This window comes from Levilactobacillus tangyuanensis (genome assembly GCF_003946545.1).
Taxonomy (GTDB): Bacteria; Bacillota; Bacilli; order Lactobacillales; family Lactobacillaceae; genus Levilactobacillus; species Levilactobacillus tangyuanensis.
This window is the reverse complement of sequence record NZ_RHOA01000005.1, coordinates 1-57671: the sequence shown is the minus strand read 5'-3', so window position 1 is coordinate 57671 and position 57671 is coordinate 1. Positions and strand designations below refer to the sequence as shown.

General features: G+C 51.9%; 57 protein-coding genes and 1 other annotated feature (1 of these 58 running past the window's edge). Of the genes, 3 read left to right on the top strand and 54 right to left on the bottom strand.

Annotated features, from left to right (window positions below):
* Positions 1-297, top strand: partial view of a glutamate/gamma-aminobutyrate family transporter YjeM gene (yjeM, locus tag EKM96_RS05495; protein WP_125640904.1) — the final stretch only. The gene continues 1215 nt to the left of window position 1, outside the view; the window shows 297 of its 1512 coding nt (coding positions 1216-1512); its start codon lies off the left edge, out of view; its stop codon occupies positions 295-297.
* Between the two features lie 449 nt (positions 298-746).
* Here the strand turns inward: yjeM and EKM96_RS05490 are convergent, their stop codons facing one another.
* From EKM96_RS05490 to EKM96_RS05375, 24 genes are all read right to left on the bottom strand, one after another.
* On the bottom strand, positions 747-2741 hold the full coding sequence (locus EKM96_RS05490; protein ID WP_125640901.1) for a KUP/HAK/KT family potassium transporter: 1995 nt from the start codon (positions 2739-2741) through the stop codon (positions 747-749).
* Between the two features lie 143 nt (positions 2742-2884).
* Complete coding sequence (locus tag EKM96_RS05485; protein WP_125640898.1) at positions 2885-3211, bottom strand: MazG nucleotide pyrophosphohydrolase domain-containing protein; 327 nt, start codon at positions 3209-3211, stop codon at positions 2885-2887.
* A 188-nt stretch (positions 3212-3399) separates the two neighbouring features.
* Positions 3400-4176 carry a hypothetical protein gene (locus EKM96_RS10675; RefSeq protein ID WP_225417636.1) on the bottom strand — a complete coding sequence of 259 codons (777 nt, stop codon included), beginning with the start codon at positions 4174-4176 and terminating at the stop codon, positions 3400-3402.
* A 388-nt stretch (positions 4177-4564) separates the two neighbouring features.
* Positions 4565-4927 carry a 50S ribosomal protein L19 gene (rplS, locus tag EKM96_RS05475; protein WP_125640894.1) on the bottom strand — a complete coding sequence of 121 codons (363 nt, stop codon included), beginning with the start codon at positions 4925-4927 and terminating at the stop codon, positions 4565-4567.
* A gap of 112 nt (positions 4928-5039) precedes the next feature.
* Complete coding sequence (trmD, locus tag EKM96_RS05470) at positions 5040-5819, bottom strand: tRNA (guanosine(37)-N1)-methyltransferase TrmD (RefSeq protein ID WP_125640891.1); 780 nt, start codon at positions 5817-5819, stop codon at positions 5040-5042.
* Complete coding sequence (gene rimM, locus EKM96_RS05465; RefSeq protein ID WP_125640888.1) at positions 5819-6337, bottom strand: ribosome maturation factor RimM; 519 nt, start codon at positions 6335-6337, stop codon at positions 5819-5821. Before rimM ends, trmD begins: the two co-directional genes overlap by 1 nt.
* A gap of 112 nt (positions 6338-6449) precedes the next feature.
* Positions 6450-6710: a KH domain-containing protein gene (locus tag EKM96_RS05460; protein ID WP_061776419.1), complete on the bottom strand. Its 261-nt coding sequence runs from the start codon at positions 6708-6710 to the stop codon at positions 6450-6452.
* A 9-nt stretch (positions 6711-6719) separates the two neighbouring features.
* Positions 6720-6995, bottom strand: coding sequence for a 30S ribosomal protein S16 (rpsP, locus tag EKM96_RS05455; protein ID WP_061776418.1), 276 nt, complete (start codon positions 6993-6995; stop codon positions 6720-6722).
* Positions 6996-7082: 87 nt separating this feature from the next.
* Positions 7083-7376, bottom strand: a complete 294-nt coding sequence (locus EKM96_RS05450) for a hypothetical protein (protein ID WP_125640885.1) — start codon at positions 7374-7376, stop codon at positions 7083-7085.
* Between the two features lie 2 nt (positions 7377-7378).
* Positions 7379-8728 carry a vWA domain-containing protein gene (locus tag EKM96_RS05445; RefSeq protein ID WP_125640882.1) on the bottom strand — a complete coding sequence of 450 codons (1350 nt, stop codon included), beginning with the start codon at positions 8726-8728 and terminating at the stop codon, positions 7379-7381.
* Positions 8728-9909 (bottom strand): ATP-binding protein, encoded by a 1182-nt coding sequence (locus EKM96_RS05440; RefSeq protein WP_125640879.1) that lies wholly within the window; start codon positions 9907-9909, stop codon positions 8728-8730. The genes EKM96_RS05445 and EKM96_RS05440 overlap by 1 nt, the downstream gene beginning before the upstream one ends.
* A gap of 32 nt (positions 9910-9941) precedes the next feature.
* Positions 9942-12590, bottom strand: a complete 2649-nt coding sequence (locus EKM96_RS05435) for a cation-translocating P-type ATPase (RefSeq protein ID WP_125640876.1) — start codon at positions 12588-12590, stop codon at positions 9942-9944.
* Between the two features lie 356 nt (positions 12591-12946).
* A complete protein-coding gene (ffh, locus tag EKM96_RS05430; protein WP_125640873.1) occupies positions 12947-14389 on the bottom strand; it encodes a signal recognition particle protein in 1443 nt (480 codons plus the stop codon).
* A 19-nt stretch (positions 14390-14408) separates the two neighbouring features.
* Positions 14409-14750 carry a putative DNA-binding protein gene (locus EKM96_RS05425; protein ID WP_125640870.1) on the bottom strand — a complete coding sequence of 114 codons (342 nt, stop codon included), beginning with the start codon at positions 14748-14750 and terminating at the stop codon, positions 14409-14411.
* Between the two features lie 150 nt (positions 14751-14900).
* Positions 14901-15671, bottom strand: coding sequence for a hypothetical protein (locus EKM96_RS10670; RefSeq protein ID WP_225417634.1), 771 nt, complete (start codon positions 15669-15671; stop codon positions 14901-14903).
* A gap of 242 nt (positions 15672-15913) precedes the next feature.
* The gene (locus EKM96_RS05415) at positions 15914-16618 is read right to left on the bottom strand and encodes a hypothetical protein (protein ID WP_125640867.1); all 705 of its coding nucleotides are present in this window, start codon (positions 16616-16618) and stop codon (positions 15914-15916) included.
* Between the two features lie 41 nt (positions 16619-16659).
* On the bottom strand, positions 16660-18036 hold the full coding sequence (ftsY, locus tag EKM96_RS05410) for a signal recognition particle-docking protein FtsY (RefSeq protein ID WP_125640864.1): 1377 nt from the start codon (positions 18034-18036) through the stop codon (positions 16660-16662).
* The gene (smc, locus tag EKM96_RS05405; RefSeq protein ID WP_125640861.1) at positions 18036-21590 is read right to left on the bottom strand and encodes a chromosome segregation protein SMC; all 3555 of its coding nucleotides are present in this window, start codon (positions 21588-21590) and stop codon (positions 18036-18038) included. Before smc ends, ftsY begins: the two co-directional genes overlap by 1 nt.
* A gap of 12 nt (positions 21591-21602) precedes the next feature.
* A complete protein-coding gene (gene rnc, locus EKM96_RS05400) occupies positions 21603-22298 on the bottom strand; it encodes a ribonuclease III (RefSeq protein ID WP_125640858.1) in 696 nt (231 codons plus the stop codon).
* Between the two features lie 311 nt (positions 22299-22609).
* Positions 22610-22861 (bottom strand): acyl carrier protein, encoded by a 252-nt coding sequence (gene acpP / locus EKM96_RS05395; RefSeq protein ID WP_125640855.1) that lies wholly within the window; start codon positions 22859-22861, stop codon positions 22610-22612.
* A 75-nt stretch (positions 22862-22936) separates the two neighbouring features.
* Positions 22937-23971, bottom strand: a complete 1035-nt coding sequence (gene plsX, locus EKM96_RS05390; protein ID WP_125640852.1) for a phosphate acyltransferase PlsX — start codon at positions 23969-23971, stop codon at positions 22937-22939.
* A gap of 23 nt (positions 23972-23994) precedes the next feature.
* Complete coding sequence (gene recG, locus EKM96_RS05385; protein ID WP_125640849.1) at positions 23995-26028, bottom strand: ATP-dependent DNA helicase RecG; 2034 nt, start codon at positions 26026-26028, stop codon at positions 23995-23997.
* Between the two features lie 75 nt (positions 26029-26103).
* Complete coding sequence (locus EKM96_RS05380; RefSeq protein WP_125640846.1) at positions 26104-27789, bottom strand: DAK2 domain-containing protein; 1686 nt, start codon at positions 27787-27789, stop codon at positions 26104-26106.
* Positions 27790-27821: 32 nt separating this feature from the next.
* The gene (locus EKM96_RS05375; protein ID WP_061776403.1) at positions 27822-28184 is read right to left on the bottom strand and encodes an Asp23/Gls24 family envelope stress response protein; all 363 of its coding nucleotides are present in this window, start codon (positions 28182-28184) and stop codon (positions 27822-27824) included.
* Between the two features lie 234 nt (positions 28185-28418).
* Here EKM96_RS05375 and rpmB point away from each other — a divergent pair, with 234 nt between their 5' ends.
* Positions 28419-28604 carry a 50S ribosomal protein L28 gene (rpmB, locus tag EKM96_RS05370; protein ID WP_020088997.1) on the top strand — a complete coding sequence of 62 codons (186 nt, stop codon included), beginning with the start codon at positions 28419-28421 and terminating at the stop codon, positions 28602-28604.
* A gap of 133 nt (positions 28605-28737) precedes the next feature.
* Here the strand turns inward: rpmB and EKM96_RS05365 are convergent, their stop codons facing one another.
* The 11 genes from EKM96_RS05365 to gmk form a co-directional block, all read right to left on the bottom strand.
* A complete protein-coding gene (locus tag EKM96_RS05365) occupies positions 28738-29415 on the bottom strand; it encodes a thiamine diphosphokinase (protein WP_125640843.1) in 678 nt (225 codons plus the stop codon).
* The gene (rpe, locus tag EKM96_RS05360) at positions 29415-30068 is read right to left on the bottom strand and encodes a ribulose-phosphate 3-epimerase (RefSeq protein WP_125640840.1); all 654 of its coding nucleotides are present in this window, start codon (positions 30066-30068) and stop codon (positions 29415-29417) included. The genes EKM96_RS05365 and rpe overlap by 1 nt, the downstream gene beginning before the upstream one ends.
* Positions 30069-30080: 12 nt before the next feature.
* Positions 30081-30977: a ribosome small subunit-dependent GTPase A gene (rsgA, locus tag EKM96_RS05355; protein WP_125640837.1), complete on the bottom strand. Its 897-nt coding sequence runs from the start codon at positions 30975-30977 to the stop codon at positions 30081-30083.
* A gap of 83 nt (positions 30978-31060) precedes the next feature.
* On the bottom strand, positions 31061-33055 hold the full coding sequence (pknB, locus tag EKM96_RS05350) for a Stk1 family PASTA domain-containing Ser/Thr kinase (protein ID WP_125640835.1): 1995 nt from the start codon (positions 33053-33055) through the stop codon (positions 31061-31063).
* On the bottom strand, positions 33052-33801 hold the full coding sequence (locus EKM96_RS05345) for a Stp1/IreP family PP2C-type Ser/Thr phosphatase (RefSeq protein WP_125640832.1): 750 nt from the start codon (positions 33799-33801) through the stop codon (positions 33052-33054). The genes pknB and EKM96_RS05345 overlap by 4 nt, the downstream gene beginning before the upstream one ends.
* A 12-nt stretch (positions 33802-33813) precedes the next feature.
* Positions 33814-35157 carry a 16S rRNA (cytosine(967)-C(5))-methyltransferase RsmB gene (rsmB, locus tag EKM96_RS05340; RefSeq protein ID WP_125640829.1) on the bottom strand — a complete coding sequence of 448 codons (1344 nt, stop codon included), beginning with the start codon at positions 35155-35157 and terminating at the stop codon, positions 33814-33816.
* The gene (gene fmt, locus EKM96_RS05335) at positions 35158-36102 is read right to left on the bottom strand and encodes a methionyl-tRNA formyltransferase (protein WP_125640826.1); all 945 of its coding nucleotides are present in this window, start codon (positions 36100-36102) and stop codon (positions 35158-35160) included.
* Positions 36103-36127: 25 nt separating this feature from the next.
* Positions 36128-38545, bottom strand: coding sequence for a primosomal protein N' (gene priA, locus EKM96_RS05330; RefSeq protein ID WP_125640823.1), 2418 nt, complete (start codon positions 38543-38545; stop codon positions 36128-36130).
* Between the two features lie 10 nt (positions 38546-38555).
* Entirely contained in the window at positions 38556-39767 is a 1212-nt protein-coding gene (coaBC, locus tag EKM96_RS05325; RefSeq protein ID WP_125640820.1) for a bifunctional phosphopantothenoylcysteine decarboxylase/phosphopantothenate--cysteine ligase CoaBC, read from the bottom strand.
* A gap of 76 nt (positions 39768-39843) precedes the next feature.
* Positions 39844-40059 (bottom strand): DNA-directed RNA polymerase subunit omega, encoded by a 216-nt coding sequence (gene rpoZ, locus EKM96_RS05320; RefSeq protein WP_061776946.1) that lies wholly within the window; start codon positions 40057-40059, stop codon positions 39844-39846.
* Positions 40059-40676 carry a guanylate kinase gene (gene gmk, locus EKM96_RS05315; protein ID WP_125640817.1) on the bottom strand — a complete coding sequence of 206 codons (618 nt, stop codon included), beginning with the start codon at positions 40674-40676 and terminating at the stop codon, positions 40059-40061. The genes rpoZ and gmk overlap by 1 nt, the downstream gene beginning before the upstream one ends.
* Positions 40677-40952: 276 nt before the next feature.
* On the opposite strand from gmk, the gene EKM96_RS05310 reads away from it, so the two are divergent.
* Complete coding sequence (locus tag EKM96_RS05310; RefSeq protein WP_125640814.1) at positions 40953-41276, top strand: hypothetical protein; 324 nt, start codon at positions 40953-40955, stop codon at positions 41274-41276.
* A gap of 65 nt (positions 41277-41341) precedes the next feature.
* On the opposite strand, the gene EKM96_RS05305 is transcribed toward EKM96_RS05310, so the two are convergent.
* The 19 genes from EKM96_RS05305 to EKM96_RS05215 form a co-directional block, all read right to left on the bottom strand.
* Positions 41342-43558, bottom strand: a complete 2217-nt coding sequence (locus EKM96_RS05305; RefSeq protein ID WP_125640810.1) for a SpaA isopeptide-forming pilin-related protein — start codon at positions 43556-43558, stop codon at positions 41342-41344.
* 167 nt (positions 43559-43725) lie between these two features.
* Positions 43726-45444: a DNA repair protein RecN gene (gene recN / locus EKM96_RS05300; RefSeq protein WP_125640807.1), complete on the bottom strand. Its 1719-nt coding sequence runs from the start codon at positions 45442-45444 to the stop codon at positions 43726-43728.
* 81 nt (positions 45445-45525) lie between these two features.
* A complete protein-coding gene (locus tag EKM96_RS05295; protein ID WP_061776941.1) occupies positions 45526-45981 on the bottom strand; it encodes an arginine repressor in 456 nt (151 codons plus the stop codon).
* Positions 45982-46077: 96 nt separating this feature from the next.
* Positions 46078-46893 (bottom strand): TlyA family RNA methyltransferase, encoded by an 816-nt coding sequence (locus tag EKM96_RS05290; protein ID WP_125640804.1) that lies wholly within the window; start codon positions 46891-46893, stop codon positions 46078-46080.
* Positions 46890-47795: a polyprenyl synthetase family protein gene (locus EKM96_RS05285; RefSeq protein ID WP_125640801.1), complete on the bottom strand. Its 906-nt coding sequence runs from the start codon at positions 47793-47795 to the stop codon at positions 46890-46892. The genes EKM96_RS05290 and EKM96_RS05285 overlap by 4 nt, the downstream gene beginning before the upstream one ends.
* Positions 47785-48033, bottom strand: coding sequence for an exodeoxyribonuclease VII small subunit (locus EKM96_RS05280; protein ID WP_125640798.1), 249 nt, complete (start codon positions 48031-48033; stop codon positions 47785-47787). Before EKM96_RS05280 ends, EKM96_RS05285 begins: the two co-directional genes overlap by 11 nt.
* The gene (gene xseA / locus EKM96_RS05275; RefSeq protein WP_125640795.1) at positions 48026-49378 is read right to left on the bottom strand and encodes an exodeoxyribonuclease VII large subunit; all 1353 of its coding nucleotides are present in this window, start codon (positions 49376-49378) and stop codon (positions 48026-48028) included. The genes EKM96_RS05280 and xseA overlap by 8 nt, the downstream gene beginning before the upstream one ends.
* Position 49379: 1 nt before the next feature.
* A complete protein-coding gene (locus tag EKM96_RS05270; RefSeq protein ID WP_125640792.1) occupies positions 49380-50231 on the bottom strand; it encodes a bifunctional 5,10-methylenetetrahydrofolate dehydrogenase/5,10-methenyltetrahydrofolate cyclohydrolase in 852 nt (283 codons plus the stop codon).
* Positions 50232-50539: 308 nt separating this feature from the next.
* Positions 50540-50968, bottom strand: a complete 429-nt coding sequence (nusB, locus tag EKM96_RS05265; RefSeq protein ID WP_125640789.1) for a transcription antitermination factor NusB — start codon at positions 50966-50968, stop codon at positions 50540-50542.
* Entirely contained in the window at positions 50968-51408 is a 441-nt protein-coding gene (locus tag EKM96_RS05260; protein ID WP_125640787.1) for an Asp23/Gls24 family envelope stress response protein, read from the bottom strand. The genes nusB and EKM96_RS05260 overlap by 1 nt, the downstream gene beginning before the upstream one ends.
* A gap of 36 nt (positions 51409-51444) precedes the next feature.
* Positions 51445-52005, bottom strand: a complete 561-nt coding sequence (efp, locus tag EKM96_RS05255; RefSeq protein ID WP_125640784.1) for an elongation factor P — start codon at positions 52003-52005, stop codon at positions 51445-51447.
* Positions 52006-52081: 76 nt separating this feature from the next.
* On the bottom strand, positions 52082-53146 hold the full coding sequence (locus EKM96_RS05250) for a M24 family metallopeptidase (protein WP_125640781.1): 1065 nt from the start codon (positions 53144-53146) through the stop codon (positions 52082-52084).
* Between the two features lie 115 nt (positions 53147-53261).
* Positions 53262-53555, bottom strand: a complete 294-nt coding sequence (rpmA, locus tag EKM96_RS05245; RefSeq protein WP_269801535.1) for a 50S ribosomal protein L27 — start codon at positions 53553-53555, stop codon at positions 53262-53264.
* Between the two features lie 24 nt (positions 53556-53579).
* Positions 53580-53918, bottom strand: a complete 339-nt coding sequence (locus EKM96_RS05240) for a ribosomal-processing cysteine protease Prp (protein WP_125640779.1) — start codon at positions 53916-53918, stop codon at positions 53580-53582.
* Between the two features lie 28 nt (positions 53919-53946).
* Positions 53947-54255, bottom strand: coding sequence for a 50S ribosomal protein L21 (rplU, locus tag EKM96_RS05235; protein ID WP_125640776.1), 309 nt, complete (start codon positions 54253-54255; stop codon positions 53947-53949).
* 20 nt (positions 54256-54275) lie between these two features.
* Positions 54276-54355 (bottom strand) — a sequence feature (ribosomal protein L21 leader region).
* 48 nt (positions 54356-54403) lie between these two features.
* Positions 54404-55024, bottom strand: a complete 621-nt coding sequence (locus tag EKM96_RS05230) for a TetR/AcrR family transcriptional regulator (protein ID WP_125640773.1) — start codon at positions 55022-55024, stop codon at positions 54404-54406.
* Positions 55025-55088: 64 nt separating this feature from the next.
* Complete coding sequence (locus EKM96_RS05225; RefSeq protein WP_125640770.1) at positions 55089-55631, bottom strand: dUTPase; 543 nt, start codon at positions 55629-55631, stop codon at positions 55089-55091.
* A gap of 15 nt (positions 55632-55646) precedes the next feature.
* The gene (locus EKM96_RS05220; RefSeq protein ID WP_125640767.1) at positions 55647-56588 is read right to left on the bottom strand and encodes a hypothetical protein; all 942 of its coding nucleotides are present in this window, start codon (positions 56586-56588) and stop codon (positions 55647-55649) included.
* Positions 56581-57459, bottom strand: coding sequence for an exonuclease SbcC (locus tag EKM96_RS05215; RefSeq protein WP_125640764.1), 879 nt, complete (start codon positions 57457-57459; stop codon positions 56581-56583). Before EKM96_RS05215 ends, EKM96_RS05220 begins: the two co-directional genes overlap by 8 nt.
* Between the last annotated feature and the right edge of the window lie 212 nt (positions 57460-57671).

The following is a 57671-nucleotide window of genomic DNA, read 5'->3' as shown; positions in this document are numbered from 1 at the left end:
TTCCCTTACCTCTTCTTGATTGGGGCCTTCCCATTCTTCAAGAAGCGTCAGGACCTGGACCGGCCATTCGAAGTCTACACCAGCCGTTTCTGGACCAACACCATTGTCACGTTGGTCCTGATTGTCCTGGTTGGTGGGATTGGCTTCACCTGCCTGGAACCAATGTTGGAACACGACTACATGACCGCCTTCTGGACGGTTATCGGCCCAATCTTCTTCGGTGCCGTGGCCTGGATCTTCTACCACAACGCCCAGAAGCGCAATGACTTAACCGAAACCGCTTCTGACGAAGACTAATCTAACATTTAAAGGGTGCCCTGCCTGGGCACCCTTTTTTAACTAAAATTATTGAATCGATAAACTAACGCCGTTTATCATCTGACAAAACCGGCCCGGTTACCATTCCCTTAAACTTCAGGACGCAACCGATGATGCATCCCAAAGCTTATGCCAGGATTTGTAACCACCGCATCAATCCGGTTCTCGCGGCACGGTCGATCCAAGCCGGAGGCCGTCAGGGCGGGCGTGAGCGGTGTCGCTGGTGTAGGTTGGCGTTCTCTGCCAACCTACACCAGGGGACGAGCTTGGAGACGTCGGGCTTGGGCGGCTTCAAGTCGAGCCAACAGACCGCCCTTTGGCTGGTGGCGGTCCCCACGGCGAACACCCGCCCTGGCGGCCGTAGGCGGCCAACATTCAACTAAAGCAAAAAACACCCAGCAACCAAGGAAAGGTTGCTGGGTGCAAGGTTACCGACGACGCAAGGTTCGGTCCGGTTGTTGACCGATGAATAGCGGCGCCCGTTCTTCGATGACATCACTAAATTCCAAACCGTACCACCGCGTTGGTGATAAGGTGATTCGTTGCAATAACAACCGCCCACCAATCAGCAGTCGATCCCAGGTAGACATTTCGCCTTGAACCCCAAGGTCTTGGAATTGTTGATTCAACATGACAAACTTAAAGTTCCCGACCCGTCGGAATGGAATGCTGGAATACGGCGGTGTTTGGTCATCGATTAAACCTTCGTCCAACAGGTCATTAACGATTTGCCGCAGATAGACGTTCAAGCGTTGCGGCTTCTTGAAGCCCAGGTAAAGTTGCACGTCAATCACGTTACGAGTGCCCAAGGTATCGATGGTATAGGAACATTCATACGGCGTATCCGCCTCATTAACGGTCACAAACCAGTAGACCCGGGCCCGCTTGGGTTGTTGGTCCAGGATGGAGTAAATCGTGGCGCGCTTGATCTGATAGTCCTTGGTGACCGGACTCAGATAGACCAGATTTGTCGAGAACGACGGAATCTCATCGTCCGCGCTTAGGGCCTCAAGTTGTGGCAAGAATTCCGAGAGCGACACGTCTTCCGTCTCGGCCAGATGGGCGTCACGCCGTTGGTTACCGTAGTACCAGAAGACCATGACGGTCAAGATGACCAGGGTAATCAGCAAGGTGACGTACCCGCCATGGACAAACTTGGCGAGACTCGCTAACAGGAAAAGGCTTTCCAACAAGCCAAAACCGATGACGTACACCCGCGCCAATGCTCGGTGGTGTTTTTGCATCAGGAAGGCGTGGAGTAACATCGTGGTCATTAACATCGTGACGGTGATGGCCAGGCCATAGGCGGCTTCCATGTTGTCCGAGGTCCGGAAATACCAAACGATGGACAGGGTCACCGCACAGAGTAGCCAGTTCACCGTGGCAATATACAGTTGACTCTTCACATTACCGGGAAACTTGATCCGCAACCGCGGTAACAGCTTCAGACTAATCGCTTCGTGGACCAGCGTGTACGACCCGGTAATCAACGCTTGTGAGGCAATAATTGCGGCCACCGTCGCAATCACGATCGCAAAGATTTGCCAGTGCCCCGGCACCATCGCATAGAACGGATTAGCCGGGCTGCTGGCGGCCATTTCGGCGCCATGCCGAATCACCCAGGCGCCTTGCCCCAAGTAGCTCAGCATGAGCGTGAGGTACACAAACGGCCAGGTGCCATAAATATTTTGTTTGCCCACTTGCCCCATGTCGGAATACAAAGCTTCTGCCCCGGTTGTTGCCAGGAAGATGCTTCCCAGGATGAAGATGCCGTGGCGATTCACCGGACTGAAGAGAAACGTGATGGCATACACCGGCGACAGGGCCCGCAACACCGTTGGCATGGCCAACAGGTTGAGCAGACCCACGATACCGATGAAACTAAACCAGATCAACATCAACGGGCCAAATGACCAGCCGATCATTTCAGTGCCAAAGCGTTGAACCAGGAATAATCCTAAGAGAATCCCCGTAACGACTAACAGGACCCAACCTTGTCCGGTGCTAAAGTGTAAGGGCCCTAACGTCTGCCCCTTCAGTCCTTCAATCGCCGAGGTGACGGTTACGGCCGGGGTTAAGGTCCCATCGGCTAACAAGGCCGCCCCACCAATTAGCGCGGGAAAAATCAACCATTTGGCATGCGGCCGAACCAAGGCATACAGGGCAAAGATTCCTCCTTCATGGTTGTTATCGGCCCGCATGGCCAACAGAATATATTTAATCGTAGTTATCAGCATCAAGGTCCAAAAGATTAATGAGATGCTCCCCAACATAATCGGTGTGGTCGCCGCTGCCCCCTGATGACCCGACTGACTAATGATGGCGTTCATGACGTAGAGTGGCGAGGTACCAATGTCCCCATACACAATCCCCAAAGTAATGATCATGCCCACGCCGGATAACGACCTTGTCGTCATTTTCATGGCTAGACCCCCCTAACTTGATGCTACTGCACATGATAGAGTTGTCCCCACCAAAACCCAAGCAACGGCGAGCACTTGAGTAAGTGACTGATCTAATTCTGACCAACATGAATCAAAGGCGAATCGCTAACGCCGGCTAACCACTAAGTCGCTGATTCATCGAATCTGGCCCGCAGTTTCTGCTCACTGGCCGCTAAGAGACGTTCTGGGCTCACGTTGAACTTATGACTCAAGATCAACACCTGGTCCAGAACATCCCCTAGTTCTTCTTCCAAATTAGCCGTCAGATCTGCTGGCGTCCGGTCCGCTTCTCCTGGATGGTCACGGCCAATCTCGATGGCCCGAATGGCCCGCGACAGTTCACCAACTTCCTCCGTTAAAAAATTCAGGCGGATAAAGGGCGAGTACTGATACCATTGCCGACTTCGATAGAATCGAACCAGCCACGCTTGATGCGTCATTAAGTCCATGATAGCCTCCTATGTCATTTCACTAACAGTGTTCCTCCTAGACTACCACCGACTAGCCACACCCGAGGTCAGGACGTCTTACAAATTTATTTTTATCTGGTTACCGAGCAACCCGTGCCCAAACAAAAAAGCGTTCAATCCATCAATGGGATTGAACGCTCGCAACGCATAATTATAGAACTAGCGGTTTACTTTTGGATTAAGTAGATGATACCTTCACCAGGTTCGATTCCTTCGTATGAGGAGTCCAGGCTAACCAGACTACCACCAACGTACCAACCACTGTACGTCGTGCTTCTAGTCTTGGCATCATACCCGGCAGCGGTCAAAGCGGCATCAATCGACTTCAGGCTGTTAGGATCCTTACTCTGAAAGTCAATGTACTTCGTCGTCTTGAATGGCGTGAAGAAGGCCACTTGGCTACTCATGTTGTCTCGCATATCACTCACGGCAGAAAATTCATCAGTACTCAAGAAGTTATTTGCAGCATTATGCAACTTGGCATCATAGATGGAATTGGGGAACAAATACCGCGTCATGGCAATGTCGTCGACGGTTTTACCAGAATCGGCCGACGTGTCCACTGTTGGTGTGGCCGCCTTCTTAGGCGTCTTCAAGTACCCCCGCCAGATCCAGCCTTGCAAGGTCCCATCGGCACTCTTGACATGGTAGTAAATGGCATTGTGCCCCTTATTCTTCTTGTAGAGCTTTTCGTGAGCATCCGTGTACCAGGTCACCGTTGGGGTAACATCGTTGTTACTGTAACGAATGCCCAAATGCTTAGAATACCGCGCTCCAGTTGTGGCTTGAAAGGCGTGGCGCTTCATGCTCTTCCGCCAAACCAACCGAACTGACTTTGACCGCTTTGCCGAATATTGACTGTTTGCGGAAGCCGTCACACTCGACACACCAAGAACCCCAGCACCGGCAACCAAAACGGCCAGTGCCTGAATCATTTTTTTCATATGAATCCCTCCCACTATTACCCAGTTTAGCACTTTTTTTTTGGGGGGAAAAGTCAAACACAAAAACCAATTCGTCCGAAACACTTTCAACCAGTAGCTGAATAAGGAATTTGACAACGACAATCTGGACACTCGCTCCTACCATTGCGATCGCCTATAAATTCAAGCACAAAAAAGTCGTCCCTCATTCCAGCTGAATGAGCGGACGACTTTTAAAATCTAAGAAACTCCGGCTTGCTAACCAATCTCTCTGAATCACGTTATTAGCATCTCTTAAACTCTAATAGATAACTATACACGACAAAGTGACGATCGTCAAGGATTATTTTAAAAAAGTTCAATCCTACAAAAAAACACCAACCACGACGGGTTGATGTTTAAGTGTGACTTACTTAGCAGCACGACGGCGTTCTGGAATCCGCGCAGCCTTACCATTAAGATCACGGAGGTAGTACAACTTAGCACGACGTACGCGACCTTGACGAATAACGTCAATCTGAGCAACACGTGGTGAGTTTACTGGGAAAATCCGTTCAACACCGACACCGTTACTGATCTTACGTACAGTATAGGTAGCCTGGATACCGGCACCCTTACGCTTGATGACAACCCCTTCAAACAATTGGATACGTTCACGCGTACCTTCAACGATCCGGGCGTGGACACGAACAGTGTCACCGGCACGGAAGTCAGGAACATCGTCCCGTAATTGTTCTTGGTTAATCTTAGCAATCAAATTGTTTTGGCGCATAATTTAATCTATCCTTTCGCCAACATTCATCCTCGGTTTCGACAGCGGAATGTTGTTTCTGTGGCTAAACAGCCAAAGACAAGTCTACCATATCAGCATATGCCTGTAAAGGTTATTTTCTTGACCCCTTGGCCGCCGCCTGTCGTTCCTCTTCCTCAATCCGAACATCTGCTAACAATCGTTTCTGTTCGGCGGTTAACTTACTGTGATCGATCAGATCCGGCCGCCGTTGATAGGTCCGGCGAAGGGCCTCCTTTTGCTGCCATTCGGCAATTTTGCCATGGTCACCACTCGTCAGGACTGGTGGAACCTGCATCCCCCGGAATTCGGCCGGACGGGTATATTGCGGGTATTCCAAGAGGCCTGAGGAGAACGAATCTCCCGGCGCCGATTCGGCGTTTCCTAAGACACCAGGCAACAACCGCACCGTGGCATCGATCATGACCATAGAGGCCAATTCGCCCCCCGTGAGCACGAAGTCACCCAGGGACACCTCATCGGTCACCAGCGTCCGAATTCGTTCGTCATAGCCCTCATAATGGCCACACAGGAAGGTTAAATGCTCCTCGTGGGCAAACTCCTCCGCAACGTGTTGATTGAAGGTCACCCCGGCGGGATCGAGCAAGATCACCCGACCTTTGGGTAAGCCCTCGGCCGCGGCCTGTTCCTCGGTGGCCTTCAGAGCATCAAAGATCGGTTGGGGTTGCAGTAACATCCCGGCCCCCCCACCAAATGGGTAATCGTCAACATTCCCGTGCTTATTGGTGGAGTAGTCACGGAAGTTCGTCACCGGCATGGTCAGATGACCATTCTGAATGGCCTTACCAACGATGGAGTCGTGCATGGGACCTGAGAACATATCTGGAAATAAACTTAAAACATCGATCCGCATTACTCGAGTCCCTCCATCAGTTCAACCGTGACCTGGCCGGCATCTAAGTCGACGGTCTTAATCACTTGGTCAATCTTTGGTAATAACAAGTCGTCCTTACCTGGCCGGTCAACCACCCAGACGTCGTTGGCCCCCGGTGCAAGAATTTCCTTAATCTTACCCAGTTCCTCGCCATCTTCGGTAACCACCTTCAGCCCAACGATTTGATGATAATAGTATTCGCCAGGTTGTAGGTCGCCCGTTTCCAACTCATTGTCGGTGACCTTCAGCGTTCCCTGCTTGTAAATTTCCACATCATTAATGGAAGGCTTACCTTCAAAACTCAATAGGTAGAACTGCTTGTGTTTACGCATCGACGCCACCTGCAACGTTAGTGGCTTCGCCTGTCCCTGCTGGAAAAGGTAGAGCGTGGATCCAACTGCGAAACGACTTTCCGGAAAGTCTGTCGTTGCAATGACCCGCACCTCGCCCTTAATCCCATGCGTGTTAACAATCGTGCCAACGGTATAATAGGCCATGTTACCAGCCTCCTCTTCATTCATAATTTTTTTAATGTCCTGACGCCAGTGTCCTGGTCAGCACGTCTGATTTATCTTGAGATACAAAAAACTCGAGGGAAACGTCGCCGCCTCACTCGAGAGTCTTTGCCGGGCGGTCATCAATGATGAGTCGCACCCGTTTATTACCTTGCACGCGGACGCTGTAGACGATCGTACGGATTGCCTGCGCCACACGGCCTTGTTTGCCAATCACACGGCCGACATCGTCGGGGTGGACAGCTAACCGATATTCGTAGAACCGGTCCGTCTCGACTGGTGTCACCACCAAGTCTTCGGGATGTTCAACGAGTGGGCTAACAATTGCTAGAATTAGTGCCTTAAAATCGGTCATCGCTAATCACTACTTCTTAGTGTACTTAGCTTCGTGGTATTGCTTCATGATACCAGCGTTAGAAAGCAAAGTCTTAACCGTATCTGAAGGTTGAGCACCGTTGTTCAACCAGTTCATGATAGATTCTTCCTTTAACGTAATCGTTGCTGGTTGGGTAACTGGATTGTACGTTCCAACTTGTTCGATGAAACGACCGTCACGAGGGCTCCGTGAATCGGCAACCACAACCCGGTAGAATGGACGCTTCTTTGAGCCCATCCGCTTTAAACGAATCTTAACTGACATGTAGACACCTCCTGTATTTCTTTCAACGTGTAATAATATACCAGTTTCTGGATATGATGTAAAGGGTTTTTTCTTTACACCTTCAAATTAATCAAATGGCCGTCGCAACCAGGTCAGATCGGTCTCGGTCAGGAATTGGCGATTCGCCGCGATCCAATCTTGAACGGCGGCATAATCGTCAAAGTCCACCCCACGTTGACTGACACCCGTTGCCTGTAACTTCTTGGCAAACTGGAGATCGGCCACGCTGATAGGGGCCCGAAACAAGGGATTCTCATCCGCGCGGGCCCCCCATTCATCGGCCAGGATGGCCTGGGCATTTTTGAAGGCGGCCGTTTGTTTTAATAACGCTCGTAATTCTTTGGCGGTTAAGGTTGTCATGCTCATTGCCTCCTTAGGGCTTGCCACTGGGGATCGGTCGTTAGGCTGATCACGGTCCCGGGTGCTCGTTCAACGGAAAATTTCTCGACCGGACTCGTCAGCAACCAAAGCAACGTTGCCGGGGTCGTTGGTCGGATCGCATTCTCGCCAAAGCCATCCGTCAAGATGATCACGAGTTCACCCGATTGCCCGCCTATCAAGCGGGGCAAGGCATCGAAGACCGCCTGAAACCGTGTCCCACCGCCACCGGTCCGTTTTAATTGCCGTGGCCGCTGTGCCAATGTAAACGCCGCGTCCTCATGGACCTGCGTGTCGAAGGGATACACCGAGACGGTCGCCGGATAGACGGTCAGGATAGTGGCGATTTGCCCCAAGAGATAACTAATTTCATCGTTACCCATGGAACCGGACTCATCCACAAAGATTGCAATCTTCTGCCAGGTCTGGACCAAGGTGCCGGGTAATTCCATCCGATAAGGTTGGCAGCGATTGAAACGACCGTACGCCGCCTGGCGACCGGCCGGAACCTGGCCCAGTCCACGACGCAACAACGCCCGCCAATTCAACGAGTGTTCCGCAACCATCGGGGTTAATGCCGCCTGGATGCTGCCTGGCAGCGTTCCTCGCTGCTTAGTCGATAAGGACCCACTAACGTCTTGAAAGAGCTGAGAACGCCATTGCTCGCGACTGGTCGCGTTCGTGAGTGCTCCGGTCTGCCAATCCTCGTGGCCGTCATGTGCGCTGGGGGTTGTCCCCGGGGTCACGGCCCCGCTAGCCGAATTCTGATCGGCCAAGGCCCCACCAACGCTGCCCGCCTGGCGATCGGTACCGGCCTGTGAGGCCGCCTGCCATCGGCGCAACTGGTCCAAATAGACCGCCGAGTCTTGACGTGGCTCTACCGGATGTCCAAGCAGCTGGCTCAGCTTAGCACTGGTGACGGCGCCGGCGGGTAAATCCGTCAGGTAATCATTGACCGCCGCATCCGTCGCCCAGCGAACCAAGGGCGCCTGCGTTGGCCCTTGCTGATCGGCATATCGGTCCGGATGGCGCCACAGCAGGTGCAACACCGTATGTCGCAGCATGGCGACCATTTGTGGGCCAGTCCAATGACTATTAGCCAGCGCCTGACTCCCTAGCCGCAATTGCCAGTCATCGGTGGTCCCCACCAACGCCAAAGGCCACCGCTGCTGGTCAGCGGTGGTCACGGTTAGGCGGCTAAGAACCCGACCATAGAAGGGATCGGTTCGCAACAGATAAATGACCGCGTCACGATAGATCTTGGCGGTTGCTGATGACCGCTGCTCACCAGGGAGCGTGGTCAGTTGCCGTAACGATTGACTTAAATTAGCCATTACGACACCTCGATCTGGCTACTCCGTTGACCTATCTTGGTCAACAACTGATACAGACTGGCAACGGCCGGTGTCAGGTCAACGCGGTCCGCCAGTTGTTCCAACAAATCCGGCAGATCGGCCATCGCCTGGGCAATGGCAAACTGACCATCCGGCGGGCAGAGTGCTAAAAGTTCGGCAAATCGAGTGGCATTAGCCGCATCTGTGAGCGGCCAGTTCGTCTGCGAGTCGAGACACATTTGCAGCACCTGTTGCTGTTGGGCCGGAACCAGATCATTGAAAACGGTCACGGCGTCAGCGGCCTGAAAGGCCTGTTCAACGGTCAAGCCGGGACGTTGCTCACTGATATACCCGGCAAACGCCATGCCCACCGTCACGCCTAAGTTCCCCTGAAGAATTGCCGTCAACATGTCCAGGTGGCCCCAGAGGTTTTGTCGATCAACCTCACGTAATGCCCGGGAAACCCGTTCCCATGCTCGGGGTGTGGGCTGTAAATCATCATCCGCCATCGTCCCCGTAGCGGCGACATACAGATCCCCGGGATTTTCGGCAAGGTAAGTCGTGACTAGCGGGTCAATTCGAGGTTGCCCAGCCGTTTCGGCCGTTGCCCAGTCTAACCAGCTGGCCGCATCAGCCCGTAGGATCAGCCGAGTCGTCCGGTCGGCGATCGCGGCATCCCCCGGCGTCACCCCATAATGACTCTGTTCAAAGCCTGCCATGGTGGCATCCGGATTTTCGGCCAGGATCAGGCGGACCTGTCGTGGCAGTTTTAACGTGTTTATTTGTCGTTGTAAGACGAGGTTCATTAATTCACTTTGCACCGCCTGCGTCCCCCGGTTAAATTCATCCAGGAACCAAATAATCTCCTGGTCCGGGTGCGCCTCGGCCTGGCGAATCATGGCGACTAGGGTATGCGAATAACCAAACTGGACGTCGGCCAGCGACCCGTAGTCAGCGGTCTGAATAAACGAGTCGGTGGTCAATGGCGGCACGGGGATCACCAGATCTCCCTTTTCAACCAGGCTAACCACCGTCGTGAAAAGCTTGGCCCCACGTTTGGCGGCTAGATCGGCCACCAGGGCCGACTTGCCGATCCCGGCCTCACCAACAATGGTGGGCACGCTTCCGCTCGCCAGGACCACTTCAACTGCCTGTAAACACGCTTCATAGGTTAAGGACACCGTCGTCACCACTTTCTAAAAGATCATTAGTCTTATTTTACCACGCGGCGCTGGAAGAACTTAACGATTTCCACGATGACCACCATCAGGAATGAGGCAATCAGAACCGTTGCCCATTGGTGCCAGTCTAAATGCGTCACGTGGAACATCCCATTTAATCCTGGAATCAAGATGGTTGCGGCTAACAAGCCAAAGGCAATCAAGATGGCCCAGTTAAAGAACTTGTTCTTGAATAGACCAACCGTAAACAGCGATCCATGAATCGACTTGGAGTTAAAGGCATGGAACAGTTGAATCAAGCCTAACGTGGCAAAGGCCATGGTTAAGGCGTCGGCATGGGCCAAGCCCGTGGCCGAATGGACCGGATAGGTGATGGCAAACCAGTACACGCCCAACGTGATCAGGCCTTCTAACAGACCTTGATAGAGAATGCCAGTCAACACACCACCGGAGAAAAAGTTAGACTGTCGTCCCCGCGGTGGTTGCCGCATGATGTTCTTCTCCATTGGTTCGATCCCAAGAGCAATGGCTGGCAACGTGTCGGTCACCAGGTTAATCCAGAGGATGTGGACCGGGGCCAAGATTTGCCAACCCAGCATGGTCATCATGAACAGGGTCAGAACTTCACCGAGGTTAGCGGATAAGAGGTACTGAATGGCCTTTTGAATATTGGCAAAGACCTTCCGGCCCTCTTCAACGGCCACCACGATGGTGGAAAAATTATCGTCGGCCAGAATCATATCGCTGGCCCCCTTGGAAACTTCGGTCCCGGTAATCCCCATGCCAATTCCAATGTCGGCGGCCTTCAGCGCCGGGGCATCGTTAACCCCGTCCCCGGTCATGGCCACCACCTTGCCGTGACGCTGCCAAGCATTCACGATCCGCACCTTATGCTCCGGGGCAACCCGGGCATACACGGCAAAGTCACCGACTCGTTTAGCAAAGGTCGCGTCATCCATCTCGTCCAGCTCGGCCCCGGTAATCACGGCATCGGTCTCGCCCTTGTCGATGATTCCCAGTCGCGTGGCAATGGCGGCCGCCGTGTCACGGTGGTCACCCGTAATCATGAGCGCCCGAATCCCGGCTGACTTGGCATCGGCGACGGCCTGTTCCACCTCTGGACGTTCGGGGTCAATCATCCCCACCAGTCCGGCGAAGATCAGGTCTTGCTCCGTTGTTGCACTAGTTAAATTGGTTGGAACTTCCGGCACAATCCGGTAAGCAAACGCCAAGACCCGTAAGGCCTGCGTCGCCATATCATGATTGGTCGTTAAGATTTGTTCACGCGTGGTCGTCTCCAGCGGGTAAACCGCGTCCTTCAAATCAATCTGCGTGACGCGCTTCAACAACTCGTCGGGGGCCCCCTTAACCGCGATCAGGTAACGACCATCGGCCAACGGGTGCACCGTGGTCATCAGCTTTCGTTCCGAATCAAACGGAATTTCGCCAACCCGGGGCATATCGCTTAAGAGTTGTTCCACCGAAAAGTCCTGGTCTAATTGATATTGAACCAGTGCCGTTTCGGTTGGATCCCCCGTCAGGCCCTCCGTGGTCATCTTGGTATCGTTGCTTAGAATCATGACCTGGGCTAACCGATCGGCCGGTTGGAAATGCTGCTTGTGAGCATCCACCAATTGTCGATTCCGGTAAACCTTCTCCACGGTCATCTTGTTTTGCGTCAAGGTCCCCGTCTTATCGGAGGCAATGATGTCCGTACTCCCCAGCGTCTCAACCGCCGGTAATTTCCGCACGATGGCATGCCGCTTGGCCATCCGTTGGGTCCCCAGGGCCAAGGTGATGGTGACGATGGCCGGTAACCCTTCTGGAATAGCGGCCACGGCCAAGGAGATGGCCGTCAGTAGCATGTCAACCAAGGTTTCGGTCTGACGCCACATGCCCATCCCAAAGACAATGGCGGCGATGATTAGAATTAAAATGGTTAATGATTTCCCAAGTTGCGTCAGGTTTGCCTGCAGAGGCGTCGTTGTCTCATCGGCCGCTTCAATCATGCCAGCAATCCGACCGACTTCGGTCTGCATCCCGGTCGCAACAACCACCCCGGTCGCCCGGCCATAGGTAACGTTACTGTTCATAAAGGCCATATTGGTGCGGTCACCAATGGCCAGATCCGCTGCAGCCAACCGTTCGGCCGACTTGTCCACCGGCACCGATTCACCGGTCAACGCGGACTCCTCAACCTTCAGTGAGGCCACCTCAATGAGCCGAAGGTCGGCCGGAATGATATCCCCCGCTTCCAACAGCACCACGTCACCGGGAACCAGATCCTCACTCTTAACGGTCACGATTTCACCGCCACGGCGAACGGCCGCGTTAGGCGCCGACATTTCCTTTAGCGCATTGATGGCCTCTTCCGCCTTGGCCTCCTGAAAGACACCAAAGACCGCGTTTAAGACGACCACTACCAGGATGATCACGGCATCGACCACCTCGCCCGTCAGCCCGGCAATCAGTGCCGCCGCCAATAACACAATAATCATGAAGTCCTTGAATTGAGCCAAAAACTTCTGTAGTAGCGAGCTGGTCTGCTGTTGATTCAACACATTCTTGCCATGCTTGACCAGTCGCTCCTGAACCTGCTGCTCACTTAAACCCTGTTCGGTGACCTGTAGGGCCTCTAAGAGGTCGGCCACCGTCCGTTGGTAAATCGGTTGCTGCTTCATTAATCCATTCCTCCTGACGTGTCCGGCCGGCCCGTTCCCACATTTAGCGGAAAAGAAAAGAGACCCACGCGCGCACACAAAAATAATTGTGGACACCCATAAGTCTCACTATTTAAGACAATACCGGAATGGCTTCTTGCTGACGATATTGCCGCAGAGGTCTGCTAGTTACTCCCTTATGTTGATTTCTATAACCAGAATTATACCGGAGTTTCCTTGAGCAGTCTACAAAAAAGCGATTAAATGATTAACATTATTGATTTGTTAAAAAATAGGGTAGCGACCGCGGTCGCTACCCGACATTGTCCTCACGTCCGCCACCAATAAAGGCAATCTGGCAGCCACGCGCCATTGCTTTAACGGCGCTTCTTACGCTTCAAACGTTTCTTCTTATTCTTCTTCATTTGCCGCGACATCCGGTTCAAGGCCAGTTTCTGCATCCGGCCGCCCATGCCACTGCCACCGGCGCTGCCCATCATCTGTTCGACGCCGGCCATGTTCCCCTTGGACATCTGGTTCATGGTCTTCTTCATCTGATTAAATTGCTTAATCATCCGGTTAACCGCCTGAACGGGACGACCGGAACCAGCGGCGATCCGCCGGCGACGGGAAGGATTCAAGAGGTCGGGATTGGCCCGTTCTTGCGGGGTCATTGAATAAACAACGGCCTTCAAGTGGTCCATGTCCTTCGGATCCATCTGAACATTCTTCAGCGCAGGGTTATTCGCCATGCCAGGAATCATCTTCATGATTTCTTCCATGGGTCCCATCTTCTGAATCTGTTCCAATTGGTCTAAGAAGTCATCGAAATCAAAGGAATTTTCCTGGATTTTCTCCGTTAAGGCCTTGGCCTGCTTCTCATCAAAATCCTTCTGGGTCTTTTCGATCAGGGACAGCATGTCCCCCATCCCTAAGATCCGTGACGCCATCCGGTCGGGGTGGAAGACGTCCAAATCGGTCATCTTTTCACCTTGACCAATGAACTTGATTGGCTTGCCGGTCACGGCCCGAATGGACAGTGCAGCCCCACCACGGGTATCCCCATCAAGCTTGGTCAGGACAACCCCGGTAACATCCAACTTATCGTTGAATCCTTCGGCAGTTGCCACAGCGTTTTGACCGGTCATGGCATCAACCGTCAGCAGAATTTCATCGGGATGAGCCAGATCCTTGATCTCACTCAGTTCGTTCATCAACTGTTCATCAATTTGTAAACGACCGGCGGTATCGATGATCACGTAGTCATTGTGGTTCTCGGCGGCCTGGGCCAACCCTTGCCGAACAATTTCGACCGGATTAACATCCGTGCCAAGCTGGAATACCGGCACATCAATACCTTCGGCCACTTGAACCAATTGGTCAATGGCGGCTGGCCGGTAAACGTCGCCCGCGATCATTAATGGTCGCGCGTTCTCTTCGTCCTTTAACTTCAGTGCCAGCTTACCGGCAGTGGTCGTCTTACCAGCCCCTTGAAGACCAACCATCATGATAATGGTTGGGATCTTTGGTGACTTGTTTAAGGAGACGGCCTCGTCACCCATCGTCTTGGTTAATTCTTCGTCAACAATCTTAACGATTTGCTGGGCCGGGTTTAACCCTTCGAGGACGTCGGCCCCCATTGCTCGGTCGCGAACCTGCTTCACGAAGTCTTTAACGACCGTGAAGTTAACGTCGGCCTCTAAGAGGGCCAGACGAATCTCCCGCATCGTTTCACGGAGGTCTTTTTCAGAAATTTTACCTTTGCCACGAAGCTTGCGCATCGCGCCTTGTAGTCGTTCAGTTAAACCTTCAAACGCCATTCGATTTGCCACCTAACTTTCATTGTTCTTCTAGATTTTCCAACCCCGCTACGAGGCGATTAAGCTTGGCATCGTGGGGATAATTTGTGGCCACATAGGCCTGAATTTCGTCCGCTTGGTCGTTTCTCGCGGTAAATTCTTGGAAAAGATGTAATTTCTCTTCATAATCGTCGAGGATTTTCTCGGTCCGCCGCAGGTTATCATAGACCGCCTGCCGACTCACGCTATATTCCTCCGCAATCTCGCCCAGGGAATAGTCATCCCCATAGTAAAGTTGCATATAGTTATTTTGCTTTGCGGTCAGTAACGGCTGGTAGAACGCAAATAGGGAATTAATTCGATTATTTTTTTCAAGCTCCATACTGGGGTCCTCCCACATAGTTACACACTCTACTAGAGTACCGATTTTTACCGGGCGCGTCAATTTTTTTCGCGGACTCGACCGCTAAACGACAAAAAGAAGCAATTCCCTGTCTTAAGGAATTGCCTCTGCGAAATGAAAATTGTTTAATTATTTGGCTGGTGCCAGGTAAACGGCCGCGTCACCTTCAGAAATGCCTTCGCCCCACTCGTTGTCGATTTGGGTCCGGACACCAATGTGCCAACCACGATACTGAGCCCGCTTAGCGGCAGGATACCCAGCCGCCGTCAACAGCTTGTCGTAATTCTTCGTGTCCATGAGAGCCGAACTGTTGGCCAGATAGATAAAGGTTTGACCCGCTGGCGTGGCTGGTGTTTCCTCACCGTCATTGGTATAAACGACGCTGCCGGCCTGAGCATCCAACGTCTTATCCTCAATGGTGCCAGGGAATAAGCTCAGGATTTCCTTGTCAACGGGTGTCTCATCCTTCAACGAAACCCAGTCGGGATTCTTAGGATCGGGTTGAGCATTGACAGCGGCCAAGGCATTCTTCTTCGTGGAAACTGGCTTCAAATAGCCCCGCCAGATCCAACCTTGTAAGGTCCCATCGGCGCTCTTAACGTGATAATAGATGGCATTGTGGCCTTTGTTCTTCTTGTAGAGTTTTTCATGAGCATCCGTATACCAGGTCACCGTTGGGGTGACGTCGTTGTTGCTGTAACGGATACCCAGATGCTTAGAGTACCGAGCACCGGTCGTCGCCGTCATGGCATGACGCTTCATACTCTTCCGCCAAACCAGGCGAACAGACTTGGACCGCTTAGCCGAGTACTGGCTGTTGGCCGATGCCGTGGTGCTCGTCACACCGACGATCCCCGCACCAACACCTAAAATCAGCATGGCTTGCACAATTTTCTTCATAAAATAATTCCTCCCTAAAAATAAGAACCACCTTAATGTTAGGCCAACTTCAAAAAAAAAACAATTATCAAAGTCTATTTTATTTGTATTTCAATCTGACCATTCTTATGGGTGGTTACCCCCACTCGACCCTAACGATTTAAAAGCGTTGAAACACACTGATCGACCCATCCCATTAAAAAATGGCGTTCTCAACTTTGAGAACACCATTTTCTATTTTAACGGTCAATAGCGGTCGATCGCTAAGGTTCACTACCCCTGAACACAATTCCCGGTCCAGAAATTTTATCACGATCGCCATTCAAATAGCGCTGCATCGTGGAAAACCTCGTCTGATCGTTAATCGCGTTAAAGGTGACCATGGACGGCTTACTATTCTTGGCCAGGCCCCGATAACTGAAGACCATGGTGGGGAGCTTTTCGACGCCCAGCCGCTTGATGAGCGCCGCGTACTGACCAGTCGTCAGCTTTGCTTTAGCCCTGGTCAGGTCATAGGTCTCGACGCTCTGGTCTCCGGCCTTCAAACAAGCCTTCAGCCTCGACATGAACCGAATGGATTCTTTATCGTCCGATCGATACAAGTAGATCTGATAATCATCATCCTTGCTTAGCTTGAGCCGAGAAACCTTATCCACTTCCGAGTTACTAATCGGATAAAAGACCTGCCGATAGTCGGCTAACCGGACCGGCAGCGCTTTAACGCCTAAAAACAGCATGACGAGGAGTACCGGCACGACGAGGTGATGACTGAAGTACCTATTCATAATCACCGAAAGCATCGTCGCGACTAACCCGACTCCCGTCAACACCAATAACAACAGAAGCTTGAAATCCCAATGGTCGACATCATTCTCAACAAGAAATTCGGCTTCAGAAATAAGAATTCCCACGAAGAGGAAAAAAGTGATGACACCAACCGCAATAACCAGTGCTCGTCGTTTAGTCATCAGTCACACCCCGCTCCTTGTCTTTCACCGAAATTTTACCATTATTTTTTTAATGCATTAACATCGATGAGCCCTTTGAACAGGCCGTAAACAAACTCGTTCGGGTCAAATGGCCGCAAGTCAGAGATCTGTTCGCCTAGCCCAATAAACTTCACGGGAACGTGGAGTTCATTACGGATAGCCAAGACAATCCCACCACGGGCGGTCCCATCCAACTTAGTCAACACAATCCCGGTGACATCGGTCGATTCCTTGAATAACTTAGCCTGCGTCAACGCATTTTGACCGGTCGTCGCGTCCAACACCAATAATACTTCGTGAGGGGCTGCTGGAATTTCACGGGTAATAATCCGTTTCATCTTCGACAACTCATTCATCAAGTTAACCTTGTTCTGCAGTCGGCCAGCGGTATCGACAAAGAGAATGTCATAGTCCTCTTTTTTAGCCTTTTGTACGGCGTCAAACACAACCGCAGCGGGATCCGATTGGGGTTTCCCCGTTACGATATCCACGTCGGCCCGCTTAGCCCACACATCGAGTTGTTCGGTGGCACCGGCCCGGAACGTGTCCGCGGCGGCCAGTAAGACCTTCTTGCCAGCCTCATGGTACCGGTTGGCCATCTTTCCGATGGTCGTGGTTTTCCCAACCCCGTTGACCCCGACGAACAGGATCACCGTGGGACCGGATTCGGCCATGTTCAAGGCCGTACTCTCGTCGTTTCCAGCGGCATCGTAGATTTCAACCAGCTTTTCGACGACGACGTTCTGAACATCCTGGGGTTTCTTAGCATTTTGAAGTTTAACCTCATCACGTAGCTCGTCACTTAACTTGACGGCCATGTCGAAGCCAACGTCGGCCCCGATCAGAGTCTCCTCTAAGTCATCGAAGAAGCTCTCGTCGACGTGACGGAAGTTAGCGAGCAGGGCATTCAGCCGCTCACCAAATGTGGTCCGTGTCTTCTCCAACCCCTGGTCATAGAGCTGTTCGTCGGTCTTTTCAACGGGGGTTTCGGTTTCCGCCACTGGCGATGGTTCCGCCTCGGATTCAACCGGGGCTTCACTCTCCGAGGCTTCACTGACCGTCTCTTCGCTCTCACTAGTGATCTCGGTCTCGGACTCAGTGTCAGCCGAAGCCGTTGTTTCACTGGCAGTGACCTCGCTGGCTACCGGGTCATTTGCTTCTGATTCACTAGACTCGGACTCACTGGCCACAACGGTTTCACTCTCGCTAACCGGCTCAGCAACCTCACTCTCGCTGGTAACGGGGGCCGCTTCACTGGTGACCTCATTCGTTTCACTGGCCTCACTGGCTACCGGGGCTTCACTGGTGACGTCACTTTCACTGGCTGGCGTTTCATTCTCGGCCTGGTTGGTCGGTTCTTCCTTGGCCCGGCGCCGAAAAATATCAAATAATCCCATTAAGATGGCTTCCTTTCCGTGGTGGTTTCTTGGTCAAGATCAACGGCGACCATTTTGGAAACGCCGGATTCTTGCATGGTGACGCCGTATAAAATATCGGCCTGCACCATGGTTTCTTTACGGTGGGTAATCACAATAAATTGCGTTTGGTCCTGGAATTGGTGAATGTAGCGGGCGAATCGGGTCACATTGGCCGGATCCAAGGCCGCTTCGACCTCATCCAGAATGCAGAATGGTACTGGCTGCACCTGTAGGATGGCAAATAACAGGGTGATGGCGGTCAACGCCCGTTCGCCCCCGGACAACAGTCCCATATTCTGGAATTTCTTGCCAGGTGGCTGTGCCATGATATCGATGCCTGTGGTTAACAAGTTATCGGGATCGGTTAAGACCAATTCGGCCGTCCCACCGCCAAACATCTGCCGGAAGGTCGCCGTAAACTTCGCCGCGATCTGATCGAAGCTCGCCTTGAAACGGGTCTTCACCTGATCGTCTAACTCCGTCATCGTCGTGGTTAACTGGTCCTTAGCGGTTAGGAGATCGTCGCGCTGCTGTGTCAAGAAGTCGTAACGTTCCTTTACCTCATGATATTCCTCAATCGCGTTGACGTTAACCGAGCCGATCTCATCGAGTCCCCGCTTCAATAGCTTTAATTGAACGGCCAATTCATCGGGAGCAATGTCACTGACATCCTGTTCGGCGGCCGCTAGACTCAACGAATATTTCTCGGACAATTGATTCTGTTGCTGATCAATCAGAGCGGCTAACCGGGCCTGTTGCACCTGGGCCCGTTGCAAATCATCATTGGCCAGTTGCAGAAGGCCACTGGTCCGCTGATTAGCCGTCTCTGCGGCGGCCAGATCGTCATTAACCGTGGTCAATTGCTCGTTCGTCGTGGCCAGATCCTGCTCAATCTGTTGTCGGTCCGCTTGGGCCGACTTCAGCTGCTGCTGGGCCGAGGCCGGTGTTAAGGCTTGCTGCTGGCTCAACTGTTTCAATTGGTCTTGCAGGCTCTGGGTTCGGTCACGACCGGCCTGTTCGTCGGTCGATAACTGCTGAACCGTGGCTGCCTGCTGTTGCCGGCGCTCTTTGGCCCCGGCTAGCCAGGTCTGCTTCTGATTCAACGTTGCTTGCTGGGCCTCCTGATCGGTCCCTAATGTTTCCAGGCGATCTTGTAGGGCCTTCACGGCCGCTTCCGTCTCGACGATCGCCGCTTCACCGGCCTTGATATGCTCGGTCAACTCGGCCGTCTTCGCATCATCATCGCCCGTTGTGGCCTGTTTAATCTCGAGTTCCGCCGCGGCCAATTTACGTTGTGCCTGGTCAGCCGTCGTCTGGGCATTAGCCAATTGGTCATCCAATTGACGACACTTTGGCTGCAGGTCGTTAATGGTGGCCTGCAAATCCTGCCGCCGTTTTTCACTGCTCATCAGCACCGACCGTTGGGCCTTAATCTTGGCCTCCTGGTCGGTCAATTGTTGTTGCATCTGTTTAATGGAGCCCTCAAGTTGTTGCAGCTCCTGTTGTTGACGTAAAACGCTGCTATGGGTCTGCTTCGTCTGGCCACCGGTAATGGCCCCACTTGCGCTGACAACATCCCCACTGAGGCTAACGATCCGGTAGCGATGATGAATCCGTTGGCTAATCGCCACAGCGCTATCTAAGTTGGCCGCAAAGATCGTGGTTCCAAGTAGATATTGCAAAATAACCTGAGCCTGAGTATCAATCGTGACCAGATCACTCGCAACCCCCAGATACCCCGGCATGCTGTGCAAGAGACTCAGCGTGTTACGGTCGACCTGACGGCCACGAATGGTGCTCAGCGGTAAGAAAGTGGCCCGGCCGGCTCGTTGTTCCCGCAGGTAACCAACCGCTGCCTTAGCCGTGGTTTCGTCATCGACAACCACCTGTTGCAGTTGGCCGCCTAAGGCAAACTCGACGGCCTGCGTATACCGGTCTGGAACCTGAAGCAACTCGGAGACCGCGCCAAGCAGCCCACGGAATCGTTGCCGTTGTTTCAAAATGGCCCGCACCCCTTGATAAAAGCCACCATATTCGGCAGAAGCGGCCTGCTGACTGGCCACCTTAGTCTGGGCCCGTTGGTAAACTTCTAAGGCCGACTGCCAGTTATGCTGGAGACCCTGATACGTTTTCTCCACTTGCTGGTAGTGACCGGCCTCGGCATCCAGGTTTTGTTCGGCCTCGGTCAGTTGCCCCTTTAACGCGGTTGCCTGAGTCGTTAACGCCACAACGGCCTGCTTGGCGGTCGTCGAATCCGACTGGAGCGTGGCCAGCTGTTGCTGTACCCGTTGACCGGCTTGTTGCCGGCGTTCCTGATCCTGTTGCCGATATTGTTGCTCGTTACGCCAATTGGCAACCTGTTGCTTCTGGTCAAAATAGGTGTTTCGCTGTTGCTCAATCTGTTCTCGCAGGTCGGCCATGTTTTTCGGATCGGTGGCCTTAGTCAGATCGCGAATAACCGTCTTCGTCGCGGCCATCTCACTAGTCAGGGCCGTCAACTGCTTTTGCACATCGGCTAATCGCGCCTGATTTTCCTGGATTTGGTCCTTGGTCGCCACCAGTTGGGCTTCCAGCTGTTGCCGTTGCTCAGCCTGATGACGCTGTTGTTCGCCAGACAGATTAACCTGTCCCTGGGACTGCTCAACCAACTGAGTGGCGGAAACGAGTTTCGCCTGCAGATCGTCCTTTTGGGCCAATAACTCTGTCTGCCGGCCTTTCAACGATTGAACCCGTTCATTTTGTTTCTGTTCGGCACGTTGATGCTCCGTGACTTGCCCTTGCTTTTCCTGAACCTCGGTGTCGACCGCTTGTTTCTGGTCTAACTCAGTATGCAACTGCCGAACCAGTTGCGTCCGGTCCAACAGGGCAAACTTTTTTTGTTGGTCCAGATAGTCCTCGGCCAGACTACTCTGTTCTTCCAACGGCTCCAACCGGCCTTCGAGCTCGGCAATAATATCCTCAACCCGATTCAAATAAGCCATCGTGTCATCAAGCTCACGCTGGGCCTTTTCCTTATGCTTCCGGTATTTGTAAACGCCGGCAACCTCTTCGATAATGTTTCGTCGGTCTTCGGGCTTGCTGTTAAAGATCGCTTCGACCCGCCCTTGCGAGATAATCGAGAAGGAATCTTGCCCCATCCCCGAATCCATCAACAGTTCCGTGATGTCCTTCAACCGACAGCTTTGCCCATTTAATTGGTAATCGCTGTCGCCATTTCGATACAACACCCGACTGATCGTCAGTTCGGTATAGTCACTCTTTAAATAATGATCACTGTTGTCAAAAGTAATGGCCACGGATGCCCGGTTCAGTGGGTGCCGATCGGCGGAACCCGCAAAGATAACATCGGGCATCTTACTGCCCCGCAGGCTCTTGGCCGATTGTTCCCCTAAAACCCAGCGAACCGCTTCCGAGATGTTACTCTTTCCACTACCATTGGGGCCGACGATGCCAGTCATTCCCGGCAAGAAGTCAATGCGGGTTTTATCCGCGAAGGACTTGAATCCGCTAATTTCTAATGTCTTTAACCGCATCGCTAGTCATCCCTACTTCGTTTCTAAATTTTCGAGGGCATGTCTGGCAGCGTTTTGTTCCGCATGCTTCTTAGAATGCCCTTGTCCCTCACCCAACAGCTTGTCGTCCACGTACACGGCGACCTTAAAGGCCCGGTCATTGTCGGGACCTTCTTCGTCTAATAACCGGTAATCAATTTCGACCGGTCCGTGTTGTTGAACCAGTTCTTGTAACTCCGTCTTGTGGTCAAAGAATTCATCAAACCGGCCTTCATCCAACTTAGGGAAGACGACGCGAGTCACAAACGGAACGACCTTTTCCAGTCCCTGATCCATGTACAATGCCCCAATGAAGGATTCGAAGATATCACAAAGTAGCGAGTCCCGTTGCCGAGCCTGCGCCTTTTCTTCCCCTTTGCCGAGCCGAATGTACTGATCAAAATGACATTCCCGAGCAAAACTAGCGAAGCTTTGTTCGTTAACCATTGCCGCCCGTAGCCGAGTTAACCGTCCTTGGGGCATGTTCGGATACCGTCGGAAAATGTAATTGGAAACGACCAACTGCATCACCGCATCCCCCAAAAATTCAATTCGCTCGTAAAATTTTAACCCCTGGTTCGGATGTTCATTGACATACGATGCCTGTGTAAAGGCTTCGTCAAGTAATGACTGGTCTTTAAAATGAATATCAAAAACTTCTTCTAATTCCTTATTTAATCCAGCAATCACGTGCTATTTCCCTCATTTCCTAATTTCTTACCGATGACAAAGGTCGCCTTACCGGACCACCCATTTCAACCTTGCAGGTCGATCAGAGCCGTGAGGTTGGTCCGGTGGGGGCTCAGTGGTGAAATTTTCCTTGGTCGAGTGATTCTCTCGGCCTAGGAAAAGGTCGGACTAACAGACTCGTTCTTTGAGGCTGCTAGCCGTGCCCACCGCGTTCCAGCCCCCACCGGGCCAACCGGTAAGGCGGACACGATCACCCTAAAAAGATTGAAAAAGCCCGGGACGAAAAGGTGCGGCCCGGACTCGCTCAAAACTTATTTTTGTTGACTCTGGTGGGCAACGATGTAGTCAACCACTTCACCGATGGTGTTTAAATTCTCAGCATCTTCGTCTGAAATTTCGGCACCAAAGGTATCTTCTAATTCAAGGACAAACTCAACAAAGTCAATGGAATCAGCATCCAAATCCTGTTTGAAGTTTAATTGTTCGTTAATACCTTCCCGATCGGTTTCAAACCGGTCGGCGATGATGTCAGCGATCTTGTCAAAAATTTCTGTTCTAGTCATTTGCAATCCCTCATTCGTTGTATTCATTAGTAGTCTAACCGTTTTAACCAGCCTTGTCTAGCCAATTCAGCCCCGTTATTTCAGGGATTCTTTCAACTCAGCCATCTCGTCGGTGTGTTGGTCAAAATAGCTAACTAACTGGTCGGCACTGTGACTCGCAACCAATTCCCGAATCTGGCCGATCGTGTTCTTAACGGTCGGTGCCTTGGAGGAACCATGAGTCTTGACCACTGGCGCCTTCAAGCCCAGCAGAACGGCCCCACCATATTGGGAGTAATCCATGGCCGAGCGAACCTTGCCGAAGACGGGCTTCAACATGCTGGCACCAATCTTGCCACCCAGGCCGCCGCCCATGATTTCACCCTTGATAAGCTTTAGCATGGACAGTGCGGTTCCTTCAATGGCCTTCAAGGTCGCATTCCCGGTAAATCCATCGGTAACCACCACGTCGGCCGCACCGTTCAGCAACTCCCGTGATTCCACGTTTCCAATGAAGTTAATTTCACTCATCTGTGCCAAGGCATCATGAATTGCCCGGTGATTCTTATCACCCTTGTCGGCCTCGGTCCCGTTATTCAGGAGTCCCACTCGTGGCTGCTTAACGTGCATCACTGACTGAGCGTAGTATTGGCCCATAATGGCATACTGAATCACGTTAAAGGCCTTGGTGTCGGCATTGGCCCCGACATCCAGCATCACAAAGCTACTCTGATCAGGCTTTTGCAGAACGGGTAAGGTCGTGGTCAACCCTGGGCGGTCAATTCCCTTGATCCGACCCACGATTAGCAGGCCAGCAGTCAAGACGGCCCCGGAGTTCCCAGCAGAGAAGAAAGCATCCGCTTGGCCCTCTTTAACCGCCGTGGCGGCCAAAACAATACTTGACTGTTTCTTACGGCGAACGGCCCGAACGGGTTCGTCCTCCATCGTAATGACTTCCGTGGCGGGAACAAATTCAATGCGGTCCGAGTTTTTAATCAGGGGCTTCACAGCCTCTTCCTGGCCGAATAAGAGGAACTCAACGTCGGCATAGGCATCCCGGGCTAATTCAATCCCCTTTACAATTTCGGCGGGTGCGTAGTCCCCGCCCATGGCATCAACGGCAATTTTCATGTTAACTCTCCTTTATCATCAACCTAATCCATCGTGGTGTTCTGATGGGCGGTTGTACTTAAGAATGCGGCCAACGCCAGGTTAGCGTCCTTGTCATCCCAATTGGGAGCGGCCACCGTTTCCTTCGCAGCCTGCTGGGCCACACTTAAAATATTCAGATCGGCCACCGGATCACCAACTTTAAAGTCGGGAACACCGGATTGCTTTCTTCCAAGAATATCACCTGCGCCACGTAATTCCAAATCCTTTTGCGCGAGGACAAACCCATCATTGGAATTCGTCATGGTCGTCATCCGTTCAATCGCGACCTGGTTCTTCGGATCGGCGATTAGGATACATGCCGAGGCTTTCTGTCCCCGACCAACTCGGCCGCGTAATTGGTGCAGCTGAGCCAGGCCAAAGTGGTCAGCGTCGTAGATCAGCATCAGGGTTGCATTGGGCACGTCGACCCCCACCTCGATCACGGTAGTTGCGACTAACACCTGGAATTTATTGGCCTTGAAGTCCGCCATGATGCTATTCTTCTCGTCATTTTTCATCCGCCCATGCAGGAGTCCCACCTGATAGGTCGGTTCATACTCTTCCTTGAATCGGTCATAAATGGCCTCGGCATTCTTCATGTCGACCGCCTCCGATTCCTCAATCAACGGCGTGACCACGTAGGCCTGCGAGCCGGTACTCAGCTCGGCCTTGACCTCACGAAGAACCGAATCGACCTGATTACTTCTAATCCAGGTCGTCTTGATTGGTTGACGCCCAGCCGGCAACTCATTAATCACCGAAACATCCATCTCACCATAAGCGGTAATTGCTAACGTCCGAGGAATTGGGGTGGCCGTCATAGCCAAGACGTCAGGCTGTTGCCCCTTTTCTCTGAGCGCTCGCCGTTGATTGACCCCAAAACGATGTTGCTCGTCAATCACCGCCAGTCCCAAGTGATGGTACGTGACCTCCGGTTGAATCAAGGCGTGGGTGCCAATAATCAGGTTGACCGTCCCATTGGCAATCTGCGGGAGCAGGGTCTTCCTGGCGGCCGGTTTCGTCGCCCCGGTTAGCAGCGCCACGTTGACGGGAAAATCGGCGAACAGCTTCGCCAAGTTATCGGCGTGTTGTTCCGCTAAAATTTCGGTTGGGGCCATCAACACCGCCTGAGTTCCGGCGGTAATGGCGGCATACATGGCAATCGCCGCCACGACCGTCTTGCCACTACCAACATCCCCCTGCAAAAGGCGATTCATGTGGATGGGCCGCTTGAGATCGAAACAAATTTCGTTCACGACCCGCTTCTGCGCGGCGGTTAACTCGTATGGCAATGAATCGATAAAGGCCTTCAGCGCCTTTAAGTCGTAGGCCAGCGTTTGGCCATGCAGCGTATGGTCCTGTTGCCGAACAATCTGTAGTCGGATTTCAAACAAATAGAATTCCTCAAATTTTGCCGTTCGGCGTGCCGCCTGAGCGGCTGCATCGTCCGCAGGAAAATGCATATCATGAATCATTTCCCGGCGGTGTAGCAAGTGATACTGGTCACGCAACGGCTCCGGCACCAGGTCAACAATCTTTTCCGAATACTGATCATAGGCCGCCTCAACCAGTTGCTTAATGGTTCCCTGCCGAATCGATTTATTAGCGGGATAAATCGATCCCATGGCATTAGCCGCACTGGCCAGAATCTTCATCCCGGACAGGCTCTGCCGTTTGGCATCAAACCGACCGTAGACAACGACTTCCGACCCAACCTCAAGTTGATCCTTCAACCATGGCTGGTTAAAGAACGTCACGGGAATGATGGTGTGCTCATCAATGAGTAGCCGAAAGTTCAGTCGATTCTTCTTGCGGCCAAAACGGGTCAGCACCGGCACAACCGCTACCGTTCCCTTTAAGGTTACTTTGGCCTGATCCGTTAACTCACTGGGATCTTTAGCCTGAAGGTCTTCATAGCGAAACGGAAAATAGGTCAACAGATCATTAATATTGTTGATATCTAATTCCTTAAGCGCTGCGACTCGTTTAGGACCGACACCGGCCAAGACGCTGACACTATCGCTTAAACTTGGCATCCACCTTCACTCCCTTCTTCATTAATGCGAAAAAAAGACTGGACTCAATCGCCCAATCTTTTTCGCTTTTACGCGTTATTCAACCGAAATCAAGAATGGGTAAACTGGTTGGTCACCCTCATGAATTTCCGTTTCTAAGTCGTCATCCAAGTCGGCAACGGCTGCTTGTAACTGCTCAGCAACTTCGGCTGTGGTGTCCGTGCCGTAGATGATCGTCACAATTTCACTCTCATCATCCAGCATGGCCTTAACCATTTCAACAGCCGTCTGCAAGAGATCGGCTTCCGTCACCTTAAGGGTGCCGTCAACGATTCCCATGTAGTTGCCTTCTTTGATATCGAAGCCATCCAACTGGGTGTTACGAATGGCATGTGTCACTTGACCACTCTTAACGGCCGTCAGGTTGTCTTCCATAGCGGACTGGTTTTCATCAAGCTCTGAATCAGGGTTGTAGCCCAGCATTGCCGTCATTCCTTGGGAAACCGTCTTAGAGTGGACGATGACCGTTGGGATATCCGCAACCTGTGCCGCCTGTTCAGCAGCTAAGAAGATATTCTTGTTGTTAGGTAAAACAATGGCCCGTTTCGCCTTGCTATTGTTGATGGCATCGACAATATCTTGCGTACTTGGGTTCATCGTTTGACCACCGTTGACCACGTGCGTCACACCGAGGCTCTTGAAGAGCGTTGCAAGACCGTCACCGGCTGCAATCGAAATAATAGCGGTATCTGAAATCTCTTCTTCGGGTTCTGGCGTAGCAGCAGGCGTTTGATCATCCTTTTCCATGATGGTCTCCTGTTGCATCCGCATGTTATCAACCTTTACCTTGGCCAGGTCACCAAATTCTTGGCCCCAAGCAATCACCTTCCCGGGATGTTCCGTGTGGACGTGAACCTTAACGATTTCATCATCGTTCACAACCAACAGGGAATCCCCAAGGTCGGCGAGGTAGTTATAGAAGGTATCGTAGTCAAAGTCATGGTCAACCTGCTTACCACGGCCCAAACGAACCATGATTTCGGTACAGTAACCAAACTTAATGCTGTTAGGGTCCAACTTGCCTTGAACACTCTGATGATGCGCAGCATCAATCATTTCGTTCATTTCAGCATCGTCGGGCTTGTATTCTTCGTTTTCGGAAACCCGACCGTTTAATGAGTCGTTGAAGGCTTCCAGCACGAAGGTCAACCCTTGACCACCGGAGTCCACGACGCCAACCTGCTTCAAAACAGGCAGTAGGTCTGGTGTCGTTGCCAGGGCCTGCTTAGCGGCCTCGTATACGGCGTCCATAACGACCAAAACATCATCGGACTTCTTAGCAGCGTTTAAACCGGCCTGAGCACCCTCACGGACAACCGTAAGAATAGTTCCCTCGGTGGGCTTCATAACGGCCTTGTAGGCCGTCTCAGCACCAGCAGCGAAGCCATCGGCCAAATCTTGAGCACTCAGCGTGTTCAAATCGGCCAACTTACGAGAAAAGCCCCGGAAGATCTGAGATAAGATAACCCCAGAGTTCCCACGGGCGCCCATCAACAGGCCCTTAGCCAAGGCTTCGGCTAAGGCACCAACGGCCTCCGTATCAGCATCACGTTCGTACTTGGCCCCACTTTGCAGTGAGAGACTCATGTTGGTCCCGGTATCCCCATCGGGCACAGGGAAAACATTTAATGAGTTAATAAAATCTGCGTTCTGGTTTAGCTTTTGCGAGGCTGCCTGGACCATCTTACCAAACTCAAGATTAGTAATTTCTGTTACTTTCAACTAAGTATCCTCCTTGATTTCAGTACGTCTGGCTAGTCAGCCAACACCCGCACCCCTTGCACAATGACATTGACTGAGTTTGCGGTAACCCCCAGCATTGTTTCTAGGTTGTATTTAACTTTAGATTGAACACTACGTGAGACTTCGGAAATCTTGGTTCCGTAGCTAGCAATCACGTAGACGTCGATTGCAACGCCGTTTTCTTCCTGGCGAACAACGACCCCACGGGCATAGTTCTCCCGGCGTAAAATATCGTTGACGTTGTCACGAATTTGATTTTTACTTGCCATGCCCACGACACCATAATTATCAGTCGCGGCACCCCCAACTACGGTCGCAATCACTTCATTGGTAATATCAATTGTTCCGTACTGAGTCTTAATCTTTACGGCCATGGAAATAGCCTCCTTGTCTGATTTAGAATCTTAACAGAGATTAATCTTACCACAACCCGACCAAAAATAGAAATAGGATGACTGAAAACCACGTCTTGACGGTAAACAAGTGTCAAGTAAATTTCCTTGAAAGAAAACATTGATTTCACAGAAATTGTATGGTAAATTATTCAGGTGAGTAAAAAGCACTGCTTTTTTTAAAAAGTAATGAATCCACAAAGGAGGGTTTACGCCATGGCAAAGGATTTTATCAACGGTAAGCGGACGCGCTTCGGTAACAAGCGTTCTCATGCTTTGAATTCAAGTCGTCGCGCTTGGAAGCCGAACTTACAAAAAGTTCGCATCTTAGTGGACGGTAAGCCAAAAAAAGTCTGGATTTCTGCTCGGACTTTGAAATCAGGTAAAGTAACCCGCGTCTAGTAATAGCCACGGTTATAAAAGGAAAGCTCAAACCAGGAAACTGGTTTGGGCCTTTTTTTGTTGCACGCAAATTTTAAAAGGCCCCCTCAAGACGCTGTTCAGTGTCCGTGAGGAGGCCTTCTTTAGTTAATGACTATTCATGACGCGCTTCATAGGTATCACAACTCTGAATCACACAGAGTAGCCCTGTGTCGAACTGAAAGGACCCCTGGTCGCCAACGAACTCATTACTGGCGAATGAAATGGGATATGGGATCGGCTCGTTATGCAGCTGATACTTCTCATCAATCAAGCTCAAATGATCGATTGGGGTTAACGGAATGAAAGCCAGGTACTTCTTATCTGACTCCTTATCAATCGTGTAGGTCCCCGGGGCAAAAAACTGGATCGTATTCTGCCGGTCGATCAATCGAATCTGACTCGCATAGCGCTTGTACTGAGGTTCTAACACCAGAAACAGATTGGCCAGAAAATGGTCCATCCGGCCACCGGTGGCGCCGTAAATATCGAGCTTATCGGCACCATAGTCACCAAAAGCCACGGAAACCGCGGACTGGGTGTCCGTGAAGTCCTTTTCCGGTTGTGATTGGCGGATGTCTTTCACGTTCCGCCGGACGCGTTGGAGCTCACCAGGTTGCAACGAATCAAAGTCGCCGATAGCGGCAACTGGTTGAAACCCCAAATCGATCAGCCGCAACGTTCCCCGGTCAACCCCAATCCAGGGACCGTCAATTGCTTTAGCAGCTAAATCACTCGGCCAATTAGCCTTCGGCCCACCAACTAACAGATTAAACGTTCCCCCACGTAGCATTATTTTGTCGCATCCTTTAAGGCTTGAACTTTAGCAGCTGGGTCGTCAGCGTTGAAGACGTATGACCCGGCAACAGCAACCGTTGCGCCGGCCTTGGCACAGTCAACGACCGTTTCATTATTAACCCCACCATCAATTTCGATGTCGAAGTCGTAGCCCTTCTTTTCCTTGATGGCATTCAATTCGGCAATCTTGTCCACGGAACTTGGCAAGAACTTTTGTCCACCAAAACCGGGGTTAACCGTCATGATCAGCACTTGACCAACCATGTCTAAGACGGGTTCGATCATGGCAACCGGTGTCCCCGGGTTGATGACAACTTCTGGGGTAGCACCGGCGTTTTTGATCATTTGTAAGGCCCGGTGAATATGGGGTGTTGCTTCGACATGGACACCAATGATATCGGCACCGGCCTTGGCAAAGTCTTCCACGTACCGTTCAGGGTTTTGGACCATCATGTGAACGTCTAAGACCATCTTGGTGATTGGCCGAATCGCTTTAACCCAACCGGGACCATATGAGATAGCGGGCACGAAAGCCCCATCCATGACGTCGATGTGCAAGACTTCGGCACCGGCCTGGTCGACCATTTCGATATCCTTTTGTAAATTGACGTAATCAGCACTTAAAATTGAAGGCGCTACTTTAATCATAAATTCTCTTCCTCATTTCTTCTTGTTATAGACTGGTTTTTGATTTTTTAACAGCGTTAGGAGTTGGACGTAGTTGTCATAACGACTCTGCAGAAGCTTGCCGTCCGCCAAGCTTTCCTTCACCGCACAACCGGGTTCGTTGATGTGAACGCATCCCCGGAACCGACAGTCATCGGCCAGGGCCACGAATTCTGGAAAGAAGTGACACAGATCACGATAATCGATCGTCAGCGTATCATAGGATGAAAAACCTGGCGTATCGGCAACGAGGCCCCCGGCAATTGGCATCAGGCTGACCTTCCGCGTGGTATGCCGCCCACGATTCAAGGCCTTCGATATTTCACCGGTTGCCAAGGTTAAATCGGGCGAGATGTGGTTCAGTAGCGTCGATTTACCCGCCCCGGTTTGCCCCATGATTACCGTTTCCTTATCCGCTAAGGTGGTCTTCAACTGGTTCAGGCCCTCCTCGGCAAAGGGTTCCCGCGTCAAGCAGACCGCATACCCAATGTTTCGATAACCTTCGGCCAGCGTTTCAAATTCCTGGTAGCGGGCATCGTCAATCAGATCGGTTTTGGTGAAGTAGATCACCGGGGTAATGTCACTGACCTCTAAGGCAATCAACTGCCGATCCAGCAGGTTGGTGGAAAACTCTGGTTCAGCAACTGCCGTGACCACCACACCTTGGTCAATGTTGGACACCGGTGGCCGTCGCAAAGAGTTGGTTCGCGGCAAAATCTCTAAGACATAGCCTTCTTTGGGCGAAGAACTTTCAAAGACCACCCGGTCACCAACCAACGGCGTAATTCGGCGCTTACGAAAGTTACCGCGAGCCCGCGTTCGATACATTTTGCCCGCGCTAAAGACATCGTAAAAGCCACTCAATGATTGGCGAATCTGTCCTTCAGCCATAACGCACCTCCTAATAGTTTGAATAAAAAAACTCAGTTCTCTTATATTATAAAAGAACTGAGCACCAATTGCAGGCCTTTTCCCTAATTTTTCGTGACGTGGTTGTCAGAGGCAATTACATGGCCGTCGCGAACGACCTTGTAAGCCCCATCCTTCCCACTTGCCACCGTAAACGGCAGCGTCACTTGGGTATCGTCGGTAATGGTCATCTGTTTATAAACCGAACTTAATGAGTGGTCCTGGTCCCGAAGATAAATCTGAATAAGATTCTCGCTGGACCCATTATTACTACTATCATCATCGTCCGTTGAACCGCTATCGTAAGGAATCTTAACGTCAACGCTAAACTCATCAACCGAGGAGCTACTATCGCTCTCAGGGCCGCGAGACAGCGTCAAGGTCACATTGTCCCCTTCATGCACAACGGCCCCCTCACCCGGTGACTGCCGAATGACATGGCCCTTCGCCACGTCCGAGGAGTAAGCGTACTTGAACGCTAGGTTCAGGTTATGGTCGGTGGCATAACTTTGGGCCTGGGCTTTGGTCTTGTCGGTCAAATCCGCCAACGTCACCGTCTTTGATCCCGTTGAGACCGTAAAGGTCACCTCGGTATTCGCCGGCACAACGTTCTTGCCCGCGGTAACACTCTGCTGAATAATTTTGCCCGCCGGCACACTCGTCGAATGAACCGACTCCCGGTGAACCGTGAAGCCCAACGCCTCTAATTTAGCCGCAGTACTGGCATAGGATTCACCCTGATAATCGGCCATTCGGAACCGCTTAGGCCCCGTGCTAATCCACAGATCGACCATGCTCTTCCGCCGTAATTGCGTTCCTGAACGCGGTTCCGTGCGAACCACCCGATGAACCTTGACCGTGCTACTGGAGACCTTATGAATCTCACCAACCTTCAAGTTGGCCGCAACCAATTCGCTACGGGCGGCCGTTTCCGTCCTCCCGGTGACCTTGGGAACGGTGGTCATGCGTGGTTGAAAGAGGCCCACGCCGAGCAGAATTCCTAAGAGGACCAAGAGAATCACCGAACCGGCAATGATGAACTTCCGCCGACGGGGGTGTCGATGGAACTTGCGCCCCTTCTTCTTGTCCTTCTCGGGCTTGGCCGCCGACTTAACATCGGCCTGCGCCGTTTCCTCCGGATGGTCGATTTCAGAAATTGCCGCGATCGCACTGGCCGGCAAGACCTTAGTCTCACCGTTGTCATCCTCGCTAGGCGTGAAGCGTACTTCACCCGCCCGGGTTGGTGACAGTGAGGTTTTCAGGTCCTCGGCCATGCTAGCAACATCCGCATAACGGTCCCGTGGTTGCTTGGAAGTCGCCCTTAGGACAACATTTTCCAAGGCCTGGGGAATCCGTGGGTCGATGTCTCTAACGGATGGAATCTCCGACTGGAAGTGCTTCAGGGCAATGGAAACCGCCGTTTCGCCCTGGAATGGCACCGTGCCCGTCAACATCTCGTAGAGGATAATCCCTAACGAATAAATGTCGGACTGCTTGGTGGCCATGCCACCACGTGCCTGTTCGGGCGACAGATAATGCACGGAGCCCAACACCGTGTTGGTCTGCGTTAGACTGTGTTCCGACAGGGCAACGGCAATCCCGAAGTCGGTAATCTTGGCGACCTGATGCTCGTCGATCAAGATATTTTGCGGCTTCAAATCCCGGTGAATAATGTTGTGCTTGTGCGCCATCGAAACGGCGCTGAGAATCTGTTCCATAATCTTGATGACTTCTTGATAAGGAATGGGAAAGTGATGCTTGATATAGGCCTTCAGGTCGGTCCCTTCGACGTATTCCATCACCAGGTACTGCATCCCGTTTTCCTCACCAACATCATAAACTTGAACAATGTTATCGTGAACCAATTCCGTGGCAGCTAATGCTTCTCGCTGGAACCGGCGAATTGTATTCGGATCGTCTCGTAAGTCCAGCCGTAACAGCTTGACCGAGACATCCCGGTCGAGAATGAGATCATGGGCCAAGTACACGTTGGCCATGCCACCTTCACCAAGCGCCCGAACGATTCGGTAGCGCCCGTTCAGTGTATAACCCGCTTTCATTGTCCCATCACCTCCCGAGGAGGATTCGTGATCAGAAGAACGGTAATATTGTCCAGTCCACCAGCGGCATTGGCCAAGTCAATGAGCTGTTTGCATTTATCCTCGGCCCGTTGATCACTGAGCAAGACCGACTGAATCTGATCATCGTCCACCATATTGGTTAACCCATCGGTACACAGCAATAATTGGTCGCCGGGTATCAAGGGATAGGTATTCAAATCAAACTTGGCATCGTTGGAAATTCCCAGGGAACGAATAATCACGTTCTTTTGGGGATGATGCCGTGCCGCCTGCCGACTAATCTCGCCCCGTTTGACCAGTTCATTCACTAAGGAATGGTCCTCGGTCAACTGCCGAAGCTGTTCGTCGCGTAACAGGTAGGCCCGTGAGTCCCCAATGTTAGCAATGACCACTTCATCCGTGAAATACACGGCGGCCACCAAGGTGGTGCCCATGCCATTCAGGTCGGCAAACTGGTTAGACTTATCGATAATCGACTGATTCTCTGCCGTGATCTGCGTGGTAATCCACTGCCCGGCTGTCTCCGGTGAGGTAATCTCAGTCTGTTCAAACTCATGGCCTAGATGTGACACGGCCATCGCACTGGCGACGTCACCACCCTGGTGACCCCCAATGCCATCCGCAATGATGGCTAAATGTTGGCCCGCCTGGTTGGTAAAGACGTCTACATAATCTTCATTATCTTCGCGTTGCTTGCCAATCGACGTTTGGTATGCCACTTCCATGGTCACTCACTCCTACTTTTTACGACGGAACGCACTGACAAAGAACCCATCCGAATCAAAATCATCGGGATACAGGCTCAGGGTATCCGTGGTGCGGTCTTCCTTGATAGCTTTAGTCGTTGCGACCCGCACACTCTCGAAGTCGGGATGACCGGCCAAGAACTGCTTCACAACGTCATTATTTTCAGTATCTAAAATGGTACACGTACTATAAACCATGATCCCAGCTGGCTTCAACTTGGCACTGACGGCATCCAAGATACCGAGTTGCACCTTCTGAAGTTGTTGAATATCTGCTGGTGTCTTTTCGTAACGAATCTCTGGCTTCCGCCGGATCAGGCCCAGTCCGGAACAAGGGGCATCGACCAAGATCCGGTCGAACATCTTCTTTGGGTACGCGTCATTAATGTCACGCGCATCCAGGGCCACCGCATCCACGCGGTCTGCCACATGAAGCCGTTCGGCATTCGTTTCGATCAAAGCAACTTTTTTGGGATGCAAATCAAGCGCGGTAACCTTCCCACCAGAGTGCGCATCAAGGTGGGCGGCAATTTGCGTCGTCTTCCCACCAGGCGCCGCACAGGCGTCAAGGACCTGGTCGCCAGGTCGAATCTGTAAGGCTTCAACTGGAAGCATCGCACTCTCATCTTGAATGGTCAGTCGACCATCCGCAAAGGCTTTGCTTTGGTTGGCTGCGGCATCGTCCAAACGGAAGGCTTCGCCAGCCACTTCACTTGGCGTCACGCCATAGCCTTCGGCCGTCAAGGCTTGTTGAACGGCTTCCACAGTGGTAACCGCCACGTTGACCCGAACGGATTGGGCGGCCGGTTGGTTGATCGTTTCCAAGATCTTCACGGTCTTGTCTTCACCAACCTGCTCCTGCAGGGCCGTAATCAGCCATTCAGGAACAGAGTATTCGAGGCTTAATCGTTTCGTTGGATCTTTAATAGCCGCAATATCCGGTAAGCCTTGCCGATCGATAGCGTGTAAGACCCCGGTGACGAAGCGCCGAATGCCTTCGTGGCCCCGATCCTTGGCCAATTGAATGGCCTCATTGAAGATGGCCCGCTTAGGCACCCGATCCAGGTAGATCTCTTGGTACAGGGCAACCAACAGCGTCATCTTTACCCAAGGTAAGACCTTCTGGTTAGGTTTGATAAACCCTTCCAAATAGTATTCCAAGGTCAATCGATGTTGGATCGTCCCGTAAACCAGGTTCGTCACAAACCGCCGGTCAACGTCACTGAGGGCGTTCTTTTCCAGCGTTTGTTCCAGTTGTAAGTTTGAGTATGCCCCGTTAGCAACGCGCGTCAGTGCTTCGACGGCCAGTGCCCGTGGTGTATTATTCTTTGTCATTTATTCTGCCACCTGTTCGCCCACGGCCAATTCGTCCGTGGTTCCATTTAGAAAGTCTGTGATGCTGAGCTTGGGCTTACCAGCCGGTTGTAATTCATCCAGGCCGATCACACCGTTTTCCCCGGTCGCAATCGCCAAGTGATGCTTGTCCCGACTGACCACTTGTCCCGGCTTGAGATCCGTCTGTTCGGGCATGACCGTCACGTGCCACAACTTGGTCCGGACCCCATTCAAGTAGATATGTGCGGCAGGTAATGGCCGTAACGCACGAACCTTGCAGTCGAAGAGCCGGGCACTCAAATTGATGTCGACCCGTTCTTCATCTGGTTTGATCGTTGGTGCAAAGGTCACCTGGTCCTCATCCTGTGGAATTGGCGTGATCGAGCCGGCCAACAATTTAGGCAAGGTGGCCAACAGTAACTCACGGCCGAGGTCGCTAAGCTTGTCGAACATGCTACCCACGTCATCCTGATCGGTAATGGGAATGGCTTCTTGGGCCAAGACGGCCCCCGCATCCATTTTCTTTTCCATGAACATAATTGAAACGCCGGTTTCAGCATCCCCGTTCATGATGGCATAGTGAACGGGCGCGCCACCCCGATACTTAGGTAGAAGTGAGGCGTGAACGTTAACCGCCGCAACCTTGGCCGCATTGAGCAGCTTAGTTGGTAAGAATTGCCCGAAGGCTGCGGTCACGATCAGGTCTGGAGCTAATTCGATGGCCCGGGCCATCTCGGGGCTGCCGGAAATCTTCTCTGGCTGAAGCACCTCGATGTCATGTTCGACAGCGACTTGCTTCACGGGCGATGGCGTCAGAATGTGTTTCCGTCCGACGCGACGGTCCGGTTGGGTTACGACGGCTAAAACATCGTAGCCATGCTCAATCAAACTCGTTAGAATGGGCGCCGAAAACTTGGGCGTTCCCATAAAAATAACAGATGTCATGTCACACCATACTTTCTTTTTTTATCTACATAAAGTTCATGGGTTCCGGATCGATCGTCACAGCCAAGCCGTGACGGGCCGGGATCTGGGCTGCCTGCCGAATTTGCTCCAGGCCAGCCTTTAGATCTGGTTCATTCTTATATTTAATCACAACTTGATAATAATACTTCCGCTTAACCCGTGCAATTGCCTTTGGCGTGGGACCCAGCACAATGGCTTGGTCACTCAGGTCCAGCTTCAAGGCATCGACTATCTGATACATCGCCTTGGCGGCAACCGCCTCATCCTCGTGGCTGGCCGTCACCTGAACGGCAAAGTAATACGGTGGATAACTTCCCTGATGCCGCATCGCCATTTCCGTCACGAAGAATCGCTCGTAGTCTTGGCTCTGAGCCAACTGAATCGCGTAGTGATCGGGATTAAAAGTCTGGATGAAGACCTCACCAGGCTTGGTCGATCGACCGGCCCGACCACTCACTTGCGTCAACAGTTGGAAGGTCCGTTCACTCGCCCGGAAATCCGGCAAGCCTAGGGCCGTGTCGGCATTCAACACCCCAACCAACGTTACATTAGGATAATCGAGGCCCTTGGCAATCATTTGGGTCCCCAATAGAATATCGGCCTCATGATTCCCGAACTGTTTTAAAATCCGCTCATGGGACCCCTTCCGCCGGGTAGAATCGACATCCATTCGGAGAATCCGCGCCGTTGGAAATTGCGCTTGCAGGGCCGTTTCAACCTTCTGCGTCCCGGTGCCATAGTACCGAATCTTATGGCTATGACAATTGGGGCAGATCTTGGGAATGGCCTCCTCATGCCCGCAATAATGGCATTTCATGGAATGGCTATCCATATGCAGCGTCAATGAAATATCGCAATTCGGACATTTCAAGACAAAACCACAGTCGCGACACATCACGAAGGAGGAGTAGCCACGTCGGTTCAGCATCAGCACGACCTGTTCGTGGCGATCCAGTCGCTCTTGAATCGCCGATACCAAAGGCGTGGAGAAGTCACTGTCGCCAATACTCTTCATCTCTTCCCGCATGTCCACGATGTGAACCGTGGGTAACGGCCGGTCGTTGACCCGCTTGGGTAACACCAGGCGGGTATATAGGCCCTTGGCGGCGCGCGCCCGACTTTCTAGGGACGGTGTGGCACTCCCTAGGACCACGGGGCAGTGATTATATTTCCCCCGCCAGAGGGCCACGTCACGTGCATGGTACCGCGGCGTCTCGTCTTGCTTGTAGCTACTCTCATGTTCCTCATCCATAATGATTAGGCCAACATTCTTAACGGGGGCAAAGACCGCCGAACGAGCGCCGACCACCACCGTGGCTGCACCACTATCGATGCGCCGCCACTCGTCGTATTGTTCACCCTTCGATAGACCACTATGCAAAACGGCCACCTGTTCGCCGAACCGGGCCTTCACCCGATTGACCATCTGTGGCGTCAAGGCAATCTCTGGCACCAGCATTAATGCCGTCCGTTTTTGTCGTAAGGCCACGGCAATACTTTGCAGATAGACTTCCGTCTTCCCGCTGCCAGTCACCCCTTCAACCAGAAAGTTCTGCGTTTCATCGCCATCAATCGCGGCGGTAATGGCCGTAACGGCCTTAGCCTGGTCGGGATTTAACGTTAACGGCTGCGTTGGCTTGACCGGCTGATGGAACGGATCGCGATAGACCTCCAGCGTTGACTTCTCCAGCCAGCCCTTCTCGGCCCCGGTGTTAATCACGGCACTAGAAATGCCGGCCGCCTTCACAACCTTCGCCTGCGGCTGTGGTTGTTTGGGCACCATTTGTTGCAGGTAGGCCAGGAGATCGGCCTGCTTTGGGGCCCGCTTAGCAACGGTCGCTTGAATCTCTGCCAACTTAGCGGGTGGCAACAGCGGCGCCACACCAACCGTGGTCTTCGCTGCGGCCTGGTTCTTCACGTGATACAGGACCGTCACCTTGCCCGCGCGTTGCAGCTTCAATAGGTTAGCCACCGTGCCATCGTCCAGTTTGTCCGGATCAAAGGGCCGTGGTTCCCCGTCTGGAAAATACTGGGCCTTTTCGGCCGGCGTAATGGCGGCCAACGGCGCAATCTCCCGTTCGGTCTTGGTTTTTAATAAATTGGGTAACATCGTTTGAATACAGGTAATGCGGAAGGCAAACGTTTCGTCGGCCAACCAGTCGGCCAGTCGTTGTAATTCCTCATTAAGGACTGGCGAGAGATCGAGTACCGCCTCAATGGGCTTAAGTGTCCCATCGAAGCTGGTCACGTCGGATACCCCAACGACGACCCCATCAACCATCCGGTGACCCCGCCCAAACGGCACAATGACCCGCATCCCCGCCTGGAGTTGATGTTCCCACTCCGCTGGAATGGCATAGGAATAGGGATCATTGGTTTGCATCGTCGGTACGTCTACTAGAATTTGACCAATCTGGGCCACTGTTGTCACCTCACTTACTGGTTAAAATTTCTGCTAATCGTTTAATTAAGGCCTGAGCAATCAGCGTTTTACTGGTTTTTGGCGTCTGATCGGTCACCCCATTCGGTTGAATAAAGGTTACCTGGTTGTCATCGCTATTAAAGCCGATGCCAGCCTGGGAGACGTCGTTTGCGGCCAACAGGTCTAAGTGCTTGGCTGCTAACTTTTTCTGCCCGTTAGCTAGTAAATCTTGCGTCTCAGCGGCAAAACCTACCGTCACTTGATGTGGCTGCTTAATCGCCGCCACCTCCTGTAGAATATCGGGCGTTTGCTGCAGCCGTAAGGTGAACTCGGTTTCCCCGGGCGTCTTTTTAATCTTCTGATCGGCCGTTTGTAATGGTTGAAAGTCGGCTACCGCCGCCGCCATCACCAGCGCATCGGCCTGCCGATACGCCGCAAGCACGGCATCGCGGAGCTCCGTGGTACTTTCAATCGGCACCACTTTGGCCCCGACCGGTGGATCCAGCCGCGTTGGGGCGGTGATCAAGGTCACCTCGGCCCCCGCGGCTATTGCAGCGGCCGCCACGGCGTAACCCATCTTGCCGGAGGAATCATTCGACAAGAAGCGAACCGGATCCAATCGTTCCCGTGTGCCGCCGGCCGTGACGACCACCCGCTTGCCTTTTAAAATGGGCGCCTGAAACAGGTGCAGATCGTCAATTTGGCGAACAATTTCGGCCGGTTCCAGGAAGCGGCCTTGACCGGCGTAGCCTTCGGCCAACAAGCCGGTAGCCGGCGTCAAGACGTGGACGCCATCCGCCTCCAGTTGTTGCCGATTACGCTGCGTTGCTGGGGTCGTCCACATATGCGTGTTCATGGCGGGAACGACCACCTTAACCGCGGCCGTTGCCAGCCAAGTGGTACTGGCAGCATCCCCGGCTAATCCATTGGCCAATTCGGCCATGAGGTTGGCGGAGGCCGGCGCGGCAATGGCCAGGTCCGTCCAGTCGGCCAAGGCAACGTGGTCAATTTCACCAGAGGCTCGCCACCAACTCTCATCGGTTAGAACCGGGGCCTTGGTCAACGCCGCGAACGTTGCCGCCGTCACAAATTTCTCCGCTGCCGTCGTTAAAACAACCCGGACCTCCGCACCAGCTCGCTGCAAGTCACGGGCAAGGGTTGCCGCCTTATAGGTCGCAACGCTGCCGCTGACCGTTAATGTCACGTGTTTTCCAGTTAACATGTCGTCCCTCCTTGTCACTTACGATAAAAAAGGCCAGATCACCCAACGGTAATCTGGTCCTTCCTGAATCGCCAAGTTAGGCGTCCAGATCCTTTTCGTCCGGATCAATCATCAATGCACCGGCAGCAATTTCTTCCAATGCACGACCAATGGTCTTGGGCGACTTGTAGTCGGTTAATAATGGCTTGGCACCGGCGTCCAACTCGTGGGCCCGCTTGCTAGCCAGCATAATTAATGAGTAACGTGAATCAACTTGTGCTAATAAATCATCAACTGAGGGATAAAGTAACATTAGTTTTCGTCTCCAATCATTTGTTCGTAATCCGGCATGACCCGGGTTACCCGTAACCGTTCACTGCGGATAATCATCTGAATCCGAGCAACCGCCTGGCTAACTTCATCGTTAACCACGGCATAATCATAGTTGCGCATCATCCGAATCTCACCAACGGCCTTTTTAATACGCTTGTTGATGACATCCATGGCATCCGTCCCCCGCCCAATTAATCGATGCTTAAGTTCCATCAGATCGGGTGGTGTCAAGAAGACAAAGACGGCGTCCGGACAATTGGCCCGAACCTGCATGGCCCCGTTGACTTCGATTTCTAAGAAGACATCTTTGCCTTGATCAAGGGTCTCATTTACATATTTTAACGGGGTGCCATAGTAGTTGTCAACATACTTGGCATACTCGAGCATCTCCCCGTTACGGATATTCTCCTCGAATTCTTCCTTGGAAACAAAGTAATAGTCGACCCCATTGACTTCGCCTTCTCGTGGTTGACGAGTGGTCATTGAGATGGAGTAAGAGAAGTCGGTTGCACCGGTCTCAAATAACGCCTTACGAACCGTTCCTTTACCTACTCCCGAAGGACCCGAGAGTACGATGAGCATTCCACGTTTAGCCATTTCGAAAAAATCCCTTCATCCAAAAAATTTAATTACTGACCCAATTCGTCTTGGTAACCGAAATGAAGCAGGTCTCGTGCCAGCCGTTAGCCGGCCTTATCGACAATCTATAGATAACTATATTACCACTATTTCCGCCTAAATAGGTTGGTTTACCCTTTAAAATCCAGAAAAAGTCCGAAATAAAGGGATTTAGCGGCTGCAACAAAAAGTTCTTGCATTCTCGAACGGATGTTCGTATAATGTAAATACAAACAAACGTTCGAGGTGAGCAGTATGCAAAACTTAAATATTAATCGTGCAGCCCTGTCCGATCGGGTTGCGACTGCCTATAAGGAACTCTTTAGTAGTCGACCTGTCGTTCAAGGCCAAGTGATCGAGTCCCAAATGCCCGATGAACAGCTGCATTACTTCATCCGGCAATCACTTGACCGGCATTACTTTGTCCGTCTCCAATTCAAGAGCGTCCCTGACGTTGCCCCCGCAACGGCGAGTGGCTATTTAAGTGAAGATGCCGCTGGTCACCTCGTCTTGAAGCAAGACCGCCGGCTAACAACTATCGTTGCCCCACGACTCTTGCGTTCAATTCAGCGTTACTAAACTTAAAAGGAGCCTTCCTAGACCATAGACTAGGAAGGCTCCTTTTTTGTCGCATCATCACTTATTTACCGTTTAGTGGACCGGCGCCATTGCCAGAGACTAAGGCTCGTCCCAAAGACGAGTAAGCCAAGGATCATTGCAAAGAGACTCTTTTGCTCATTGGTCTGTGGCAAGAAACGCTTCAGGCCCTTGGGCTTAGCGGCGGCACCGCCAGCAGAAGGCAGGGTCGTCCCACCGGCATTCGCCGTTGTGAGAGCGTTCGAGGCAAGGTCCGCCCCGCTACTCTGATTGGCGTTAGGTTTAACGGTTGCTGGGTGAGAACTCGAGGAAGAACCTGAAGGCTTTTTTACGCGTTCAGGTTTGCTCGAGCCCGTTGAATCACCTGACGATGTGCTACTTGAACTCGGCTCTGAAGAACTCGCGCCTTGTGGAATTGAAGAGCCTGCTTTAATCGCGCTACTGCTCTCAATCGACACCGGCTCAGAAGAGGCACTCGGAATCGAAGTAGATGGAATCGAGGAACTATGTTCCTCAGAACTTGAACTGGATGGAATCGAGGAACTTACCACCGGCTTGGAACTTGATTCGGACAATGAAGCCGAAGACTCCTCACTCGAACTTGAACTGCTGGCCACCGAGGACGTCGTCGAACTGGTAGCACTCGACGATGGCGTGCTTGAGGCCACGGAAGAACTCGATGAGTCAACCGTAATCGGCTTGTCGAGTTGATCGACGCCGACAGCGGTTGTGTCGGTAGACAAAACGGTGACGGGTACCGGATCGGTGTTCTTCTCATAGCCATCCGGTGGTGTCACTTCATAGAAGTTATAGTCGCCAGGGGCCAACTTGCTGACCGTCACTTGACCGTTGGCATCTGTTACCAAATTATCGGCACCGGCAACGACGTTTCCCGCCGAGTCCCTCAACTGATACGTGGCGCCCGCGAGAACGTCACCGGTGCTGGCATCCTTCTTGGTCAGGGTGACCGAGTTCGGATTGTCGACCTGGGTTAATTCATGAATCGTGTTGCCTGCAGCCGCATCACTAGCGGCAATGGTAAATTCAATTGGGTCCTTATTTAAGAGGTAGCCATCCGGCGCCTTGGTTTCGATCAGCCGATAATCCCCAACTGGCAGCAGTGGATCGTTTAAGACGCCACCTCCCTTGGTGGTCAGTCCGGTTTGATCGTCAACCCAATTTCCATCGGCATCCTGCTTTTGCACGGTGTACTCGGCTCCATCTAACGGTATGGTCGTGCCGGTTTCACTTAACCCCGTCTTTGTCAGGTTAAAGCCACCCACGTAGTCACCATCTAAGACGGCCTTACCACCCCAGTGGAAGTTCTTGGTCGAAGTGATGGGATTATCTGTGGTGCCGGTGCCCGTACCGGGGTCTCCCCCCGTGCTCGAACTGCCGGTATCGCCGGCCGCACTCACCAGGTCAACCTTGTTACTGAAGACCCCCGAGGTATTGCCCGTAAGCGCAGTGGTGTCCACCGACGTGTAATAGACCAGGGTCGTATTCTTGGTAATGTTATCGAAGGTAAAAGTCACCGTAGACCCGTTGACGGCCACGGTTGGCTTTAACACGGTGCCATCATCATACTTGGCCGAGATCGAGTCATCGTTGATAAAGGTTTGCAACGGCCCAATGGTATCAGTTAGTGTGACCTTACCCATGTCCTTATTATTGGGATTGAAAACGATATCCCAGGTGACCTTATTGGGTAAGACCCCAGTATAGTCATTGTCGTTGACCCAGCCATTCTTATTGATGACATAGGTTGCCCCACCGCTCGAGGCTTTTTTATCGGTCCCAACGGCATTGAACTGCAGGGTACCGGTTCGGCCAACATTGGTCTGAGACATCGCATCATTAAAGGTGATGACCCCGACGTTCGTGCCAACCGCGATCAAAACTTCACCAACGACCGTGTTATTAGCGTCCTTCGCCGTGACGTCAAACTTGGCCGGTGAAGCCGAGGCATTGGTTGGCATCGTAATCGTGGCGGTGTCGCCAGCCTCCACCTTGACATTATCATTAATGCCCCAAGTGTAATTTAATTGGTAGTTTTGACCAGAATAGAGCTTGGAGGTGTCAGTGACCGGCGTATAGACATTGTTGCCGGTTTCTTCAGCAATCGACGATGGCGCGTCTAACCCGGTTGTTACATTGTTTCCCTCTTCTGTCAGATCCTTAGCTTGGGCCGTAACCGACCCGGTTACCAAGACGGTCACCAGGCACAATAATCCGATGACCAAGCCCATAAATCTTTTTTTCATAATTTACACCCTCAACTAACTTTTTCATCTCTTAAAGCGAGGTCTTTATCCTTAGTATAAGCCAATTACCTAAATAATTTAAGACAAATTCCATAAACCTTTTAAACTAACTGACCAGATAAAAATAGTGGCCCCAGTCAAGATGACTGGTAAACCACTAGGGATGATCACTTATTTTGCTTATTTGCTTGTTGTTGCTTGGTTTCATCGGCCAGTGCCAGGAGCTCGCTGGCATGCTCTAACGCGAGTTTCGTGACCTGGGTACCCGCGGACATTCGGGCAATCTCATCGATCCGTGCATCTGCATTCAACCGGGTCAGACTGGTCTCGGTCCGCTCGCCAACGATCTGCTTAGCAATAAAGTAGTGATGGTCGGCCATCGCGGCTACCTGTGGTAAATGCGTGATACATAGGACCTGTGACGCTCGAGCAATACCGCTAATCTTCTCGGCAATGGCTTGGGCGACTCGGCCGCTGACCCCGGTATCAACCTCATCAAAGATAATCGAGGTAATTCCCTGTGATTCGGAGAAGATCGTCTTTAGGGCCAACATGATCCGGGACAATTCCCCACCGGAGGCAATCTTGGCCAATGGCCGCATGTCCTCGCCGGGATTCGTCCGCAGATAGAACTCCACGTGGTCTAGTCCCGTGCTCAATAGGCCCTCATTCTTTGGTCGCGAGAAACGAACGGCAAAGACCGTCTTGGCCATGTACAGGTCACCCAACTCACCGTGAATGGCGCGCTCCAATTTCTCGGCGGCATGGTGCCGGGCCTCACTGAGCTGTTCACCAACCTCGTGGAGCTTGGTCTCCTGGGTAGCCACCTGTTCTTCCAAATCGTCGGCCTGCGCATCGGTCGTCTGCATCTGCTTCAACTCGGCCGCAATCTTATCGAAGTACTTCAGAACCTGCGACTCGGAGTCGCCGTACTTCCGCTTCAACTGGTTAATCACGTCTAACCGTTGTTCAATTTCATCTAACCGGCCCTCGTCCCATTCCAACAGGTCCAGTTGAGAGGAAACATCCCCCACGGCATCGGTCAGGGCATAGTAGGCCGTCTCCAGGCTGGCACTAATCTGTTTGAACGCCGGATCGAAGTCGGCAATCCCCTGCATCGCCTGCAAGGCACTGCTGAGCTGGTCATTCACGCCGGGAGTGGCATCCTCACCGGTTAACGTCATCTGACTCCGCTGCAAGGCATCGTTAATTTTCTGGTAGTTGTCCAAGCGTTCCCGTTCGGCAATCAAATCGTCTTCTTCGCCCGGTTGCAGGTTCGCCGACTCAATCTCGTTGACCTGGAACTTTAGCATGTCCAGGTGTTGGGCCCATTCCTTCTCGTTGGTCCGCCGATTCTCTAAGGTCGATTGAAGTTGCGTATAGCGTTGGTAAATGGTCTGGTAGCGAGCCCGTAGCTTGGCGACCTTGTCGCCGGCAAACTCATCCAGCATCCCTAAATGCTTCTCGGGTTGCATGAGCTCTTGATGTTCGTTTTGTCCGTGGATGTCCACGGCGGTTTCCCCAATGCGTTTCAAGGTGTTGGTATTAACCAGCATGCCATTGACCCGACAGGTATTGCGGCCATTCTGATGGATTTCTCGCTGGAGAATGACGCTGCCATCATCGTGGTCGATTCCCAACTCGTCCAGTACCCGGTAGGTCGTTCCGCCATCGGGAAAAGTAAAGCTTCCCTGAATGATGGCCTTATCGGTGCCGGTCCGCACGAAATTCGCTGAGCCTCGTCCGCCGGCCAGGAGGCCGACCGCGTCAATGATAATGGATTTACCGGCACCGGTTTCCCCGGTAAGGACCGTCATGCCCCGCTTGAACGTCACGTCCAGCTGATCGATAATCGCAAAATTTTTAATGGATAACTCTTGTAACACGGTCTGACCTCCTCAAAAATAAAACGACCACGCCGCCTAGGTCAGCTAACCGCTGATTGGTGAGTCGTGATCGCGTCGACGTTAGTCTTCTAACATCTGATTGATTGTCTTTTCCAATTGTAAGGCACCCTGATGAGAAACACAAACGGCCAAGACCGAGCTGTCATCCCCGACCGTGCCGAAGATGAAGTCATAGCGCATCTGGTCCAGGAGGGAAGCGATCACTGGGCCATTCCCTGGCAACACCTTCAAGATTGTAAATTGATCCTGAACGGCAAAAGAAATATAGGCGTTCTGCAACGTCCGCTGTAATTTCTTCTGGGTGTCAATCTTCTTTTGAACTGGGAGACTATACCGGTAACCCCCTGAATCCGCGGGTAACTTAACGAGTTGCATCTCCTTAATATCCCGTGAAATCGTGGCCTGCGTCACGTGAATGCCGTCTTCGGCCAGTAGGCGAACAAAATCCTCCTGCCGTTCGATTTCTCGCGATGTCAGCAGTCTTTTCAGCAACTGCTGGCGTTCCTGCTTCTTCATACCTAGCCCCCCTTTTCTATCTGGTAAAAATGTATATTCTTATCATATACCAGACGTGAGTATTTGGGAAGTGAATTCTCATAATTTTCTCATAGTCTATTGTTTCAGGCCTTCATAGGCTGCCTCAACCGTTTCTTCAACGGAAACTGAACTTGCACAGACTGCATGTTTATCAACTGAGCGTAAATGAACCAGGAATTCAATATTCCCTTCGCCACCCCGAATTGGCGAATAATCCAATCCAAGAACACTGTAGCCGGTCTCAACGGCAAAGTCGATAATCCCCTGCACCACGGCCAGATGAACGGCCCGATCCCGGACAATCCCGTGTTGCCCAACATCCTCACGATCCGCCTCAAATTGGGGCTTGATGAGGGCGACCACGTCACCATCCGCGGCCAAAATTCCCTTCAACGGCGGCAAAATTAACCGCAACGAGATGAAGGAAACATCAATCGAGGCAAACGTTGGTTGCCCCTGCATAAAGTCCGCCAGCTTACTGTAACGAAAGTTGGTATGCTCCATGACCACCACCCGGGGATCTTGCCGGAGCTTCCAAACAAGTTGATTACTACCGACGTCTAGGGCATAACTCAGCTTCGCGCCATTCTGTAGCATCACATCGGTAAAGCCCCCAGTTGAGGACCCAATATCCAGTACCGTCCGGTCACGGAGATCAATCTGAAAGGCTTCGATGGCCTTAGCCAACTTGAAGCCCCCACGTGAGACGTATGGCAAGGGATGCCCCTTGATATGTAATTCGGTATCGATCGGCACCATGGTCCCCGGTTTGTCCAACCGTTCCTCATTGGTCCCCAAGATTTCCCCGGCCATAACGGCACGCTTCGCTTCATCCTTCGAGTCAAAGACGCCCTGTTCGACCAGCAAATCTGCTACTCGTTTTTTCTTCATGCTTTCACCCGTTTCGTATCGAAATAACTAAAGAAGGCCGCCAGCAGACTGGTATCCACCGATGCTGGCAAGGTGGCGAGCGCGGCCCGTCCCTGTTCAATGGTCGCAATCAAGGCCTGATTGGCCCCCTCGAGGCCTAACTTACCTGGGTAAGTATTCTTAGCTTCACCGGCATCCTTCTGCGTGGCCTTACCCAATTCACCGGGCGTACTGACCACATCCAAGATATCGTCATAGATTTGGAAGGCCAGACCAAAGGCATCGGCAAACTTCAAGTAAGGCGTCCACTGATCCGCTGGTAATTCGCCGAGAATCAATCCCGCCTGAACGGCATAGTGGAGGAGTGCCCCCGTCTTCTCGCGATGGAGAACCCGTAAATCCGCCAAGGGTAAGTCAATGTGTTCGGACCGAATATCCTTCGCTTGACCGGCCACCATGCCATTCGGACCGGCTGCTCGAGCCAGCGCCTGTGTCAACTTGGCCTGCACCATTGGGGGCAAGGCCGTGGCCGTTAGCCATTGAAAGGCCAGCGTTAGTAACCCGTCACCCGCCAGCGTGGCCATCCCCGCACCGAACTTAACATGATTGGTGGGTTCGCCCCGGCGTAGGTCATCATTGTCCATCGCCGGCAGATCATCGTGAATTAAAGAATAGGTATGTAGCAGTTCCAGCGCCATGATTGGCCGCCAGTCCCTGGCCATATCGACCGGGTGACCGACGGTGGTCAACGTCGCCACCGTCAGCAATGGTCGCAGCCGCTTACCGCCCGCCAGGACCGAATACTGCATTGCGGCAGCCAACCGATCGTCACCGGCATCGGCGGCGATGGCCGCCGCCAACGGTTGATTTAACTGTGGGAGCCAGGTCTGTTCAAAGGCCTGTAGCCGTTCATTACTCGGCATCCCCTTGGCCTCCTTGTGGTGCTTCGAAGGCTTCCTCGTGGTCCTCGTCGTTCATCATGGTGGTCAGGGTCTTCTCGGCATCTTGGAGGGTGCTCTGCAGACTCTTACTCAAGGCGACCCCTTTTTGAAATTGATCCAGGGCCTGTTCCAACGGCACGTCGCCCTGTTCAAGCTGCGCCACAATGTTTTCCAAGGTTGCTAAATTATCTTCAAATGTTGGTTGCTTTTCTTCACTCATGTTGATCCTCCGTTGCTGGTGTGATGGTCTGAATCTCTGCGGTGGCACTCCCGTCACTCAAATGAATGGTGGCGGTGCCCTTCTTCAAATCGGCTGTCTGCCGAATGACCCGATCCTCTTGGGTCACATAGCTATACCCCCGACCGAGAATCTTCAGGGGACTCAGATAGTCTAAGCCCTCAATCAATTGGCCGACTCGTTGCTTTTTCGTTGTTAATAGACGTTCTGCATTTTCATTTAACCGTTGCGTCGTTTGGCCAAGATCGACCTGGGCCCGTTTAACGCGCTCCAAGGGCGATTGATTGGCTAAGCCTTGACTGGCCAGTCGAAATTGTTGCTGGCGGCGGGTCACCTGTTGACTCATGCCCCGTTGCAGTCCCTGTTGTGCCCGGTCTAACCGCTGCACATAGGTCTCATAGAGGCGTTGCGGCTGCCGGAAAACATACGCCGTCATCAATTTATTCAGGCGTTGCTGTTGGAAATTAATCCGATTGGCCATGGCGTTCAACAACCGCGTGCGTTCCTGGGTTAATTTTAACAACTCATCCTTGAGCACGGGCACCGCCAGTTCGGCCGCAGCCGTTGGCGTCGCCGCCCGGACATCGGCCACCAGATCGGCGATCGTGGTATCGGTCTCATGACCAACCGAAGAAATCACCGGCAAGCGACTGGCCGCAATAGCGCGGGCAACCCGCTCTTCGTTGAACGGCCAGAGGTCTTCGATCGACCCACCACCACGACCAATGATTAGGGTATCAAAGGTCCCGGCCGCATTGGCCCGTTCGATCTGCCGAACAATATCGTCAGCGGCCGCATCCCCTTGGACAACCGCCGGATATAGGACAATCTGGGCGATCGGATAACGACGCCGGACCGTCGTAATGATATCTCTGATGACCGCCCCACTGGGACTTGTCACCACCGCAATCCGTTTGGGAAAGCGTGGCAGCGGTTGCTTGGGCGCCGTGAACACCCCCTCGGCAGCCAGCTTCTTTTTAAGTTGCTCGTAGGCTTGATATAGCTGACCAATCCCGTCTGGTTCCATGCGTTCGACGTAGATTTGGTAACTGCCAGTGGGTTCATAGAGGGAGATTCGGCCCGTGACCAGGACCTTCATCCCGGTCTCTGGCGTAAACTTTAGCTTTTCGAAGGCCGACCGAAACATGATCGCATTAATTTTAGCGTGGTCATCCTTCAGGCTAAAGTATTGATGGGCATGCGGTCGCAGGCGAAAGTTGGAGATTTCACCGGTCAGATAGACCTTGCCCAGGTAGGGGTCGACGTCAAATTTCCGCTTCAGGTACTGCGTCAACGTCGTTACTGATAGATAGTCGTTGCTTGCCAAATTACTCACTCCACTCGCATAAATCCACGGTCTGTTGCATCAAGGTGGCAATCGTCATTGGCCCCACGCCACCGGGGACGGGGGAAATCGCGCTAACCTTGTCAAAGACGCCGTCGAAGTCGACATCTCCGGTTAACTTGCCATTTTCATCACGATCCATGCCCACGTCGATGACGATGGCCCCAGGCTTCACATCGGCGGCTTTAATCAAATGCGCCACCCCCGTGGCCACGACCAACACGTCGGCCGTCTTGGTAATGTCGCTTAGGTTCTCGCTGTATTGATGGGTGATGGTCATCGACATATCGGCGTTCAAAAGCAGTGCCCCCATTGGCCGACCAACAATCATGCTTCGGCCAACGACCACGGCATGCTTCCCCTTCAGCGGGACATTCAGCGATTTCAGCATGGTCATAATGCCTCGTGGCGTACAGGAAACCGGATAATTTCCAGGCAAGTTAGCGAAGATCTTCCCCACATTCAAGGGATGGAAACCATCAACGTCCTTGGCCGGATCGATGGCGGCAACAATGCCCCGTTCATCGAGGCCTGCGGGCAATGGCGACTGCACCAGAATGCCATGAATTGACGGGTCCTGATTGTATCCCTGAACCACCGCTAAAAGTTCTGCCTGTGTGATGGTTGCCGGCAAGTCGCGGACGACCGACTTAATGCCGAGCTGGGTTGCCTTACGATGCTTGTTGCGCACGTAAATGGCACTCGCTGGGTCTTCACCCACCATAATTACTGCTAGTCCCGGAACAATTCCGCGTTGACTCAGTTGGGCAACCCGTTCCTTGGTCTCCGCATTCACCTGTTTGGCCAATTGCTTGCCGTCAATAATGGTCGTCATGAAGAATTTCCTCCCAGTTAAAATTCAAAGTTATCTTTCATTTTAGCATAGTTATTCTGAAAACGGGAACGGGCGCCCCGCCATTAACCAACAAAAAAGAGAGTTGGACAAAAGGCGGTTAGCCGGCGAGCATTAAGGCTGCTAACCGAATAATCCTGGTCTTGGATTGTTTGGTTAGCAGTTTTAAGCGGAACCGGGTGCCTTTTTTCGCACGTTTCGGCCATATAAATGGGTACACGAAAAAAGAGCCTGGGGTTTTGTCCCAGACTCAAAAACCGATGACAGTTACCCGTCATCGGTCATTTTTCTTAGTCTTGAGGTGCTGACGAATCGTCCAGCGTATGAGCGAGCACACCGTTAATAAAACGACGTGAACGATCATCACTAAAGTTCTTGGCCAGTTCCAAAGCTTCATTGACCGCAACCCGGTCTGGCACATCATCAACATGGTCAATTTCATAAAAGGCCAGTCGTAAGATGACCAAGTCGGTCTTGGCAATTCGCTTTAATTGCCAACCGGTGCTCAGATACTGTTCGATCTGCGCATCCAGTTCGGTTTGATTGGTCAAAACACCTGTAACCAGCGTATCAAGGTAAGCCGGAACCGGCACAACCTGCGTTGTGTCGTCCGTTAAGACCCGTTGGTACAGAGCATCATGATCGGCGTCGGGATTGGCATTCAGGGCAAAGAGCATCTGAAACGCCCGTTCCCGAATCTGGTGTCGTGTAAGTGCCACTATTGATCACTGTCTCCTTCGTCGGCTTCGTTGAACAGGTGATCAGGATCAACCTGTTGCGCCGTCTTTTCGGGAATGACGCCTTCCACGTGAACATTGACTTCACGTAAGTCGAGATCAGTCATGAATAATAGTTGCTGCTTCACGCTGTCTTGAATGGCCAAGGCAACCTTAGGTACCGCCACGCCATAATTCAAGTAGACGTATACGTCAACGGCCAGTTCACCGTCATCAAATACCAGCTTGACACCCTTACCGTGCTGTTCTTTGCGACCCAGCAATTCGGTAAAACTGTTGGCAAGTGAGCCACGCATCCGGGCAACCCCTTCAGTCTGACTTGCAGCAATACCGACAATGATTTCGAGCACTTGTGGTGCCACTTCAATCTTGCCCAAAGCCGGTTCCTTTGATTCTAAAATGATATTAGTCTCTTCTGCCATTCATTGACCCTCCCTTACTGATAAAAGATTTGAAAACTATGCCCGGGAAATGTAAGTCCCATCGGTCGTGTTAATAGAAAGCTTGTCGCCTTCGTTAACAAAGAATGGCACTTGTACAACTAAGCCAGTGTTCATGGTAGCAGGCTTGGAACCACCGGAAGCGGTGTTCCCCTTGATACCAGGTTCGGTTGCCGTAACTTCTAAGACAACCGTGTTTGGTACTTCAACCCCTAAGATTTCGTTGCCAAATTGAACCAAGTCCACGTTCATGTTTTCTTGCAAGTAAGGTAATTGACCCTTGATCTGTTCTTCTGGAACTTCGATTTGCTCAAAGTTGTCAGTATCCATGAAGACCCGGTTATCACCGTCTTCATAAAGGTATTGCATGCTCCGCGTCAAGATGTCAGCTTTTTCCATCTTAGCACCGGCACGGAAAGTCTTTTCTTGAACAGCACCCGTCCGCAAGTTCTTAAGCTTTGAACGAACGAAAGCGCCACCCTTACCGGGCTTAACGTGTTGGAATTCGACGATCCGCCAGATTGCGTGATCGACCTCGATAGTTAAACCATTTTTAAAATCAGCAGTTGAAATTGCCATAATGTGTCAGCCTCCTAAAATATGTCCTCTTTATAATATCAATTCTTACCCATAAAAAGCAAGATACCAGGACCGCTTACAGAATAATTAAATTTCGTGGTGTGGTCGTTAAACACTCGTTGCCTGTTTCAGTGACCAAGAGATCATCCTCAATACGGATGCCCCCCTTGCCAGTAAAGTAGACACCGGGCTCCACCGTAATGACCTCGTTAGCCTGCATGACATCGGGCCAACCTCGGCCAATGTTCGGGCCTTCGTGAATATCCACACCAATCCCATGACCAGTCCCGTGAATGAATGCGGGGCCATAGCCCTGTTCGGTGAGGTAATCGCGACCAATCCGGTCCAGCTCGTCGCCGGTCACGCCTGGCCTAACCGCCGCACGGATCATCGTTTGAGCCTGTTGGACGGCCTGGTAGGCGGCCGTCAACGCTTGGCCAGGATCACCCAAGGCCACCGTGCGCGTCACGTCCGATGTATAACCATCCACGTAAAACCCGCAGTCAATGGTGACCAGTTCGCCCGTAGCCAACAACTTCTCACTGGCCTGGCCATGAGGCCAAGCGGATCGTTCCCCACTAGCCACGATGGTGCCAAAACTCGGGCCGGTTGACCCATGTTCCAACATCCACCGCTCCAACCACTGAGCAGCTTCCCGCTCAGTCATCCCCGGCTTCAGAACCGTGAACAGGGCTGCTAGTCCCTGACTGGTCAGCCGGGTGGCCCGCCGAATGGCTTTCAACTCCGTGTGATCCTTGATCTGACGCAACTCGCCAACAACCCCAGCTATGGGAACAATGTCCGTCATCAGATGCTCGTCTAACCACTCATACTCGGCCACGGTTAAACTATCCTCAATCCCAAGAACGGTCGCACCAGCGGCATCTAAGGCGTCATTAACCGCCTGCAGATAGTCCCGAGTGATGGTCTTGGGCACACCGGGCATCGTCGTTGCCAGCTCAGCCTCGTAACGGGCATCCGTCACGAAGACGGCCGAATCGGCCATGACCAAGAGGTACCCGTCACCAGCCTCAACACTGGTTCCGGTTAAATAGCGTTGATCGCTCGGTGACGAGACCAAGAAAGCATCGATACTGAGTGACGCAAAACTTGCTTGAAGCCGTTCAATTCTATTCGTCATGAACAACACCCTTTCTGATGACTGGACTCACTCGTCATTTTAGTGGAAAAAAAGAAGAACTCAAAGCGAATTGGTCTCGCCTCAAGCTCTTCAGTCGTACGAGGAAAACCTCGTGTTATTTAGCTGCTTCTTCTGCAACTGGGTATACGGATACCTGACGCTTGTCACGGCCCAGACGTTCGAATTTAACGACGCCAGCAACCTTAGCAAACAAAGTATCGTCACCACCGCGACCTACATTAAGGCCAGGGTAGATGTGCGTCCCACGTTGACGGTAAAGGATAGAACCACCGGTAACAGTAGAACCATCAGCAGCCTTCGTCCCAAGACGACGACCAGCAGAGTCACGACCGTTAGCAGTAGACCCACCACCTTTATGGTGAGAGAAGAATTGTAAGTTCATGTTCATCAGCATAAGTTTCACCTCCGCAAATTAATCTTTGATTTCTACGAATTTAACAAAATCCGCGTAATTTGTGGCGACATCTCGTAATCCATCCTCAAAACTCTGGAGGAGTGTTTGTCCCTTAAGTTCAGCCGTTGCCCCCAGCTCTGGTGGTAAGCGGACTTCCAGAAAGCCGCCTGCCTGATCGCGGTTCTCGACTTCAACGGGAATCTTAGCGATTCGTTGTAAGCCGTTCACCGTACTAATCGCGAGCACCGAAACTGCAGCACAAACAATGTCTTGACCATACTCACCTGAGTCAGCGTGGCCAGTGATTTGGAATGAATTGATTCGGTTAGTTCCATGATGGAACGTCGCATGAATCATCGGGATCGCCTCTCTTAATCTTTAGGCTTTAAGCGTTGATCGCATCAACGACAACCTTAGTGTATGGTTGACGGTGACCTTTCTTCGTATGAGAACCCTTCTTGGCCTTGTACTTGAAAGTAACAACCTTCTTTTCCAGACCCTGCTTTTCAACAGTCCCGGTAACAGTTGCTCCTGCGACAGTTGGCGTCCCAATCTTAGGCTTGTCACCACCGACAAAGACAACTTGGTCAAAAGTAACCTTTTCACCAGCTTCAACGTTCAACTTTTCGACGTAAACAGCTTGGCCTGCTTCGACCTTGTACTGCTTGCCGCCAGTTACGATAATTGCGTACATGTATGTGCACCTCCTTATATATTTAGACTTAGACTCGCCGAAGATAAGTGCTCCGCAAGGCGGAAAACTTAAGACTTATTCCGAGCGGTTGCAGCTGTGGAAGTCCACAAATACAACATGAAAATTATACCTGAACCAATTACCCGAGTCAAGGCTTTTCTGAAATTGGCTCGACATCTAAGCCCACCAGCGAAAACCACCCGGCCAATGGCCGTAATTCCGGCGAAATCATTTGCCGAAATGACCGGGCCAAGAACTCTGAACGATACCGCAGATCGTCATCCAGCCATTGCTGAACCAAGCCAAGAAAGGCGGTGACGAGGAAGGTGACCTGAATATCCTTCGGGGGTAGGTTCGCAGCTTGCGGGCTAAGTTGCCGAGAATAGGTCATCAGCTCATGCTCAAAGCGATCCCGAAGGTACGGTCGAAACCGACTAAAGGCCGGCCCGAGCAGCACCGAAACAATGTGACGATGACTCTCGATGTATTGCAGCGCCGGAGCTAAGGCAAACCCCGCTACCGGTTCCCCGTTCGGGGCCAGGGTCACCTTAGCGGCGGCAAACCATTCGTCAATGACCTGGTCTTCCGTCTGAGCCAAGAAGTCCGCCTTATCCTTGTAATGAAGATAGAACGTTCCCCGGGTAATCTGGGCGGCCTGGGTCAACTTCTGAACCGAAATCTGTTTCAAAGATTGTTCCTGCAACAACTGATGTAGCGCCCGGCGAAGGCGGTCGTTCGTTCGAATGACCCGCGGATCAACGGTTTCCATCACGGCACTCCCCCTTTTTGTGGACAAAAAGCTAGTTCGTGAGTACGAACTAGCCTGCCTGTTTCTAATAGTTATTAGCCTGACGGTCGAGGTTTACCTGACGCTTAGCCTCGTAAGCCGCCTGAATTTCATCTTGGCTGAAGCCGAAGTCAACGAAGCCCCACTTCAGGAATAACCGCCAAGCATGACGGAAGTCTTCCTGCCGATGTGAAAAATGGCTATTGAAGACCATGCGTTTCAGGATTAAGTATTGTTGGTCGGGATCCTTGGCCGGTCGGCTGCTGGCCAACGCCTGTAAATCCTCTTCCTTCAACATAATCAGTTGCGTCCAAACCTTCTTAGTAGCAACCAGAAAGAAGAAGTCCATGGCATCGGTATATTCGGTTAACAGCGTCTCGCGCGCAGTTGATCCCTCGTCGGCCTTGCCACGATGGGTCTTCCAAACCTTAAACCATTCCGAGGTGTTGGCAACTTCGGCCAACTCCACGTCCAACGCCACATAGGCGTTCTCAATCTGCCGATGACGAGGCAACTCAATGTCTCGCTCGGTTGTGATTTGATTGTCTAATGCAATGGACTGTTGAACCAATTTTGCTAACTCTAACACGACGTCAATCCCTCTCTAATCAAACACCAGTGGATCCGATTTAATTTCAAGATCTGTTAAGTTTTCTAAGTACCAGTCGCGCATGAATGGATATTTAATCAGCACATCGAACCACGACACCTTTTGTTCGTTGTCATGAACCGTGAGCACCCATTCCGGTTGACCTTCTAATTGGTTGTTGAAGATATCTACCACGACATCCCCATCCAACGTAATCTCGGCACCATTACCATTAACCCCATTGGTTAACATGTAATCGTTTTGCGCAGCCACCACGAAGAGTCGATCGACGATGCCGGCTGGTAAATCGGCCGCCCGCACGGCATAGTTTTGGCGATTAGCGGCGTCCAGGACGTTAAAGTCCACGGAATAACCGTAATCTTCCTTAAGGAACCGGGCGAAGTCGACCAGAATTTGAACGGAGGTCTTCACCGTTTCGGCAGGCACCGTGTCGTGTAAATCGATAATAAACAGTTGGGTTAAAGCGTGACTGCTGAACCGGAACATCTTCCGTTCCAAGTTGAGGTAGAACAATGCCTGCCCCGTCGCCCGTTCGCGATAGAACACCCCACCGTTTTCGGACGTTTCAATCCGGAAATTAAAGGTGCCACGGTCGCCAAGCGGTGTCAGTTGTTGCGTTAACTCTTCCTTGTGGTCACGGGACTGCAAAATGACATTGTTCCCTTGGTCATGCAGTTCCAACATCCGTGACATAAATAATAGGTAATAATCGGCATTACTGTATTGGTGCGGGAAGGTCACAAAGTCCGAATCCAATTGGAAGCTGGCTAACTGCGTGGCGGCGGATACCAACTCGTCGGTATCGGTCGTCTTAATCAGTTGGTCCATCAACTTGGTAAACGTCAGCCCCGTTTCCAAACCGGACTTAATGGCTTCGTTATAGTTCAGTAACCGCCCGCTGGTGGTTAGGGTCGAGGGATCATTCTCGTTAATCATCGACAGTCACCCCGCCTTCGCTCTTTCCTAACAGGCTGTTCAAGTAGTCCGCATAGAGACTCGTATTGTGTGATTCAAAATGTTCGAAGTCATCGAAGGCGTCGCGAATACTTTGCTTTTCGTAATTCAGGATGGTGTCTTCCTTCGACAAGACCAGGATTTGGTCATCATTTTCCTTGATGGCCTTGTGAGCGTCCAGCGCTTTTTCATCTTCATCGGCCAACTTGGTCAATTGGTCAATGATGTTTTGACGTTCGTCCTTCACCTTACCAGAATCCCATGGCATGCTACTCCGACCACTGTTTTCCTTGAGCTGCTCGCGTAGCGTGGCCTTTTCGGTGTCCCGCTTCCCTTGATCATCGACCAATTGTTGAAGCCGTTCGCTGTTCGCCGAAATCTGCTCAATCTTGGCCGTATTCAGTCGTTGATTATGGCTTTCTAAGGCAAAAGAGTCCTGTAACTTCTGGTATTCGGTCTGATCAAAATTAAACTTAACGTTGATCACGTCTAGATCACCGAATAACCGCCGGTCCCACCAGTTACCGAAGTAGATGTGGAAGAGGCCGGTCGTGTATTCTTCGTAATAGAAAAATGGATAAATATGCCCTAAATAGTCAATCAGGTTATCACTTAAGTAGTGACTGATTTGGGGATGAATGTTATCAACTAATTCCGCTAAATGATTAACCGTCCGCGTTGCCCGGGTCTTCTTAACTTCCTGGAAATAACGAACTTGGTCTAAGAGTTCATACACTTTGCGGTCGTCGCCATGTTGGACGGCGGCCTGTAAGGTGCTTAAATAATCGAGTTTGTTGGCGATTGCCTGCGTCAAGACGTCGGCGGCACTTGCTGTTTGTTCTTGGTTTTCCATGGCTTTTATCCCTCGTTTGAACATCCCCGGTGAGCCCGGCGACATTAGGTTATACGTTCATGGTACCAAAAATCGGCTGAGAAAAAAGCCCTTTGCATAAAAATTACATTAATTCCGTCATTTTTTATTCATAATGGTAGATTGTAAAATTTAAGTTGAACATATTAGTGGACAGAAAAACCCATAAAGGTCTTTAATGGTGTCACCACAAC

Coding starts and splice junctions, on each gene's coding strand:
- EKM96_RS05490 (WP_125640901.1), bottom strand. CDS start 2,741: ATGAAAATGACGACAAGGTCGTTATCCGGCGTGGGCATGATCATTACT.
- EKM96_RS05485 (WP_125640898.1), bottom strand. CDS start 3,211: ATGGACTTAATGACGCATCAAGCGTGGCTGGTTCGATTCTATCGAAGT.
- EKM96_RS10675 (WP_225417636.1), bottom strand. CDS start 4,176: ATGAAAAAAATGATTCAGGCACTGGCCGTTTTGGTTGCCGGTGCTGGG.
- rplS (WP_125640894.1), bottom strand. CDS start 4,927: ATGCGCCAAAACAATTTGATTGCTAAGATTAACCAAGAACAATTACGG.
- trmD (WP_125640891.1), bottom strand. CDS start 5,819: ATGCGGATCGATGTTTTAAGTTTATTTCCAGATATGTTCTCAGGTCCC.
- rimM (WP_125640888.1), bottom strand. CDS start 6,337: ATGGCCTATTATACCGTTGGCACGATTGTTAACACGCATGGGATTAAG.
- EKM96_RS05460 (WP_061776419.1), bottom strand. CDS start 6,710: ATGACCGATTTTAAGGCACTAATTCTAGCAATTGTTAGCCCACTCGTT.
- rpsP (WP_061776418.1), bottom strand. CDS start 6,995: ATGTCAGTTAAGATTCGTTTAAAGCGGATGGGCTCAAAGAAGCGTCCA.
- EKM96_RS05450 (WP_125640885.1), bottom strand. CDS start 7,376: ATGACAACCTTAACCGCCAAAGAATTACGAGCGTTATTAAAACAAACG.
- EKM96_RS05445 (WP_125640882.1), bottom strand. CDS start 8,728: ATGGCTAATTTAAGTCAATCGTTACGGCAACTGACCACGCTCCCTGGT.
- EKM96_RS05435 (WP_125640876.1), bottom strand. CDS start 12,590: ATGAAGCAGCAACCGATTTACCAACGGACGGTGGCCGACCTCTTAGAG.
- ffh (WP_125640873.1), bottom strand. CDS start 14,389: ATGGCGTTTGAAGGTTTAACTGAACGACTACAAGGCGCGATGCGCAAG.
- EKM96_RS05425 (WP_125640870.1), bottom strand. CDS start 14,750: ATGGAGCTTGAAAAAAATAATCGAATTAATTCCCTATTTGCGTTCTAC.
- EKM96_RS10670 (WP_225417634.1), bottom strand. CDS start 15,671: ATGAAGAAAATTGTGCAAGCCATGCTGATTTTAGGTGTTGGTGCGGGG.
- EKM96_RS05415 (WP_125640867.1), bottom strand. CDS start 16,618: ATGACTAAACGACGAGCACTGGTTATTGCGGTTGGTGTCATCACTTTT.
- ftsY (WP_125640864.1), bottom strand. CDS start 18,036: ATGGGATTATTTGATATTTTTCGGCGCCGGGCCAAGGAAGAACCGACC.
- smc (WP_125640861.1), bottom strand. CDS start 21,590: ATGCGGTTAAAGACATTAGAAATTAGCGGATTCAAGTCCTTCGCGGAT.
- acpP (WP_125640855.1), bottom strand. CDS start 22,861: ATGACTAGAACAGAAATTTTTGACAAGATCGCTGACATCATCGCCGAC.
- plsX (WP_125640852.1), bottom strand. CDS start 23,971: ATGAAAATTGCCGTTGATGCCATGGGCGGGGACTACGCACCCGCCGAA.
- recG (WP_125640849.1), bottom strand. CDS start 26,028: ATGCCAAGTTTAAGCGATAGTGTCAGCGTCTTGGCCGGTGTCGGTCCT.
- EKM96_RS05375 (WP_061776403.1), bottom strand. CDS start 28,184: ATGGCCGTAAAGATTAAGACTCAGTACGGAACAATTGATATTACCAAT.
- rpmB (WP_020088997.1), top strand. CDS start 28,419: ATGGCAAAGGATTTTATCAACGGTAAGCGGACGCGCTTCGGTAACAAG.
- EKM96_RS05365 (WP_125640843.1), bottom strand. CDS start 29,415: ATGCTACGTGGGGGAACGTTTAATCTGTTAGTTGGTGGGCCGAAGGCT.
- rpe (WP_125640840.1), bottom strand. CDS start 30,068: ATGATTAAAGTAGCGCCTTCAATTTTAAGTGCTGATTACGTCAATTTA.
- rsgA (WP_125640837.1), bottom strand. CDS start 30,977: ATGGCTGAAGGACAGATTCGCCAATCATTGAGTGGCTTTTACGATGTC.
- pknB (WP_125640835.1), bottom strand. CDS start 33,055: ATGAAAGCGGGTTATACACTGAACGGGCGCTACCGAATCGTTCGGGCG.
- EKM96_RS05345 (WP_125640832.1), bottom strand. CDS start 33,801: ATGGAAGTGGCATACCAAACGTCGATTGGCAAGCAACGCGAAGATAAT.
- rsmB (WP_125640829.1), bottom strand. CDS start 35,157: ATGACAAAGAATAATACACCACGGGCACTGGCCGTCGAAGCACTGACG.
- fmt (WP_125640826.1), bottom strand. CDS start 36,102: ATGACATCTGTTATTTTTATGGGAACGCCCAAGTTTTCGGCGCCCATT.
- coaBC (WP_125640820.1), bottom strand. CDS start 39,767: ATGTTAACTGGAAAACACGTGACATTAACGGTCAGCGGCAGCGTTGCG.
- rpoZ (WP_061776946.1), bottom strand. CDS start 40,059: ATGTTACTTTATCCCTCAGTTGATGATTTATTAGCACAAGTTGATTCA.
- gmk (WP_125640817.1), bottom strand. CDS start 40,676: ATGGCTAAACGTGGAATGCTCATCGTACTCTCGGGTCCTTCGGGAGTA.
- EKM96_RS05310 (WP_125640814.1), top strand. CDS start 40,953: ATGCAAAACTTAAATATTAATCGTGCAGCCCTGTCCGATCGGGTTGCG.
- EKM96_RS05305 (WP_125640810.1), bottom strand. CDS start 43,558: ATGAAAAAAAGATTTATGGGCTTGGTCATCGGATTATTGTGCCTGGTG.
- EKM96_RS05295 (WP_061776941.1), bottom strand. CDS start 45,981: ATGAAGAAGCAGGAACGCCAGCAGTTGCTGAAAAGACTGCTGACATCG.
- EKM96_RS05290 (WP_125640804.1), bottom strand. CDS start 46,893: ATGAAGAAAAAACGAGTAGCAGATTTGCTGGTCGAACAGGGCGTCTTT.
- EKM96_RS05285 (WP_125640801.1), bottom strand. CDS start 47,795: ATGCCGAGTAATGAACGGCTACAGGCCTTTGAACAGACCTGGCTCCCA.
- EKM96_RS05280 (WP_125640798.1), bottom strand. CDS start 48,033: ATGAGTGAAGAAAAGCAACCAACATTTGAAGATAATTTAGCAACCTTG.
- EKM96_RS05270 (WP_125640792.1), bottom strand. CDS start 50,231: ATGACGACCATTATTGACGGCAAGCAATTGGCCAAACAGGTGAATGCG.
- EKM96_RS05260 (WP_125640787.1), bottom strand. CDS start 51,408: ATGGCAGAAGAGACTAATATCATTTTAGAATCAAAGGAACCGGCTTTG.
- efp (WP_125640784.1), bottom strand. CDS start 52,005: ATGGCAATTTCAACTGCTGATTTTAAAAATGGTTTAACTATCGAGGTC.
- EKM96_RS05250 (WP_125640781.1), bottom strand. CDS start 53,146: ATGACGAATAGAATTGAACGGCTTCAAGCAAGTTTTGCGTCACTCAGT.
- rpmA (WP_269801535.1), bottom strand. CDS start 53,555: ATGAACATGAACTTACAATTCTTCTCTCACCATAAAGGTGGTGGGTCT.
- EKM96_RS05240 (WP_125640779.1), bottom strand. CDS start 53,918: ATGATTCATGCGACGTTCCATCATGGAACTAACCGAATCAATTCATTC.
- rplU (WP_125640776.1), bottom strand. CDS start 54,255: ATGTACGCAATTATCGTAACTGGCGGCAAGCAGTACAAGGTCGAAGCA.
- EKM96_RS05230 (WP_125640773.1), bottom strand. CDS start 55,024: ATGGAAACCGTTGATCCGCGGGTCATTCGAACGAACGACCGCCTTCGC.
- EKM96_RS05220 (WP_125640767.1), bottom strand. CDS start 56,588: ATGATTAACGAGAATGATCCCTCGACCCTAACCACCAGCGGGCGGTTA.
- EKM96_RS05215 (WP_125640764.1), bottom strand. CDS start 57,459: ATGGAAAACCAAGAACAAACAGCAAGTGCCGCCGACGTCTTGACGCAG.